Here is a 57,671-nt window from a genome sequence, read left to right as displayed (position 1 = left end):
TTTGAAAACGTGAAGTTGACCCAAAGAAGTTACAAGTAATCTATCATCAATTAAAGCACTTAAATAATGATGAATTTAACATTAAAAGTTTGGAGACAAAAAAACCATAAAGATAAAGGTGGTTTTGTAGACTATAAAGTATCAGGAATATCTACTGACATGTCCTTTCTGGAAATGCTCGATGTACTTAACGAGGAGCTTTCGGCAAAGGGAGAAGACCCTGTTCACTTTGATCATGACTGTAGGGAGGGAATATGCGGGGCATGTTCACTGTATATAAACGGACATCCACATGGTCCTCAGCAGACCACAACCTGCCAGCTGCATATGAGGTCCTTTGCTGATGGCGACGTGATCACCATAGAGCCTTGGAGGGCCAAAGGTTTTCCTGTTTTAAAAGATCTGATGACTGACCGATCGGCCTTTGACAGGATCATTCAAGCAGGAGGTTATGTATCTGTCAATACAGGTGGTGTACCCGATGCCAATGAAATACCGGTACCGAAAATTATAGCGGATGAAGCGTTTGATTCTGCGACCTGTATATCCTGTGGAGCATGTGTAGCAGCCTGCAAAAATGCATCGGCTATGCTTTTCGTTTCTGCCAAAATATCTCAGTTGGCATTATTGCCCCAAGGACAGGTGGAGCGTAAATCAAGGGCTGAAAACATGGTAGCTCAGATGGATGCAGAGGGATTTGGTGCCTGTACTAATATAGGTGCCTGTTCGGCTGAATGTCCTAAAGGCATTAAGTTGTCCAATATAGCCAGAATGAACAGGGAATATTTCTCTGCGGTACTGAGTAGTGACAATGTATAAACTACGACAAATTAAAAAAAAGCCGGTCATGTTACTGGCTTTTTTTATACAGTTATATCTGAAGTAAATTTTTTTTAAAAAATCATTTAATAGTATCAGGGCATAATTTAATTTCATTGGATCTATATTAAAAAATGTTTTATTTATAAATACTTAACCAATATCACTATGAAAAACAGATATTTATCAGCATTTGTTGTTCTTTTTTCAGCCATATGCTTCAGCTGCAATTCGGATGAAACTCCGGATCAAGGAATGGAAGGGACTTGGGAGTTAGCGGAGATAAGGAGCCACTGGACCCAGGATATATTGACGGGAGATGATATGTACATTTGGGAATCTTATACCTTTTATCCCTATGGAACTTTCATCAAACATAGGTTAGGAACTGAATTGGAATATCATGCAAGTGGGACTTTTAACTTTACTGATTCTGCCCGTACCACTGAAGGATATGAAAATGTAAGATTTATTCTAGAACTAAAATTTGATGAGAATGTTAGCTCAGACATCGTTTATGGATGTAATATGTCCCCTCAAGAAAGTAACAGTTATGATGAGGAGCTAAAAGAAACAATGTATTTAATGGATGACGGATTTCTTAGAAACTGGGGATGTCATCGGACAGCAGATATAGATTGGTTTGTATATAGTAAAAATTAAATTTTTAAAGCCAATTCATAGTGATGGATTGGCTTTTAATTTTTTGTTTCCGGTTTTAAATTTTTTTATAGCTTTGATGGATTGTATCGCCAGTTTGAAAACTCGCAATTTTTCTATACAATATTTATAGTTATAAATATTGTGAATTCAATATTTAATTGTCCTCATGGTTGATATTAATTTATAAAAACAGCTATTCTTTTAAATCCTGCAATAAACAGCTAACTTCGAAAATTCATATAAATCTTTCTTTTAGATAATTATTTATTTTTGGTATGGCATTGATTGATCTGGTAATATTTTTCATCTACATGGTGGTAATGTTGGGTGTGGGATATTACTTTATGAAAAGTAATAAAGGGCAGGATGATTATTATGTGGGAGGAAGAGATATTGGGCCCTGGCATATAGGACTGTCTGTAGTAGCTACAGATGTAGGAGGGGGGTTTTCTGTAGGCCTGGGGGGGCTGGGTTTTGTGATGGGTTTGTCGGGAAGCTGGATGTTGTTTACTGGACTTCTGGGGGCCTGGCTTGCTGCGGTCTATCTCATCCCAAAAGTTAAATCTAATCCAGCATTTGCTTCTTTCTATACCTTTCCCCAGATATTTAAATATCTATATAATAACCAGGTTGCCGTGGTGGCAGGGATAATTTGTTTTGTGGGATACCTCGGCTTTACATCTTCCCAGCTGCTGGCAGGAGCTAAGTTGGCCTCGGGCACATTTCCTGCACTGGACCTTAATATGGCCCTGATTATAATGGGGATAATAGCAGTGGTATATACCGTATTAGGCGGTCTGAAGGCTGTGATTTATACCGATACCATTCAATGGATCATCCTACTGATGGGATTTATCTTTATAGGGCTGCCGATATCTTACTTTCATGTAGGTGGATGGGATGGCATCAGATCCACCCTGCCGGATGAATTCTTTACCCTTACCAATATCAGATGGCAGGATTTTGTGAATTGGGGCATTACTATAATGCCTATTTGGTTTGTAGGTATGACACTTTATCAGCGGATATTTGCAAGTAGAGATGAAGCATCTGCCAAAAAAGCATGGTTTATAGCAGGGTTTTTTGAATGGCCTGTTATGGCTTTTCTGGGTGTATCCCTGGGGTTATTAGCTAGAGTGGCCTACGATCAAGGGCTTATAGGAGTAGGTATAGCTGATTTTGATCCCGAAATGGGACTGCCGATTCTGCTCAGTACGGTGTTACCTGCAGGGATAATGGGTTTAATGATGTCCGCCTATTTTTCGGCGGTGCTGTCTACCGCCGACTCTTGCTTAATGGCTGCCTCAGGAAACCTTACTACCGATTTGTTCAAAAAATATTTTGATCGACAGACGGACAAGAAAAATATGCGACTCAGTCAACTGTTTACTTTAATAATAGGAGCATGTGCTTTACTGATAGCTTGGCAGATGAGCAATGTGCTCACCTTAATGATATATTCCTATGCCTTTATGGTGTCAGGCCTTTTGGTACCGCTTTTGGCCGGACTTTTTTTGAACAGTACCAATGCTCTAGCTGCTATGGCCTCTATGATCGGTGGGGGATGCACTACCTTACTTCTCTCTTTGGGAGGTTGGAAGTTACCCTTAGAACTGGATCCCAATCTCTTTGGAGTGCTAATGTCATTAGCAGTGTTTTTGCTTGTACATACCTACGGAAAAAATAAAAAAACTAATATTAAATCCAGATAAGATATATATCATATGATTCAGATTGAAACTATTACAGCATCAGACCAGCCTATACTCTCTCAAAAAGATGAAATCGCTTCTTTTCTCTTCCAACACCTGGATCAGTATGGAGACCCAAAAGAGGATATCATGAAATGTCTTGACTATGCCCTTACTCCTGATATGAGACGTGGGGGAGGCTTTGTGGTACTGGCACGGGAACAAGGTAGTATAGTAGGTGCTGTGGTGCTGAATGAAACAGGTATGACCGGTTATATTCCTGAATATATATTGGTATACATCGCAGTCGATAGCAGTCAGCGGGGAAAGGGTATAGGCCGGAAAATAATGGCAACAGCCATAGAAAATGCATCCGGTGATATAGCACTACATGTCGAACCTGATAATCCTGCCAAAAAACTCTATGAAAGATTGGGTTTTACAAATAAATATTTGGAAATGAGATTAAAAAAATGAAATGGCCTTTTTAAACTTATATAGGGATAAACTTGAGAAAAATTTTAATTTTCTAAAAAACAGCTTTCAGGCGAATGATGTAGAATGGGGAGTAGTCTCTAAACTGCTCTGCGGTAATAAATTATATATCAAAGAACTGATCAGCCTCGGAGTCAGAGAAATCCATGATTCCAGGATCAGTAACCTAGCTACCGTAAAAGAGATAGCACCCAGCGTGCAGACAGTATATATCAAACCGCCCTCCAAAAGGAACATTTCCTCTATGGTCAAATACGCTGATGTGAGTCTAAACAGTGAATTAAACACTATCCGCTGGATCAGTGAAGAAGCCGTAAAGCAGAACAAAAAGCATAAGATCATCATCATGGTGGAGACCGGAGATTTAAGAGAAGGCGTGATGGGGGACCATCTGGTTGATTTTTATGCTAATGTTTTCGAACTTCCTAATATTGATATCATAGGCCTGGGCACTAATTTGAACTGTTTGAATGGCGTCATGCCATCCACTGATAAGCTAATTCAACTTTGTTTATATAAACAGATCATAGAATTAAAATTTAATAAACGGATTCCATGGGTTTCAGCAGGTACGTCTGTGACGATTCCGCTGATGCTTAGAAGTCAGCTGCCCAAAGGAGTAAACCATTTCAGGATAGGGGAGACATTATATTTCGGTGTAGATCTGTTTGAGGAAAAAGTCATAGATGGTATGGAGGGAGATGTTTTTGAGCTATTTGCTGAGATCATAGAAATGCAGGAAAAACCCCTTCTTCCTACAGGAATATTGGCGGCCAATCCTCAGGGCACCATAGCCGATATAGATGAATCACTTTATGGTAAATCCAGCTATAGGGCTATTCTGGATATAGGGCTTTTAGATGTTGATCCTAAATACCTTATCCCCGTGAAAGGTGAATTTGAAATATTGGGGGCCAGTTCAGATATGCTCATCCTAGATCTAGGGGATAATAAAGATCAAAAGCAGGTGGGAGATCTCATAAAATTCCACCTCAAATATATGGGGGCACTAGCCATTTTAAATTCAAATTATATAGAAAAAAAAGTACAATAACACCTTCCATTCGCCTTTTTTAAAATGTAGTTATTTTATTTTAAGAACTAGTATTGGCATGGTATTCGTATATGGTGGTTAAAATAACCAACTATAAAAATTATGAAAAAAGTATTTCTAGCAATCGTGGCATTAGTAACTTTATCTGTCACTGCCAATGCACAAGTAAGAACTCCAGCAGCAGATCAGCAAGCTACTTTTGGTATCAGAGGTGGTGTTAACTTCTATAATTGGAATGGCGGGGACGCATCTTTGGATAGCTATACCAATAGGGTAGGGTTTCATGCCGGTATCTATGGCAATATGTTTGTAACAGACAGGTTTTCTATTGAACCAGGTGCTTATTATTCTGTAAAGGGAAGTCAAAATGATGATTTTCTTAACTCTAGAGCGGTGCTTAGCTATATTGATGTACCTATCTTATTAAGATTTTACGCTACGGATGGATTGAATATCTTTGCAGGTCCTCAGGGTTCTATTTTACTTGGATCTACATTTGAAGGTGATTTCCTAGGTAATACCTTCCAGTGGGATACTGATGCGGTCAATAACCTTGATGCAGGTCTGGTTTTCGGTCTCGGCTATAACTTACCTATTGGATTGAATATTCAGGGTAGCTATGATTTGGGTTTGACTCCTGTATTTAAAGACAGTGATGCCAATATCTATAATAGAGGGTTTAAAATTTCCTTAGGATATAGTTTCTAATTAAACACATTCATGAAAGCAAGCTCATCGAGAGCTTGCTTTTTTTAATTTAGGATCAGCTATTATACCGGGCGTGATCTAATACATCACACAGCATGGAATACACTGCTGGTTCCGTTAATTATCAGGAATAGCATGCGAGATTCCATCCCATCCTTCAGGTCGGGCTAAGTTATGACGATTAAATAAAATATATACCAGTGAAACCGAGTATGATAATAGCATCAACGACAGGGATGATTATAGCATTTGCGAAGTTTCATGTAGCCTTTGAAAAACAAATTATAATCAGATGAAAAAATTTACTATAGTAATCATAATGCTAGTGATGTGCATGGTCAGTGTCCATGAGGTCAAAGCTCAGTTTCTCAATGCAGGAGTGCGTGCTGGATTAAGTTATCCTAACCTATCAGGAATTGATGCTGATACCTTCACAGGGTTTCATGCAGGTACGTATTTTAGAATGAATTTCTTAGGTTTATGGTCAGTAGAACCGGGTATACAGTACAGTCAAAAAGGATTTCGTTCTTTAAGTTCTTCCCAAGGTGGTGAAAGTTCTGATAGGTTTCATACAATAGAAGTACCTGTCCTGGTAAGGTTCACTTTGCTGCCATTGGTAAATATATTTGCTGGGCCACAGGCATCATATTTGGTAGGAAGAAATTTCAGCGGGGCTACCTCCTTTACCAATACAGATAATTTAAGAAATTATGATCTGAGTGGGGTAGTAGGTGTAGGTCTGAATTTGCCGTTAGGCTTTAATCTTCAGGGAAGCTATGATTTTGGTCTTACCAGTGTCAATTATGATGGTCTGGATTCGTATAATAATGTGATAAAGATTTCTTTGGGCAAGGACTTTTAGGAATATGCAGGCACTAAAAAAAAACCGGTCATACCGGTTTTTTTTTGCTCCGGATTAAATGGTTTGGTATAACTGTTTATTTTAATAGGCAGAATTTCAGTATAGCTGAAACAAAATACTGACTATTGCCATTTATATTTAGGGTGTTTAATACTTATGTATATTGACCTTTCTAAAAACTGTCATATGAACCGACGTAAATTTTTGCATAGCACTGCACTGACCGGGTCAGCCCTGTCTCTATCCACTATTCCCTTTTTGATGCCTTCAAATCGGCCTACCAACCGAAAGGAAAAATTAGGAGTGGCACTGGTGGGCTTGGGAGGTTATAGCTCAGGGCAGCTTGCCCCAGCACTTCAAAATACCGATCACTGCTACCTAGCAGGCATAGTTACAGGTACTCCCAGTAAAGCAGAAACTTGGAAGAAAAAATATGATATACCAGATGATAACATTTACAACTATGATAATTTTTCCACTATAGCTGATAATCCGGATATTGATGTGGTATACATAGTGCTTCCTTCCGGTATGCACGCAGAGTATGCTATAAAGGCTGCCCATGCAGGAAAACACGTCTGGTGTGAAAAACCGATGGCCAAAACAGTGGCAGAATGTCAGGCTATCATAAATGCATGTGAGCAGAACAATGTGCGTCTATCCATAGGATACAGAATGCAGCATGAGCCCAATACACAAAAATTTAAAGAAATGGCTCAAAACAAAAAATTTGGAGCACCACGAATGATAGAAACAGCTGCAGGATTCCATGATACCAGAACTGGACACTGGAGATTGGATGCTGAATTAGGCGGAGGAGCTACTTATGATATGGGGGTTTATTGTATAAATGGTGCTCGCTATATTTATCAAAAAGAACCTGTATCCGTCATGGCCTACGAAAGTACTACCCGTCCAGAGATATTTAAGGAAGTAGATGAAACGATGAACTTCATATTGGAATTTCCGGATGGTCTTTACGCCAATTGTATAACAAGCTTTGGGATAAATCTGGGAAGATTAATAGTCACTGCAGAAAATGGGGATTTTAGATTAGAACCCTTCCAATCCTATAATGGTCTTAAAGGCTCAGGTAGTGATGGTACTACTTTCTCTGATAAAGTAAAAAGTCAGCAGGCAGTTCAAATGGATAACGATGCCAAAGCAATAAAGGGAAAGGCCCCCTTTATTGCTCCCGGTGAAGAAGGGCTTAAAGATATCAAAGTAGTGGAAGCTATTTTCAAATCTGCTAAAGAGGGACGGCGGGTAGTGGTTTAAGCTCCGTGGTCTATTATACTGTTGATGTCTTGTAACGAATAGGTAGGGGTGGCTCCCTGGTGAGTGGCTACCAAAGCCCCCATGGCGCAGGCAAAGTTTAACATTTTATGCGGGGACATATTATGAAGATAGCTATAAACCAAACCAGAAAGGAAAGCATCTCCTGATCCCACTGTATCTTTGACTACCACCTGATAGCTCGGATGTTCATAATACTTGCCTTGGTAATATAGCAAAGCCCCATCACTACCCCGGGTGATACATACCATTTTAAGACCATAAGCTTCTGCTAATTTTTCACTGGCTATATTGAGCTCAGAAGAAAAATTATGATATTCTGCTAAAAGCTGGACTTCCTCTTGATTCACTTTGAGGATATCAGCTTGGCGTAAGAGGTCTTCCATCTGATTCATTTTATAATGAGGAGCCCTTATGTTTATGTCAAATATTTTCAGAGTAGTGGTGCTGAGCAATTTATTTAAAGTGACTGCACTGATGACATCTCTGGCTGCTAAACTACCATAGATAAAGGCTTCGGCTTTATCTACTGCATTTTGGGTTGCCTCTGTCCACTCGATGGCATCCCAAGCCACGGGAGCCACAATGTCATACTTTACATTTTGGTGGTCACTGTCATCTACAATGACTTTTCCGGTAGGTAGGTTCTTGTCTTGAGACAGAAGATGCATATCCATCTTTCTTTTCTTTAAATAAACCAATAATTCCTTTCCAGATAGATCATTCCCTACTTTTGAGATCATTTGGCTGTGAAATCCCAGTTGGTTTAAATTGAGAGCCACATTCATAGGAGCACCTCCGGGAAGGTGCTTATCTCCAAAAAGGTCCCATAATACTTCACCGAAACAAACGATTTTTTTCATATCGTTTCCTTTTTTAAGTTCTTGCCTATTTGTTCTAAAGATTTGCCTATAGTCTCCGGCATGATAAACAATACCCAAAGTAACTGCACTACCATCATGAAACAAAAGAAACCAAATATATATGCTGGACCTAAAGTAGTAGCCAGGTAGGGGAATATATTAGCTATGACTGCTGCTAATATCCAATGGGTAAAACATCCCAATGACTGTCCGCTGGCTCTAAGTGAATTAGGGAATATTTCCGAAATGAACACCCATATCACACTTCCCTGCCCAATGGCATGGGAAGCAATGAAAATAAATACAAATATGGGTAGGAGAGGGCCTTCCATACTTATACCCCCCATAAAATTGAGGCTGATCAAACCCAATGAAATGATATATCCGATGGATCCTATAATCATCAGTTTTTTTCGTCCTATCCTGTCGATTAGAAACAAACCAAACATGGTACCTATCAAATTCACTACACCGATTCCTATGGTGGAAAATAGTGCGTTTTCTGCCGAAATGCCTCCTAGTTCGAATATCCTCGGAGCAAAATAAATGATGGCATTGATACCTGATACCTGGTTGAATACTGCTATCATAATCGCTAGACCGGTTATACTGATGAACTTTGGATCAAAGAGGTTCCAGAATCTTGATTTGGACTGATTCGTTTTATTTTCTTCGTATGTAGACTGAATGATAGAAGCTGCCGAATCTGGATCCGTTCTGTTTAGAATGTCCCGCGCCTGGGTAATGTCATTTCTATTTGTTACCAGCCATCTAGGGCTCTCAGGTACTTTAAATACCATTACAGTATATATAATGGCTGGGATGGCTTCCACGCCCAGCATCCATCTCCAGGCGTCCTGAAGAGCTGCTGTGCCGATGAGGTAATTGGATAGATAGGCTATTAAGATACCAAATACTAGATTAAACTGAAAAAGTGCCACCAGCTGACCTCTATTCTTGGCAGGTGCTATCTCACTGATATACATAGGAGCTACCACAGAAGATGCTCCAACCCCTATTCCGCCTATAAATCGGAATATCATAAAAGAATATATTTCGGGGGCCAGGGCTGACCCTAAGGCAGATACGAAAAAAAGTAAGCCGATCATAAGAAGAGTAGGTTTCCTCCCAAATTTATCAGCAGGCAATCCTCCAAATAGCGCCCCCAGTACAGTGCCATATAACGCTATTGCCACTGCCAATCCATGATAGAAATCAGACAGCTGCCAATGGACCTGTATAGCCCTTTCAGCCCCTGAAATTACTGCTGTATCAAAACCAAATAGAAACCCTCCCAGTGCCGCCACTATTGAAAGGAAATACACATATTTTTTATTTGCCATTTTTGAAAAATTTTGTACAATCTAAGCAGATTGGTTTGAATATAAAAGCAGAGGAAGAGGATAATTATGGAAATTCATGCCTAATTACGGTAACTAAATCGATTTTGTTTAATATATCTCCTGCTATTATATCTATAATAGTTTAAGTGTTACTTTAAAACCGCTTAGCATATTCATATTTACTATCGGTTTATATCCTTCCCCGGTATGTATTCTACTTAAAAGCATATGTATTCGGGTCACTATATTGATATATTGAGATTGGAGCTTATCCTAATTTTTTTTGATACTGCGGTATAGGTATAGTTTGCCGTATTGGCCACAGAAGGGCTTTTCTAAAAATAAAAAAATAGACCTATCAGTTTAAAAATGAATCTGCATTGCAAAAAAAAGAGCAACCTTTAGCTGCTCTTTTTAAAAATTAATTTTCTTCATTTTCAAGATTGGTTTCATATTCGGACTCCTCTTGATCCTCTTCCGCTTTTTCCTCTTTGGCTGATTTCCTGGCATTTTCCTGTTCAAACCTAGCTTGATCCCTTCTTTCCTGTTCCGCTTTGACTTCGCTTACCGGACGGAGATTAGCTCCTGGAGGGGGGAGAAGTTCTTCATCTTCTTTTTCGTAAGGGAAAATTTCGACTATGGGGCTTTCTGTCACATCTGGGACATTGAAACTAACCAGCATATTGCTCATGCTTTCATATATCCTTTCGTAGGCCTCTTTTACATTATGGGCAGTTACCAGCATGTATTGTGTGACTTTTTTCTCTTTACCACTATCAGCATCAGCTACTACATAAGTGATTTTACATTTATGCCAAATGTCTACATCTTCATAAAAAAACACATCGACTATATTGCTTTTGCTGATATTGGTCACCTGAAAGTCACCCCTGATGACACTTCCCAACATGTCATAAATTCTGGCTTCAGCTTCGGTAAAAGATACCGCATCCACCAGGTACTGTTCTGATACATTTTTGAGCAATCCCTGCTCATTTTCCTTCGCGTATTTTACTTTACACAAAAACCAAGTTCTCATTGCAATTCTATCTGATTATGGTGGGCTAAGGTACTACCTATTTGAGAAAGGCCAAATAATATTACCTTAATTTATGTCAGTTTTTATATGTGGTTAATTTATTTGCATTAAATTGAAAGCAAAAGATAAACCTATGTGGGATAAGTTTTTTTATAGCTTTCCAATCCAGTTATTTCTACTTCATGTACGTAAAAATATAGCCCTAGTAGGTATATGGGCGCTGCTTTCATCTATAGTATTGGAAGGTTTTGGGAAGGTTTTGGGAATACCCTATTTATTTTTGGATCCAGAGTACCTTAATGAAGTAACCTGGCTTGGTTTTTTTATGGTAGGAATAGGATTTGCCATTTATACGATGGCTTTCCATATGACGGTGTATATCATAGATGGATCTAAGTTCAAGTTCTTAGCGATTCTCCGTAAACCTTTTTTACAGTTTTGTATTAATAATGCCATACTGCCTGGGATCTTTTACCTGATCTATATTTTTGCAGTGATCCGTTTTCAATTGGACAATGATCTGGAAAACCCATGGGTTATAGTAGAGTTTTTACTGGGTTTTGCAGGGGGGAGCATAGCCACATTTATTTTTTTATTCATTTATTTCGGATTGACCAACAAGCATTTCTTTGTCCTGTTTGCCGATAATGTAGACAAACAATTACGGAAGGCTTCCATCCCGAGGGCAAATGTCATCTCAAGGTATAAGGATCAAAAGAAGAGAAGGGACAAAATATTAACTTACCTCAGCCCCTCTTTGAAACTGAGGGAAGTCAGGAAAGACCTTTTTAGGTTTGAAGGTCATAAGCTCCTCAGGGTATTTGATCAAAACCACCTTAATTTATTCTTGCTTCAAATCATATTGGTCATTTTAATTCTCTTCCTGGGTTTCTTTAGGGAAGAAAAGTTTTTGCAGTTTCCTGCCGCTATGAGTTCCATATTACTTTTGGCCATCTTTACCATGGCTGTAGGTGCCGTCAGCTTTTGGCTTAGAAACTGGGCCACTGCCCTTGCTATACTGATTTTTTTATTGGTGAATATGACTTCCCAAACGACCCTTCTAAATAGGCCTCATAAAGCATTTGGTCTGGATTATGATACGCCTCCTGCTAGGTATGATATCGAACAGATCAATGCTATACTTCATCCCGATACGGTAGTAATGGATAAGATGGAAACCAAAGTTATACTGGATACCTGGAGAAGTCAATTCCCGGAGAACAAACCACCCAAAATGGTAATATTGGCCAATAGCGGCGGGGGGCAGCGGGCTGCCCTTTGGTCCCTGAATGTACTACAGCAGGCACATGCTGCTACGGGGGGGAGGATGTTCAAATGTGCCCGGCTGATAACCGGGGCATCAGGCGGAGTGATAGGGGCAGGTTTTTTCAGAGAAATTTACTTAAGGTCGCTTACGGACACAGCTATAGATGTGACTTCACAAGAATATTTAAAACAGATTTCATCTGATAATTTAAATCCTATCATTTTCACTCTTTTAGTCAATGATTTACTCATCCGAAACCAATACTTTGAGTACAATGGGAGAAGGTATCTTAAAGATAGGGGGTATGCTTTTGAATCTCAATTGAACCAAAATACGAAAGGGATATTGGATAAACCCCTAAAAGATTATTACTTGCCGGAGAAAAATGGGATAATTCCTATGATGGCCATAACCCCCCTGATAATTAATGACGCCCGTAAGCTATTTATTTCACCACATTCTATGAGTTATATGGGCGTGTCGATGCAAAGGTTTGAAGGACAAAGGGAAAAAAGCCAGGCAATAGATTTTAAGCGGTTTTTTTCCAAGCACGATGCAGATAACCTTCGCTTCATCAGTGCTCTGAGGATGGGGGCTACATTTCCTTTTATAACACCAAATATACAATTGCCATCTGATCCACAGATGGAACTTATGGATGCCGGTCTTTCTGATAATTTTGGCATACAGGATGCCATGCGGTTTCTATATGTCTTTAGGGAATGGATAGAAGAAAATACTTCTGGAGTAGTATTGGTAACTGTAAGGGATTCTGAAAAATTTTCAGAAATCGAAAAAAAACGTCCGCCCAGTCTTGTCCAAAAAATTGTGACACCATTAAAGAATATTTACATTAATTGGGATAATGTGCAGACTTTAAACAATGAAGCGTTGTACAATTATATGAGAGAGATCCTGGAGGTGGACCTTGAAAGGATTGAATTCGAATATGCTACTAGGAATTTTGTAAAAGAGCGAGTAGGGTATGCTGACAATGATCAAGTGCAGCAAGAAGAAGTGGAAATAGAAAGGGCCTCACTTAACTGGAGACTTACAGCAAGAGAAAAAAAATCAATTGTAGAAAGTATCCATACACCAAACAATCAACATTCACTCAAACGTTTAAAAGAAATATTTCAAGACGATACTAGTCCCAGATAAAATCGAGCATGAATAATAATTGACTTCTTAAAGGACCAGCTAACATAAGTAGTTTTCACTTAGCCTTCCTGGCGGGCAGGTAAAGGCTGTTGTAAACCAGATATATTGACGATGATATATTTAATATAAACTGACGATTTCTTCAAATTCCCGTATGCTTTCTGGCTTACCTACTACATAGATCAAATCTCCCAACCGTAATTTTGTATCGCCTGAAATATCGGTAAAAGTTCTTCCTTTCCTTCTGATGGCTACAATGTTGATCCCAGTATTTTCACGGATGTTCATGTCGATAAGTTTAGGACCTACATATTCACTGTCTTTATCAATTTTCAAGGACACGAAATTGATTTCCGGAAGGGCCATTTTCAATCTTTCCTTTGGATTTATAGCGGTGGTAGACCTAAACATTTCATAATTTCTGGATCTGACATCTTCGGTAAAATCCTCTATTTCATCTTTTGGTACCAGATATTTATTCAGCACCCTTGTAAAAATTTCTATGCTGGTCTCAAACTCTTCTGGGATCACTTCATCTGCGCCGAGTTTTACATTGGCATCTATTTCATTTACATACCTTGTACGCACGATTACAAAGGCATTTTGAGTAAAGTGTCTAATGTTCATTAAAATGCCCTTAGTAGCATCACTATCGGATATGGCTATGACTACGACTCTGGCTTTATGAACGTTCACATGCTCCAGTACAGACTCGTTGGCTGCATCACCATAGATGATCGGTTCTCCCTTGGCTTTTTCTGTCCTTACCGTTTCAGGATTCATTTCTATTATGGCATAAGGAATGCGTGCTCTTTTAGCTGCCTTAGAAAGATTTTTGCCATTAAGGCCGTACCCTATGATCACCAAATGATCCTGGAGCTCATTATCTTCTTCTATACCAGGTTCGATTTTTGGTTTAGCTAGCTCTATTTTATCCTTAATGGGCTTCGGTAAGGGCAGGTCTAATATACTGTAGGCCAGTTTTTCACGTGCATTCAGTACAAATGGCGTAATGGCCATCGTGATGATGGATATAGCTAAAAAATACTGATAAGTAATATCATCCAACAATTCGTATCGGTATCCTTCTTTGGCCAAAAGTAGAGAGAATTCCCCTACCTGAAATAATGAAAATCCTACAATGAAAGCTTCTTCCAATGTACTCCCTATCGCTTTTACGGCTATACTTGCTATGATAAATTTAACCATAAACGTTAAAAACACGAGCCCCAGAATGATAAAAAAGTGATGGTATAAAAAGCTTACATCGAAAAGCATTCCTACCGAAACAAAGAAAAAACTGAGAAATATCTCTCTGAAAGGTACAATCTTCCCCGTAGCATGATGACTGTATTCAGATTCGCTGATAATAAGTCCTGCGAGAAATGCCCCCAGACCCAGTGACAGTCCCAGCAGAGAAGTAAGGTATGCCACCGCAAAACATGTAACTATAATACAGAGTAAAAACAATTCCGCATTTCTGGTTTTTGCCACCCGGAAAAGTAAATTAGGCATGAGATATTTGGCACTTATGATGGTAATCGCTACCACTACAAGCCCTTTTAAAGCCATATATAGCAGGGAAAGGGCAATGTTTTCAGACTCGCCGGCGAGCATAGGCGTAAAAAGCATAAGAGGCACGATGACTACATCCTGAAAAATCAGAATGGCCAAAGTGGTTCTTCCAGAAATGGTATTTACCTGACCTCCTTCCTGAAGGAGCTTTAATACTATGGCAGTACTGCTGAGGGAAAATAAGAACCCAAAGAAAACAGCTATATTCCAATCATAACCGAGAAAGTAAGTGATAAAAGTGGTAGCGGCAATGGTAAGTACCACTTGTAAGGTACCGCCGATAAAGACTGCTTTTTTGATGCTCAATAGACTTTTAAGAGAGAATTCCATTCCGATCACGAAGAGAAGTAAGATCACCCCGATTTCAGAAAGCACTTCTACCGCCTGAGAGGCAGTAACTACCGACAGCCCATAGGGGCCTGCTATGGCCCCAGTAAGGAGAAAACCTATTATAGTAGGTACCTTTAGCCGCATAAAAAGTAGAATCACCCCTGTGGCCAGGCCAAATATGACCACGATATCAGAAAGAAGTGGTAACTCTACTGAAGCAAGCAAAAAAGACATAATTGATGATTTGGTTTAAACCTTAAAAATACAATAAGATTTATATATACAGTCACATAATTTGGGCTTATCCTAATAAATTATAATCTGCTATTAATACCGTCAATATGCAAACCCAAATTTTTTGTATATAAAATGCATCAGCCAGGCAGGTCCTATCAATAGGAATTGAAGGTCTTTTAGGAATGATGGTTTCTTGCCCTCGATTTTGTGCCCATAAAACTGAAATACCCATGCCAATATAAATACTAAGATACCTATAGACCAAAGTGGAAAAGGGCTGATAATATCTATCAGGTTAGCTACAGCCAGGCAAACTGCCGAAAATAAAAACATACCCAATGCCAGTGGGGGAGAAAGTGTGGTATAATATATCAGTACCACCACTAGTACCAGTGTGGCCCAATTGGAAAAGTTACTTAAAAGAGGTTCTAAAGCTACTAATGGACCCTGGGGAATACAGAAAAGCAGTGCCACTATGCTAAAGAAAATCGCCGGTACACAAATCCAGTGGATTGTCTTATTAGTAGGGTTCTGGTGGCTCAGCCCATATTCAGCAAGTAATACATCGATTTTTCTCATAAGGTAGAAGAGGTATAAATAGGCAATTCTGTTTTAATAGTTGGTTTAATATAGTAAATTGAGACGGAAATTAAACCACTTTTTTTCAAATGATAAGTTACTGGGAAAAGAAAAATTTTATCCGTTATGATTTTATTGTCATAGGGGCAGGTATTGTGGGGCTATCTACAGCTATACACCTTAAAGTCAAATTCCCTGATAAAAGCGTAATGGTAGTAGAGCGGGGGATTTTCCCAAGTGGCGCCAGTTCCCGCAATGCTGGGTTTGCCTGTTTTGGAAGTGTTTCCGAAATTTTGGATGATTTGGAGCGTTTAAGTGAAGATGAGGTGGTAGAACTGGTGGCCAAACGGTATAACGGATTATCCGAAATCACTGAAATTTTTGGGGAAGATCTTTTGGGATACGAAAAAACAGGAGGGTATGAGATCATTAGAAACGAAGAGTTGGGCAGTCTGGATCAGATGGACCGGATCAATAAAATGCTGAAACCATTATTTGGTGAAACGGTGTTTACTAAAGTTTCAAACATTGATAAATTTAAGTTTTCAGATAAGGTAAAAGCAGTAATTAAGAACAAATATGAGGGGCAGTTGGATTCAGGAAAATTTATACGGGCACTGTGGCATAAATGTCAGGAAATGAAAATTCAGCTGTTTACCGGAGCTGAAGTGGAGGATATAGATAGGGAAAGCGGTACAGTCAATGTAAAAAATCCTATCTATAAAAATAAAATAAGTTTTCATGCTGAAAAAATAGCCCTTTGTACCAATGCTTTTTCTGGTCAGTTTCTACCAGATCTTCAGATGAAGCCAGGGCGAGGGATGGTGATGGTGTCCAAACCAATAAAAAATTTTCCTTGGGAAGGCGCCTTTCACGTAGATAAAGGCTATACCTATTTTAGAAATGTGGATAGCAGACTGCTGATAGGCGGAGGCAGGAATATGGATTTCATAAATGAAGAAACCAATGCATTTGGTATCAATGCAGTCATTAAGGACTATTTGGTAAAAATGACTCAAGAAACTATTTTCCCAAATGCATCCATAGAATTCGAAATGGAATGGTCTGGTATTATGGGGTTTGGTAACAATAAGATTCCCTACGTAAAATTGCTGGATGATAAAACAGGTGTGGCCATCCGTATGGGGGGTATGGGAGTGGCTATTGGCTGGCAGGCAGCCAAAGAATTGGTAAACCTTTTCGAATCCACATAAAATCATATTTTTTTATTAATTTCACCCTTTCCTATTATTTTCAAAAGCGTTAAATGTTAACAAAACCACGGAAGCCAACCCTATTAGAGTCTTTATTTCCGATTGCCTTTCTAATTATTTTATTGGTGATCAATATCAATATTTTTGGTACTGACGGACTTTCTGGATCCAACCAGATGGTACTGGTCATATCATCTGCATTGGCGGCCTTAGTAGCAGTATTCAGATTAAATATCCAATGGGACGCGCTGCAGGAAGGTATCATCAGAAGCATAAGTGCTGCCATGTCTTCGATTTTAATTCTCCTTTTGATCGGGTCTCTGGCTGGTACCTGGATGATAAGCGGGATCGTGCCTGCCATGATTTATTATGGACTACAGATATTAAATCCCACTATATTTTTAATAGCAGCTTGTATCGTCAGTGCCATAGTATCTATAGCCACAGGCAGCAGCTGGACTACTGTGGCTACGGTAGGAGTGGCATTACTCGGTATAGGAAAGGCACTGGGTTTTGAAGAGGGGCTGATCGCGGGAGCCATTATATCGGGAGCTTATTTTGGAGATAAAATGTCACCACTATCAGATACCACTAATTTAGCTCCGGCCATGGCGGGTACTGACCTTTTTACCCATATCAGACATATGACCAAAACCAATGTGCCTTCTATTTTGCTTACCTTGGGGATATTTGGGGGCATAGGGTTTATAAGTGGGGCAGAAGGTTCTGTTGATCAGGTAAAACAAATATCAGAAGTGATTTTAGAGAGGTTTGAAATAAATGGATGGCTTTTTATTGTCCCTATAATAGTTATTGCACTCATTTTAAAAAAAGTACCAGCTGTACCTGCATTACTGGCAGGTGCTCTTTTAGGCGGAGTTTTTGCGGTAATTTTTCAGCAGAATCTGATCATTTCACTGGCTGAAGAGCCTGGTAGAAGTTTTACTTATAGTGCCTTTAAAACAGTAATGATGGCCCTATATGGGCCTATAAGTGTAACCACCTCCAATGAAGTGGTCAATGAGCTGCTGGTGACCGGTGGTATGGCAGGCATGCTGTATACTATCTGGCTCATCATCTGTGCGATGATATTTGGGGGCATTATGGAAGAAAGCGGCATGTTAAAGGTAATAGCAGAGGCTATAATAGCAAAGGTTCATTCTTTAGGATCTCTGATAGCATCTACCGCTGCTACCTGCATGTTCTTTAATGTAACTACTTCTGATCAATACTTGGCTATATTGGTCCCGGGCAGAATGTTTGCAGATATATATAAAAAGCGAGGCCTTAAAGGAGAAAACCTGAGCAGGACACTGGAAGACAGCGGTACCGTAACTTCCGTATTGGTGCCCTGGAATACCTGTGGGGCCACTCAGGCCTCGGTGCTTGGCGTGGCTACATTGACTTATGCTCCCTATTGCTTTTTTAATATTATAAGTCCCCTTATGACCATTTTATTTGGCTATCTTAAGTTGGGAATCAATTTTTACAGTGAAGAAGAATTAAAAGAAATAGAACAGGAATTAGCCGTATGATCCCATTTAAGATATCAAAAAATGAAGTGAATGATCTGCCCCTGGGACAGTTTGAAGGGGATATTCATCTTATAGATGATCTTCAGCTATTACCAGATGTGGTAGGTGAGCTGAGGCAGTATATGAGAATTGGTTTTGATACAGAAACAAGGCCTGCCTTTAGAAAAGGAGTCAGTTATGATGTTTCACTATTGCAGCTATCTACGTTGGATACCGCATTTTTATTCAGACTCAATCATATAGGATTTCCAGATGCTATCAAGAGGATATTGGAAGATCCGAATATCATAAAAATAGGGGCGGCTGTCAGGGATGACCTGAAAGCACTCAAAAAGCTAAATGAAAATTTTAATCCGCTTTCGTTTTTTGACCTCAATGAAGAGCTGAAAAAGATAGGTTTTCATAATGTTGGTGTCAGAAACTTAAGCGCTATGGTGCTCAATATACGCATATCCAAAGCAGAACAGGTGTCTAACTGGGAGGCAGATGTGCTGACAGAAAAACAAAAATTGTATGCCGCTACAGATGCCTGGGCATGTCTGGAGATTTTTGAGGAACTGAACCAAAAAGGATACCTTGATGAACTTTTTAATAGGGGATATTAAATATGCTATGCCAAAGCTTCAATGATGCCATCAACCTTTAATCATCAAATTAAGTGGACAGAAGAACGTATTTTTTTGATTTAATAAGGGATATTGGCTCCGTCATGTAATAAAGTGTACAGACAATATCACTAAAAATCCTGGAATCAATTGAGGATATTAGCCGATGAGATTTCTATGAGACGTTCCATAAACTTGTCGAAATTGGCTTCCCTTACCCTTATGGTCATAGTACAGGTATTGTCGAACTCTTGTTTTTTTATCTCCAGATCATATTCTTTGATCAGCCTCATGACCTCATTCATATCAAGATAGTCAAAAGTAAACCTGATATTTTTAGTCACCATTTCTGTGATGATTTCATTGGCCTGGATGGCTTCGGCTGCCGCAGTTTTATAAGCATTGATCAGCCCACCCACCCCTAATTTAGTACCACCAAAATACCTGACCACTACGATGAGTACATTGGTAAGGTCCTTAGACCTGATTTGTCCCAAAATAGGATCACCTGCACTGTGATTAGGTTCTCCATCATCATTGGTCCTATAATTTTCTTTATCCTTCCCTAGCATATAGGCATAGCAATGGTGCCTGGCATCATAATATTTTTTTCTAAGCGTATCCAGCTTTTCCTTAATTTCGTGATCGTCACTTACAGGAAACGCAAAGGCTAGGAACTTGCTTCCTTTCTCTTTATAAAGACCCTCTGACGCTTCTTTAAGGGTAAGAAAAGTGTCATTCATTTGTCCAGCTGATTAGAATTAAAGATACCAAAGCCAAAAATACACCGAGATAATTGATCTTCATAAGTCTGTCATGGAATATACATACAGATACCAGGGATCCTCCCAGTATGATACCGATATTGACCAAAGGGTAAATCAGTGCCCCATTGCTATCAAATGTATCGAGGCTTTTTAATAAGAATATCATAGAAAAAAAATTGGGCACACCCAGTAAAAGACCGCCATACAATGATCTGTTCTGCAGGCCATTCCCCTTGATCAATAACCAGATCACTCCCCAAATAAATGTCAAAATGAAAATACTGATTACGAATATGGCGTCTTCCCCCTGCTGGAGATACTTTAAGTTGGCAAAGTTGATCAATGTGTCTATTGTGCCCCCTAATAAAAAGACGCCTATAGGAAGTATCAGAGGATGGTCTTTTTTCCGGAAATTTTTTATTTTACTTAACTTGGGTTGAAATGAAGCCAAAACGATAGCTACTAAAGCCAATAGTATCCCTACAGAATTTATGGGGGAAAGCTCGGTATGTCCTCTGGAAAAAAGCAATAAACTAAACGATACCGGGATTACCAGCGATAGCTTTGAGGCAATGGTGGCCACTGTGATGCCCATCCGCTGGGTGGTATGGGCCATCAGCAAGAACGTAAGAATAAATGCAAAGCTTAGAAACAATGCAATATATCCCCACGCTGGAAAATAGTCTACTTGATGTATATATGCTGCTAAAGTGGATGAATAAAAAACTACACCGGTGAGCACACAAAATAGATAATTCATTACAATGGCCTGCAGGGTATTGATCCTATATTTAGGATATATCCTAAAGACTACAAAAATTAGTACATTGGATAAAATACATAGCAGAAGGTAAATCATGAATGCCTAAAAATAGGTTTATTTTATGGGTGTAATGTTCCTGTGAGCAATATAAGGAAATTAGAAATCAAGTAACCCTGATTTTCCTGTATTTTAGAAAGTAATCCTGATAATCTATATTAAATATTTTGAAGCACATATCTTCCCATATAGTTACGGTGATCTGTACGGTTTATAATCATGAAGCCTTTGTAAAGGAAGCTTTGGATAGTGTCAAAGATCAAAGCCATACCAATTTGGAAATATTTATAATAGATAATGGCAGTCAGGATAATAGCCGGGTTCAAATAGAAAAGTGGGTTATGTCCAATAGCGAATTAGATATTAAAGTCATCATTCGGGATCAAACCATAAATTACTGCTCATCCTTTAATGATGCCCTATTTGAGTCATGCGGAGCCTTTATTATAGATCTATCTGGAGACGATGTCTTATTACCAGGTCATATCGAAGCTTCTTTGGTCACCTTATATAAATATCCACAGGCAGCTGTCTGCTTTTCTGATGCAGAAGTTGAAGAGGCTGATGAACAAAAAAAGTTTTATGAGATGAATAAATTCGGACCTCCAATTCATAGGTTTGGCTATGTATATGAATCGGTCATTGCCCACTATTGCATCAGTACAGTGACATTGGTTTTTAGGGCGGATCATTTGAAAAGCGAAGGCGGATATGATGGAGCATTGGTTTACGAGGATTTTGACATACTTTGCCGGTTATCTAGGCAATATCCCTTTTGTTATAACCCTCATGTAGGTGTGAAGAAAAGGATACTACCATCTTCCTTTTCAGCATCCCAGTATAGTAACCGTGCTTCCTCATTATTGGGAAGTACACTGCGGGTGTGTCAAAAAATAAAGCAGATGAACCAAACCGATATTGAAAATTTGGCACTTTATAAAAGGGTCATGTACGAAGCATTCCATGCTTTGGGCTCGGCTAATTTTGATATAGCGAAGGGGTTTTTGGATATAGCCAGAGAGCTATTGCCTCGATCACTTAAATTGAGAATTTTCAGCATCTGGTATAGCTTAGCCATTGATATCTCCAGTATATATCCTAGCCTGAGAAAGTTGCGGAAGAAATAAGATGTCTTTTTACCCTACCACTACTTCAAAGATACTCTCCCTATTAAAATATGTTTGGGCTATATATTGGATATCTTCTGCTTTGAAAGTGCGGATATAATCCAATTGCTCTTGATAAAAACTATATTCCATACCGGCTTGGTGGATGTTTTTGAACCTATTGATCAGATCAAATGGCGAACTGAAATTGGACATGAAATGGCCGATCATGTAGTTCCTTACGGTTTCCAATTCATCTTCGCCTACGGGTTCATTTTGTAATAATTCTATTTCCTTATAAACTTCTTCTATAACGACATCGGCAAAACCTTTTTGTACATCCGCCATTACTATCCAGTAATCAGAAAGCCGCAGACTGCCTATTGAGCTATGGATGCCATAGGTGTGACCTTTATCTTCCCTGATATTTTTGATCAGCCTGCTACCAAAGTATCCTCCCAGTATGGTGTTGAACAGTACCAAAGCATGATAGTCCTTATGGTCCTTTGGTATAAGGTGTTTACCAAGTCGGATGGATGATTGAACAGATTTCTCTTTCAGTTCGGAAATACGCTTTTCGGGAGAAATGGTAAAGTCAGGAAGAATGTCTTCTAAATTTAAGGTAGGTATATTGCCAAATAAATTTGACACGAGATCAAGTTCATTCTCCTCCAGATTTCCTGTTATAAATATTTCAGGGTTGACCATAAAGAATTTATCATAAAAATCTACAAGGTCTTCTCTGCTTACATTTCTGACATCGTCTTCATCTGCGATAAACCCATAGGGGTGATCCGTGCCAAAGAGTCCCTTTCGGTACAGTTGATTTGCCCTTGCACCATTTTCGGTTTTTTGAATGGAGATAGTCAGTTCTTTCTGTGATTTTCTTTTGGCCAGTTCCTTTTCGGGAAATACTGCATCAGTAAACAATGTTCTGAACACCGGCAAAACATTTTTAAAATGCTTCTTGGTGGTCAGCAGGGACATGCCGCTCTGCTCAAATGAACTGATCACGTCTACTTCTGATGCGTAATGGTCAAAAAAATCATCTATGACTTCTGACTTCATTTCTTTAGTGCCCTCTAACAGCATGTGCATCATAAAAAAGGGTACCAGTGCTTTTTCTTTTTGTAGGAGGTGCTTATTGGCCTCAGTGACCAATTCCATTTTTACTGCATCTAGTTGAGGTGTTTTGATAAAGTAAAGGGCCACTCCATTTTTGAGCATCCTTTTAATTGGAGGTATTAATGTTATATTTTCAGGGATTAAAAATTCGGGTGCGGTAGTCCTGTCTAGGGCCATTATCTAGGAATATTATATACTAATGAAAATCTTAATGTTTCTGCTAAGGGATGGTTCTGCACCTGGGGTACTAAATAGGAGAAATCAAAGCCAAAACGCTGGTGTCTGAAACCTACGCCCATCGTAAAGTATCTTCTGCCTCCCTTGTTTATGTTTTCATAAAAGTAGCCGGTCCTGACCATGAATTTATTATCATAGGCATATTCTGCGCCTATAGATATCATATATTCTTGGAGTTCTTCCCTAAATCCTCCGGGAGCATCTGCAAATGAAGTAAACATGCCGTCGATCAAAGGTCTGTTGGGGTCTCTTCCTGCTTGGATGCTGGGGTTGCCCTGATTGTCAAGTATCAGGTTTCCAAATTCATCCCGCTGATATATAGGCGGGGTAGGGACCATTAATTTATTCACATCCAGGGCTATGGTCAACCTGTTCATTTCATCTAAAGGGATTTCTAAAGCTGTTCCCAATCTGAAATTAGTGGGAATGTAATCCAGGTCATCAACACTATTGTAAGTGATTTTAGGGCCTATGTTAGAGATATTTGCTCCCCATGACCACAAAGCTTCTTTTCCGGCTATTTCTACTTCTTTTCTATAATATATGCCTATATCTGTCCCTACACTTACACCAGGTCGGCCTTCATTACCTCCTCCTGCTCCTACATATCCTGAGAGATTTGAATGTATGAATCTTGCTGAGATACCTAGCGATAGATTTTGCGATAACTGCCGGGAATAGGTCCCCCCGATGGCAATATCCCTTGGTGTAAATTCACCTAACTCATTTCCCCAAAGATCTGTTAATATGATTTCACCCATATTAAAATAGCGAAGATCAAAACCAAATGCTGAAACGGCATCGATTCTCTTATATCCTGCCAGGTAATTTAAAGACATGTCAGGTACCAGTCTTCCCAGCCAGGGGGAGTAGGAAAGAGAAAATCCCATATCACTTTCAATAAATGCCAGCTTTGCAGCATTCCAGTGTGCTGAATTGGCATCGGGAGAAGTAGCTACTCCTACGTCACCCATACCTGAATGCCGGCTGTCAGGAGCGAAATTCAAGAATGGTACAGCTGTAGTGATAGGTCTGCGATTTCTGTCCTGACCAGATAGAAATACTGAATTTTGGCCAAAAGTAGTCGTGGTCGTTAAACCTACAATGGATAGAAAAAATAATTGCTTTAAATAATTTCCCTTTATTTTCATTGAATAAGTAGTTTCCCGCTCTTTCGGTCCTAGCCGCCATCTGCTTCTGACCGAAGCACTAGTTCGTAAATATAAGTCCCTTTCGCCGGATATTTAGTTTTGCTCTGTAAAAAATCAATTGCCTACCATCCCTAAGCGCGTAAGCTTCTGGATAACGTATTGCCACTTTAGATATTTCACTTCCCAATATATTAAAATTTTTTAAGTTCAGGTGAAGTTTTCTTCATATACGAAGAGACGGGCTTATTATTTATAATTGCTATAGCTACTGGGTTGAATTTATCCGCCCTGATAGTATCTGGTTCAGAAACCTTATCATCTCACTTAGCCCTGTGTATTCTTTAAAATGGCGTTTTCTATTAATGAAAGCCCCACATAAGAAATGATTACCAAGGGTATCCCCCCTAGTCCTAACCATAATACAGAAACAATAGAAATAAGCAGAACAAGGTACCTATAGATGTTATCCTTAACCCCAAAATTTTTAAATTTCAGGGCAATCAGGGGGATTTCAGCTACTAAAAGTAAAGACATCACCACTGATAATCCAGCAAGAAAATAGTTATTGATGAGTAAATCCGCCACCCATTCTACATGAAGTGCCGTAAAGGGCAGCGCGGAAAGGAGCAAAGCATTGGCTGGGGTAGGCAGCCCTATAAATCTTTCCGTTTGCCGGGTGTCCACATTGAATTTTGCCAATCGGATCGCAGAGAATACTCCAATCAAAAACGTAATGAAGGGCAGATAGCTTTCATTATTTATATCCATCATCATTTTAAATATGATAAAGGCAGGCAAAACACCAAATGTAACGAGGTCTGCAAGTGAGTCCAGTTCTTTTCCTATATCGCTGCTTACCTTCAGCATTCTTGCTGCAAACCCATCAAAGAAATCAAAAAATGCCGCCAAAAGGATAAAATAGGCTCCATAGTAAATATGGCCTTCCAGCACAAAATAAATACCTGCCATACCTGAGATTAGGTTAAGGCAGGTAAGGGTATTGGGAATATGTCTGATAATGTTCAAAATGAGGCGTTTTTACCTACAAAAGGGTTGTTGATTTTTTCCATACCTATAGTGGTAATGGGGCCATGTCCAGGATGGACTACTACTTCATCTGGCAAGGTAAACATGCGGTTTTTAATGGCATCCAAAAGCGTCTGATGATCACCGCCGGGAAGGTCGGTTCTTCCTATACTGCCTTCAAAAAGAGTGTCTCCCCCTATACAGTTAAGGCTTTCTTCATGGTAAAAAATCACATGTCCAGGAGCGTGTCCGGGGACCCAGATGATTTTCAGGGATGTGTTTCCAAAGGATAGCCTTTCTCCATCTTGAAGGTAGTGATCTTCCTTGGAACTTTCATACTGCTGGAATCCATAATTGCCGGCATAGGTTTCCACTGATTTAAGTACAGGGGCATCCTCTTCATGGAGATAAAGGTCTACCTTATAGTGCCTTTTGATAAAGGCATTTCCCAAAACATGGTCTATATGGCAGTGGGTGTTGAGTAGCTTTACTACTTTTAGCGCTTTGCTTTTGATATAAGCAGTAAGTAAATCTTTTTCTTTTTGCTCATAGCAACCTGGGTCTATGATCACCGCTTCCCTGGATTCGTCATAGAGGACATAGGTATTTTCCATAAATGGATTAAAAGTAAATGATTTTATTTCCAGCATTTGGCAATGATTTAAGATATAAACCCAAAATAACGAATAAAGAATTTATTTTTGGGTATGGAAGTAGATTTTTTACTCATAGGACAGGGCTTAGCGGGGACGATCCTCGCGCATCGGCTCAGATCAGCAGGCAAACAAGTAGGTATAATAGACCTAGCTAAAGAAAATAAAAGCAGCAGGATTGCTGCTGGACTTTATAATCCGATCACTGGCAAAAAATTGGTTAAAACATGGAATGCGGATAAAATTTTCCCAGAAATAGAAAGGCTTTACCAAGAATTGGAAAAGGAACTTGGAGTAAAAATCCTATATCCCACTGCTATATATAGACCTTTTTTGTCCATAGAAGAACAAAATGAATGGATGGGTTATAGCAGTGAAGATAATTTTGAGGACTATATTGAAGAAATCAGAACAAAGTCTTACTATCAGGAAGTAAATGATTCTTATGGAGGAGTTTTGCTAAAGAATTCAGGATACGTAGATATCAATACCTTGCTGGATGCCTATCAGCAAAAACTGATCGGGGAGCGGGTTCTTTTGGATGATGCTTTTCAGGAAGATCTGCTTAGGATACGGGAAGATGGTGTATTATACAAAGATATAAAGGCAGGTGCTATAGTTTATACTAATGGCTTGGGAGCTATGAAAAGCAGGTTTTTTGAAAAGCTCCCTTTTGCTCCGGTCAAAGGGGAAATTTTGGTATTAAAGCAGCCATTTATTCCTAAAGAAATAATAAACCGGGGAGTTTTTCGTATTACATTACCCAATGGTACACACCGGGTTGGGTCTACATACAGTTGGGATGACCTAGATCAAGGCCCTACAGAAAGGGCCAAAAAAGAGATACTAGAAAAATATGAAAAGCTGATCAAAATACCTGAAAATACAATAATAGAACATGCCACCGGAATAAGGCCCGCTACTAGAGATAGAAAACCGATTTTAGGAAAACATCCTGATTATAGAAACGTTTATATCTTCAATGGTCTCGGTGCCAAGGGCGTTTCATTGGCTCCCTATTATAGTTTGCAAATGAGGGATCTTTTGATTTTTGACAAGGAAGTGGAAAAAGATGTTAATATAAGTCGTTTTTTTAAGTATATTTAAGACATAGTTTACCTTATATACATGAAGCAAAGATTACTGCTAGGATTGATTGCTGTGCTTTTTATAGGCGTTATACCACAGGCAAGTGCACAGTTTGATAGGGAGCGGTTTGGTAAAAACCGGATCCAGCATAAAAATATGGAATGGTCTTTCTATAGTTCAAATAACTTTGAAGTATATTATTATGATGGCGGCCAGGCCAATGCCCGCATGGCCATAGATTATCTTGAGGCAGAATTTGATAGGATTACCCAGATGATAGGCTATGTGGCCTATACCAAACCTAAAGTTTTTATATATAATTCAAGAGAGGACCTGCTTCAGAGTAACCTTAATTTAAATACTGATGAATATACAGTAGATGGACAGACATTTTTTTCCAAACTTCTGGCAGAAGTTCCATATCCAGGAGAATGGCCTGCATTTAAAGAAGAACTGATATATGGTGTCTCAAGATCCATAATAGAAGAAATGCTTTATGGTTCTACGATCGCCGATGCTTTCCAGTCAAATCTGATCAATAGTTTTCCAGCCTGGTTTATAAGTGGTGCAGCACGATATTTGGCCAAGGGCTGGGACCGTGAAATGGACGATTTTGTCAGGCACTATCTTCTGGACAATGCAAAACCAAGACTATACAGGCTAAGGGAAGATGAGGCTGAGCTGGTAGGTCAGTCCATCTGGAATTTTATAGTAGAGAAGTATGGTAAAAGGTACATCAGCAGTATCCTTAATCTTAGCCGAATTAACAGAAACGAGGAAAACAGCATAGCCAATACCATAGGGGTGAATTATCGTACATTTTCTGAACAGTGGAGAGCTTATTATGTAACACTTAATGAGCCTGTCATGAGCAGCTTTAAATCAATCAATGAAAATAATGTCATAGCTACTACCAGACCACGAAGGCAGGGATTTATCAATGATATCAAATTTAGCCCAGACGGTAAAAATTTGGCCTATGTAATAAATAGTAACGGTAAATATAGACTTGTCATCCGTGATCTTCAGGATAATCGTGAGCGTGTCATTTATCGTGGTGGTTTTAATGCAGATGACCAAGAGCCCAATTTTACTTCTCCGGTGATCGCGTGGAGGGATACCAGTAGTATAGCTATAGCCACCTTCAAAAGAGGAATAACTACTTTACGGTTAAGGTCCATAGATGGGGGGGGCTCAGATAAGATCTTCTTACGGAATATAACCCAGATCATGGATATGGACTTTTCTCCTAATGGGAGAAATATTTTAATGTCTGCTATATCTAATGGGCGAAGGGATATATATACTTTAAATTTAAGAGGGCAGGGTAGAAGGCTTACCAATGATGTTTTTGATAACATCACTCCCGCTTTCTTGAACGACAGCACCATTATTTTTTCTTCCAATAGAGTAGATCTTCCCGATACGGTGATGAACAGCAGGATTTTTGATGTACAGCAATTGCCCCAATATTATAATTTATTTAAAATGGAGGTGGGAGACTCAATTGTTACTACTCGACTTACCAATGCCAATACTAGAAATTATCGTCCTAGGGTATTGAATAGGAACTTTATTCTTCATCTGAGTGATCAAAGTGGTATTATGAATGTAAGCCGATATGGGCTGGGCAGTACTGTTTCCAGTCAGGTGTCTGCATTTAATAAGAGCATAGTAGCCTTTGATTATTCACAGCAGACAGGACGCTGGGCTTATGCTGTACAAGATGGTATTCAGAATAAACTGGTGGTGGAACAGTTTCCCAATCTGGACCAGTTTACACCTAGCACTCCAAGGGTACAGGTGACCCAAGCCAAGCAGCTTAACCAAAGGATAAGTACCAGAAGAGAAAGAAGGCCGACAGCCCCTGAGCCTGCTCCAGATCCTGAAGATGTGCCAATAGCGGATCAGACCCGTGTGGACACTACCCTAAATATTAATCTGGAGGAAGTATTGGGGATATCAGTAGATGCTAGTGACACCATTCCAAGTAGGACCGGAACTATAGCGACAGATAAGCTGAGGTTTGAAAGAAGAGGGGGAATTGATACAGAAAATTATGTTTTTGATACCATACCTGATCTTACAGTAAGGCCTTCTAGATTAGCTGGTGCTGGAAGGAGTTCTGTACTGGAAGCATACCGGCAGCAGACTTTGCAGAAGAGGGTAACCGGACCTACTACATATGTGCCGAGATTTATAGCGAGTAGTTTAAATACTTCATTTGTGGTAGATCCTCTAAGAGGATTTGGGATTAGTTTAAATGCAGAAATGACAGACTTACTGGATAACCATTCTTTTACAGGGGGTATCATGGCTGCATTGGACTTTAGTTCCGGGTCTGACGTGTTTTTTGAATATGAATATCGAAAACAACGTATAGATGTTCGGGCAAGATTTGACCGCCGTGCATTAATGTGGAGTGAAGGTACAGACACCTATCAAAGATATGTCCTTACAAAAGCCGAACTAGGTTTTTCCTATCCATTTACCGTGAATACCAGGTTGTATGCCGCTCCCTTTTTTGCTCAGACCCAATATTTTAATCTTAACCCAGATTCGGTTATAAGAGGTGGCGAGGGCCCTGATAATCGACTTGATATTAAATATGCCGGCGGAAGGGCCGAAATAGTAATAGATAGGACACAGCAACTTGGTCTTTATCTGGAGCAGGGCTTTAAAGGAAAGATAGGTTACGTCCACTACCAAGGCTTAAGTGCCAGTGAGCGATCTTTTAGTAATGCTTACATGGATTTTAGGAATTACCAGAAAATTTCCAAAAACATTACACTTGCTACTCGTTTATTTGCAGGATCCTTTTTTGGTAACAATCCACAGTCGTATTTAGTAGGCGGGATGGATAATTGGCTGTTTAATAGATTTCACCAACCCCCACCCAATAGGCCTGAAGCGAGTCCGGTAAGAAATCCGACGGGCATAGAGAACTCCGATATTTTATTTGCTGAATTCGTAGATTTAAGAGGATATGACTATGATGAAATTAGAGGAAATAATGTGGTGACTTTTACGGCCGAACTTAGAATTCCGCTATTTTCCTATTTATCCAGGGGCAATATAGCGTCTAATTTTATAAAGAACTTCCAATTAGTAGGCTTTTATGATGCAGGATCGTCATGGTCTGAAGCTCCCCCTTGGGAGCGGGTAAATGATCAGAATACTGAAGTGATCGACACAGAAGGGTCGCCATTCCGAATAACCCTCAATAATTTTAATAATCCCTGGCTTCAGAGTTATGGTGCTGGATTAAGAACTGTGCTTTTGAACTATTATGTAAAATTTGATGTAGCAAGGCCTATTAGAAATTATGCAGTGGAGAAGCCACGTTTTTATGTTACTTTAGGGTACAATTTTTAATAAAGATTTATATTCTTAATAATTTATAATGATTAAATCCATGACGGGCTATGGTATAGCCAATCTAGAAAGTGAAAAGCATATCATCAATGTCGAGGTAAAGACACTTAATTCTAAGTTTCTGGATCTATCGCTTAGAAGCCCTAGACAGTTTACCGATAAAGAGCTTGAGATAAGGAATATTGTAAGCGCCTATCTAGAAAGAGGAAAGGTAAATCTCTCCATAGAGTTTGTGTCCAAATCAAATAATGATCTGCCGGTACATATAGATGAAGAGCTATTTGTAGCTTATTATGAAAAATACCGCTCAATGGCCAGTAAAGTAGGTATAGATTCAATAGATTTATTTAAAATGGCTGCGCAATCTCCAAATGTCACCACTGCTATCACCGAGAAAACAAGTAATACTGAAGATTGGGACCTTGTGAAACAAGTAATTGAAGATGCTTTAGTACACTGTAATGAGTTCAGGGAAGATGAAGGGGAGGTTTTGATGAGCAAGTTTAAAGAAAATTTGGAAATATTGAGGGGGTCACTAGCTAAGGTCAAATCAGAAGAGCCTTTGCGAAAACAAAGAATCAAAGACAGGATTACCAATAATTTCTCTGATTGGCTGGAAGAAAATAGTTTTGATGCCAATAGATTTGAGCAGGAATTGATATATTACTTTGAAAAACTGGATATTACCGAAGAAATAGTCAGATTAGGTACACATTTGGATTATTTTGATAAAATCATGAATTCTGATAAAAGCCAAGGCAAAAAGCTCGGATTTATCAGTCAAGAAATAGGACGGGAAATAAACACTATCGGTTCCAAAGCCAATGATGCAGGTATTCAAAGACATGTTATCGTGATGAAGGATGAACTGGAAAAGATAAAGGAGCAAGCTTTGAATATATTATAATCTGATGGTTTTGGCTGGCTATAAAGTGCAAGGATTAGTGCAAATAGTTTAATTGTTGATCTTGCCCGCTTGAAGGATAAAGTTATATGAACAGCTTATTTTTATCATGCTTTAAAAGCTAGTAAAAAGTAGGTCCAGTAAACTTGCAGCCCTGAATTAAAATTCCTTCAACGCTGGTAACAGCACGATAAAAAATGTTAAGAAATAAAAAAGGGAACCATATGGCTCCCTTTTTAAGTATATTAGCTTAGTTTGAATCTTATTGGTAATCTCATTTTTACCCTTACTGGTCTACCTCTTTGGCGACCTGGCGTCCATTTTGGAGCAGCCTTTACCACCCTTATAGCTTCTTCATCGCAACCTCCTCCTATACCTCTAAGGACATCCACATCCTGAATAGATCCATCGGTGTTTACTACGAATACAACGTAAACAGTTCCTTCTATACCCATCCTTCTAGCTTGAGTAGGATATTTTAAGTTACTGCTAAGGTATTTGTTCCAGCCTTCAAATCCACCGGCTGGCTCTGGAGGATTCTCCACTACATCAAAGATTGCATCCGCTTTTTCTTCTACAGGTGCATCTGCTATTACGATTTCTTTGATAACTGTTTCTTCTTTGACATCTACGTCAAAGTTTACTTCAATTTTCTCCTCAATTTCCACCTCATCAGGAATCTCTTCTATGATAGGCTGCTCTACCGGCGGCGGTGGCGGTGGGGGCTGTTCCGTGATCGGAATATCCAATAATTCTTCGAAATCATCGTCGATCGTTCCAAGATCCTTTAAGCCAAAATCTTCATATGATTTGTACTCAAAAGCAAATAGAACAAGACCAACACTGACTGCAAGACCAATATTCAGGAACAGGCCTGTTTTTTTGGTCAGATCAGCTTTGGGTGTTTTTTTAGCTTCCATGGTAATTACTTATAAGGTTAATAAGTTCGTCTTTTGTCAGTAAAGAGATAACAATTCTAACTAATTATTTTTATTTATACAAGAATACTTTTATTCTTATGTAAGTAAGCAAATAAAATCGTCCCTGCTACCACTCCTAACACATTAAATAGGATGTCCAGATAGTCAAATGCGCGCCCTGGAACCATTCGTTGCATGTATTCTACTAAGATAGCAAATATTAAAGTAAAAACTAAATATATAGGAATAAATTTTCTTTTTTTTACTTCTTTATTTTCTTTAGCTATAAATGCACGGGCCCAGAGAAAGGAAAGTACCATAAACAAAACCAGATGGACTATCTTATCTAGACCAATTGTATTGGGTACGTCAGGCAACTGTTCACCAGGAGTAAGTAGTCCCACCAGTAATAAAAGCGTCCATACTATAGCTGGAATGAATCTGTTGCGCACGTTTGTAAGATTATTGGCCCAGCAGTTCTGTATATGCTTCAGAGGATAGCAGATCATCTGGAAGATCACCGCTGATTTTAACTTTGATCATCCAGCCTTCTCCATACGGACTTTCATTAACTAGCTCCGGAGAACTTTCCAAATCTTCATTGAACTCAAGGACCTCACCTTTTAAAGGCATAAATAAATCAGAAACTGTCTTTACAGCTTCTACAGTACCAAACACTTCACCGTGCTCAATAGTTTCACCTAACGTTTCTACTTCTACATATACGATATCGCCCAGTTCCTTGGCTGCAAATTCTGTGATACCGATAGTAGCAATATCACCTTCAATTTTTACCCATTCATGGTCTTTAGTGTACTTCAGTTCTTTTGGAAAATTCATATGTTTTTAATTATTGCTTTGTTGTTTTCTCAAAAATACACCCTTTAATCAAATACTAAAACCTATTGGCTTAAATTAAATCTTAATTGGCCTCCAAATGCTGTGGAACTCCTTCGGAAGGCGGTGGATATTTTGGGGTCATTTATAGTTTTATCAAAATATAGGGTGATCCTAAGGTTTTGGTTTATTAGATACCCAATCGTAGGCCTAAATTGAATATTTAAATTTCCGTTTGTCAAAGTACTGATTTCTTCTATTTTTCGCTGTATAGTGCGGGTATCCACCACACGGGTAGATAGCCTCAGTTCAAGGTCATTGTTCAGTACCTCTTGCCTCCCCTGAATTTTGAAAGGGATTTTAACCCCCGCTTTTGTATAACCTAGGTCAAAACGAAAGTCTTTACTGCTTTGTTCTGTCACTTGTGCATTTGAAAAATTTAACCCTATGTTTCTTTCTGTATTGTATTCAAAGCCGATGTTCATCCGGTCTTTGGTTAGTAAATTGACTCCCAGCAGGGGCGCAAACCTTTCTGAAACTACTATTTGATTGAGGATAAACACAGGTATATATGATCCAAATTCATTGGTCAATGTAGCTTCTGGGAACTGCTGCACCGAATTATACAATTCCAACCCGTTTTGGTAGAGCAGCGAATTAGAAAAATTGCTCGCATCAAAATTAGAGGTATAATTGTGTGTTAAATTTATGCTGGAGAAATATTCCTGGAGGGCCGGCACTCTGGAGAGCCCCCTATATTCCAATCTCCAGTTTGGCAATGGTATCCTAGGAAATGATGTCAGGCCTACATCCCCAACATCCTGCCCGGAATATGCTGCCAGGAATGAGGGGATAAGGACATCCTGACCATTTATGTTATATTCACCTCCTGGATTGTTTGTCTGTAGTCTGGCTTGTATTATTTCCCTATATCCTTCAAATCTACTGAAAAGAGGAGAATTGTTTTGCCTGTCATCCCTTGAAAACGTGGTTCTGATCATGTTGTAGCTGATACTGTAGGATCCAATTCTGTTGGGATTAACCGAAAGGTATTCAGCATCTAAAAACTCATCTCTTCTAAAAATCTCATTGTATTCCCCCATTTCTCTTTTTCGGAAATCAACATTTAATCTCATATCCCGGATAGGTTCTATCAATGCATTGATTTGAAGATTAATGGCCTGGTTTTGTCGAAATGTCTGTGTAAGTTCAGGACTTGGTGCTAGCATCCCCCTATTGGCCAAGTCAAACCGGATATCACTGCTCTGATCTCCTAGGATAAAACCTAAGCCAGGATTTAGAAAGCTTCTGTCCATTCCAAATAAACCTGTCTCTGCCATATATCCAGGCAGAAATGTCCCTTCTACAATCCCGTATCTAAAGTTTATTTCTTTTAGCATCATCGCAAACTTGAACAGGTCGTTGGAGGTTCCATCCATATTAGACCTCTCTTCTGATTGTCTACCAGGTATAGAGGGCCGCCGAGGGGCATTGACTTCGCGTAATCGTTTATTTTTGTTGTATAATCTTATAAAGTCCAGCTTCCCATTTATACTTCTGTCCCTAGTGTTTTGAATAATGTTTCCTAATGTGTCCCTTTGGCCTATTGCACCTGTAAACCAGCCATATGTAGCCTCATATCTTAGGTCTGCTTTTATCCAATCGGTCACTGGAGATTTATCCAGCGGTACGGTATAGTTTAAGGTGGCCTGGTGATTATAATTAGTGGTCCTTCCTAGTCTCCGGACATTCATTCTTACAGAGTCTATTTTGGCATCGGTATTTAAATCACCTTCCGGTTCATCTACCACAGCATTTATCCGACTGTTAAAATCAAATCTCAGATTATTGGTCAAATCCCAGTTAACACCATAAAAGCGATTGATAAAAAAGCTTTTTTGAAAAAGTGGATCCACTCCTTCAGTCCCTAATCGGTCATTTCTATATTGGGTCCTCATGAAATTCCTATCCACATCCATTCTGGCAGTAATCATGGAAGGAGTAAGGTTTAAATTAAAATCCCTGAGTAGTTGTAGATGGCTACCTCCCAGAAATCCCACGTTTTTGAAGGGTTCGATGACGATGGGCCTGGGCTGAAAAGTGTAAAGGATATTTCCTCTGTAAGTCTCCCAATCATAACTTTGTGTTCTTATATTGGTCTGTCTGACTGATCCATAAGCATAAGAAACCGCAAAGTTTTCCAGATCATAGATCCTGCTTTTTGCTTCTACATTGGTACGGAGTTTTCTCACATTATTAAAACTTATGTTCCTTCGCCGTACTTGATCGAGTACCATACTTCTGTAGGCTTCGCGTTCAGCAGCTGTCTGAAATTTAGATATTGCCAAATCAAATGGTACATCTGGATTTAGAGGGTCGAATTCAGGAGTCGTGGTGGTGTTTTCCATACTGACATACATAGGGATGCTGATACCCAGTACTTCAGGAAGTAGTTTGTCTACGTTGACATTGGCGGAGACATCATATTGTGTAGTTGATTCTCTGGATCTTTCTGAGAGCCTGGTTTCCAATCCGCCAAATCCGAATGTATGATGTCTGATAGAGGAAGAAATAACCGCCACATCTGCCAGCTGTGCATTAATTCTGGCATTTGCAGCCCAGCCAGCGGACCTGTTGAAATCGGTGACTCTGAGTTCATTGGCCCAAATGCAAACTGATTTGCTGGCTCCCCCAGATGAGCCAGGATTTTTGATTCCTATCATCATCCCCTGTACAAAGCTGAGTTCCGGCCTTCCTACCACCGTCACCTTATACTGACGTACCTGTCTGCTGAAAGCTAGGTTTTGTGGTACTCTGTTCTGATCTCTTTCAACTTTTACCCCTACTATTTCGTTGATGGCGATATCTATCTCATTTTCCAAAGGCCAGATCTGACGGGGGTCTCGAGTGCCTTTAGGCGTGATCATAAGGGGTACTTCTATTTCATAATAGTTATCTGTATAGTCAGTTCCCAATCTTAAAAATGCTGTCAGGTCTCCATCTTGGGCATCATCACTGTCTGCATGTAAAAACATTTTTATCCGACCGTATTGTACGAGATCTTCACTTACATTTTTAAACACAGCCCTTGCGTCCCTGGCAGCCAGATTATCTACACACAGCTGAAGGGATTGCTCATTTAGCAGCCGCTCCACTGTGGAGGTATTGTCCCTGTCTCTTTCGAAGCCAGGAGGAAGAACATATGGGCTTTGGGTGGCACTACCTGTAGCATTTTCTTCGATGTTGACCACGCCTACACGGAAGTTTGAATTATCAGGTTCTGGTACCTCTGCAAATCCCCTTTGGAATAGAGACTCTTCAAAGGTACGCCATTGGCTGCCCACCATTTGGAATTTGGTCATCCTTAATACTACAGGCTGCTCAAAGTCTGTCAGATAAGTCCTCATGAAACGTATGGATTTAAACCCGGCTATATCGCCCTGTACCCTATGAGGCTGCCTTACAGGGATTCTAAACAGGTACCAATTCACTTCTTCTCCATTTTCAACGTGGGTCACCTGATCAAATATATGGTTTCTGCCCACGGTCATTTCTGTAGGTACCAAATTGATGGTATACTCGTAGTAACTTTCTACCTCATTGATGGTGTTGTCATTATTAAGGTCTTCATTATCCGGTAGATTACTTCCTGCAGGAGTATAAGGTAGGTTGTTGTTAGCAGTAATAGGCGTATTGCCTTCCATACCGTTAAATTTCTTATACCGCTCTAAAATTTTCACATTGTTTTGGTCAAATGTTTCGTCAAGGTAATATTGGAAATCATCTGCCGATGGATCCTGGACGATCTGCTGAAGGGGTTCAGGATTTACGTTCAGCCTATTGATATACCTTTCAGCAAAAAAAGCTGCCTCTTCTTCACTGCTGAGGCCATCTAAACCTACATCTTGGTTTATCCGTGCTTCAGGACTATTATCAAATGCAGGGGTTAAGAATTGCTGTCTGGTTATTCTTCCCCATTCGTTTACCACTGTCTGAGCAGGATCGCCATCTTCTGGAAGACCATTTTCAAATGCATGCCTTCCATCCCTGATGATGTCTTCTGAGATTTCGCCTAGGTTAAAAACCAGTTTTCCTCCTGTGGTATTGTTTTCATTGAATATTCCGTCCAATACACGGCCGTTTTGTCCCTGAATGAAAGGGTCCATTAACCAAAATTCTATGTATTCTATATTGGTTCTATCAAAATCCACTTCAGAAGTGATAGCCCTAGAGATACCACCATAGTTCTGTTTTGGATTGGGCAGAAGCCCTTCTCGGGTCAAATTGGGATTGTAATTATACATTCCTCTTTCATGGGGGAAATATGCCATTTCAAAAAGGGGCTCTGGGGTAATGATAACATCACGGTATCTTTCACGGAAGATTTCCTGTGGGATAACCCTTCTTACATAATGGTTTTGTCTATCTTCCCGAGCTATATTAGTCGGCACTCCTGGACCAGATTCTCTGTAAAATACATTATCAATGGAATACCAGGCTAATCGGGCTCTCCTATAGGCATTGCCTAGCCGGTCTTCTGTCTGAAAACTTAGATCAAACAAGTCATTGTCCGTAGCTGGCGTAGCAGCGAGTTTCCAGTTTTGGGGATTTGATCCCAGACTAAAAGGGGTGACAGCTGTCTCAAAGTCATCTATGTAAGAGGTGCCTTCGCCGTTTACCTGATTAGAAGTCCCGGGCAGAAGTTGGGCAAATTCTCCACTGAACTGAAAAAGGGATTTTTCTTTCGTATTCGTAAAAGGCAGGGCGTCCGTAAGTTTTGTTAAAAATCTGGATTCATCACTGTAATTTAAATCAAGACCCCACATACTGTTTCGGATGGTTTCGTTACCAGTGTTGATACGTGTAATATTGGGCCTTTCATTTAGATAAAGGAAAGTACCACCCATGGTAAAGTTCTCATTGAAGATATAATCAAACCGAGTACCCAGTAAGCTCCGGGTTTGAAAGCTCACAAGGTCGGCTTTTTCAAAGGAGATGGATATTCTTTTACCTGAAGCCAAGATGCCTTCATTTATGATTACGACCCTACCTATATTGTAATCTACTGTATAATCAACTCCTTCTACCAATGGAATATTTCCTGCCTGAACGAGCACAGAGCCTTCGGATATATTGAGTCCAGGAAGCATTATTTCGGATGAAGATCCGGCGTTTAAACTGCCTTTGATAAAAAATTTATTTAGTCTGGTAACAAGTTCGGCATCTGCCTGAGTGGTCCTGTACAGTGTATCATATACGTATTTATCTATCAGGTTTGTTTCTCCAGGTAAAAATTGCGATTGCAATGTCTGTCCAAAGGGTTCCAGTACCGGAAATGCCATGAGGCCACGTTCGGGCATAATGGTAAGTCCTGGTACAAAATCAAAGTTACCATCAGGCTGAGGGTCATTTTGAGGGTTGAGATTATCCAGGCCTGTCAGGCGAATAAGGGGTCTGTCCCTAGTGTTTTGTCCTTCCAGTAAGCTGGGGTTATCTAATCCTGTCCGGTCATCTCTATAGATAATCTGTAACTGAAAGCCTTCCCTTTGGACCTGGTTTGCATTGAGGTTGTAAATGTTTTTCATCATCAGGTCCCAGGTAGGTATTCTGGTATTGATGCTGGCGGGCCGGAGCATTTTCATAAACAGTACCTCGTTTTCTGGACGGTTCTGGTAATCTTCACTCAGCTCTCCCACTTTATATGACTGGCCATTATAGGTATATTCGTAAGACACAGCCACGACTTCATCATTTTGAAGCTTTCTGAATAGGGAGAGATATCCCAGTTCTCTATGAAATGTATATTCAGTAGGAGCAAGTCTTCTGGCGCCATTGATCTGAACGAAATCCCTACCTGCGGCCAGCCCCATACCGCTGGCCAACGCCTGTGCTGCCTGGTCAAAAGATCTATAGGCTGCATTTTGGGTTAGATTGGCAAATAGTAGGTTGGCATTATTGGATGCCGGCGACTGAGGTATACCTGTTCCGATATTGGGGTTTTCAGGGCTCAATAACCTTCTTCCTTCGCCCAGATCGGTAAAAGCAACAAAGTTTCTAAGGGTTTCTGTATTATTTGCCCTGTTCATGATATATACTTCCACTCTAGTAATATTTACACCCGACAGTACCTGTGGTAAACCTCTTAGCCATCTTTCATAATTGTCACGGAAAAAATGGCCTAAAAAAAAGTGTCTGTTTTCATCGTAATCAGATGCTCTCAATTCAAAAGGCCTGCCCTGGTTACCTCCTTCTATTATAATTTCATCCCTTCGGCCTCTTTGGGTAGAGGCTACAGAGGTCATGAATAATTTACCGAACTGTAGTTGGGTTTTTACACCAAACAGGTTTTGGGCCCCTTGGATAAGGCTATTCTGAACGGGCATGCTCACATTTCCTATTTCTACACTTTTTACGATGTCCTCTTCAAAACCCACATATTCCACCTTTAGCTGATTTTGGAAGTCAAAGGAATTATTAGAGTCGAAATTGGCACCTATCCGCATTTTCTGTCCTAGCGTACCGTTTACTGCCATCTGAATCTGCTGGTCAAAGTTGAACCCTCCGTTTCTTTGCTGCCGCACAGGGATAGCGGGGTTATCTATTCTCCTATATATACCACCAAAATCCAAGTTGACATTGCCATTTGGCACAATATTGATTTCATTTCCCCCAAAGAGTCTATCAAAGACAGGACTCACGGTCATGGGAGGGATCAGCCCTCTACCACTGACAGCGCTTTCCCCATCCTGTCCCCTGGACCGGCTTCTCCAGTATTCTTGCCGGATACGAAGTTCCTGCATTTTTGAATAATCGTCGAAATCATAGTTATATCCCGGATTGATAAGGGCAGAATCTAGTTGCTCAGAAATATTGTAACGCATTACAGAATCTATTTCTATTTGTACATTTTGTTCTGTAGGTGGACTTAGCTGAAAAGGTGAATACCTTTTGGACAAAGGATTTTGTATAGGAAATAATGGATTGGTATTAAAATTGTTCCATAATAAAAAAGAACGTAACTGTTTTCTTTTTTCCAATGAATCCAGCCTGGATTGAATGGTATCCGTCGGCAGAGTATCTCTTTGGACTGGAAGGGGAGATGCTAAAGCTATAAATGGTGTTAAAAGTAAAAAAAATATCATCAACAACACTAAAATGTATGTTGCTGAAAGATGTCTTTTGATTAGAATCGAAAGGGCGTTAAAACCGATAAAAATCACTCTGTTATCAATTAAGTAGACTTTAAAGATGCCTTAATTAAATCTTCCAAGGAAATATTCGGGCCTGTTTTTTTAAGGGCCAGCGAAATATTTTTTTCAGCTGTGGCTTTTGGAAAACCTAAGGTAATTAAAGCTTGCAACGCTTCTTTTTTGATTTTATTATTATCATTTAAAAACCCGTCCCCTGACGTTGCACCTTCTACTAATTGGTCTTTTTTAATTTTATCTTTTAATTCTAATACTATTCTCTGGGCAGTTTTTGCCCCAACTCCTTTTACCCTTTGTATGATAGTATGATCATCTGAAACGATAGCATTTTCGAGTTCATCAGTATTTAAGGAAGAAAGGATCATCAGCCCCGTATTAGGACCTACCCCACTAATGGAAATTAAATTTAAAAAAAGTTTTTTTTCACTTTCTTCTTTAAATCCGTATAAGGTATGGGAATCTTCCTTGATATTGAGGTAGGTGAGGAGCATAACCTGCTCCTCATCCTTGATTTTTGAGTAAGTACTAAGACTTATTTTAACTTCATAGCCGACCCCATTGATATCGATGATAACAAAAGTGGGGTCCTTATAGGCTAGTTTTCCTTTAAGATAAGCAATCATGAAGGATTCTTTGTCTGGGCATCCACTACTGCTATGGCTACCATATTGACGATATCCCTGATCGAACTGCCCAACTGTAATATGTGCACAGGCTTATTCATGCCAAGTAGGATAGGACCAATCGCCTCAGAATTACCCAATTCGGATAGCAACTTATAGGCAATATTACCTGAACTTAAATTAGGGAATACCAGTGTGTTGGCCTTTTTGTTTGCCAGTGCGCTGAAAGGATAAGTTTCCTGCTGTAGTGTTTCATTAAGGGCTACATTTGCCTGCATTTCTCCTTCTATTACTAAATCAGGATATTTTTCTTTTGCCAGTTTTGTAGCAAGGGCTGTTTTGGTAGGTGTGTTTCCTTTGGCCGAGCCGAAGTTAGAATAGGAGAGTACCGCTACCCTTGGCTCTATGTCAAAGAACCTCACAGCATTAGAAGTGAGACCTATAATTTCTACCAGCTCTTCAGCAGTAGGATCTACATTCACTGTAGTATCCGCAAAGAAATAAGGTCCCTTCGAAGTATTTATGATATACATACCTGCTACTCTATCCACGCCTTGTTTTACCCCTATGACATGTAAGGCTGGCAGGATAGTTTTAGGGTAATCTTTGGTCAAGCCAGAGATTAAACAGTCTGCTTCTCCCAGTTCCACCATCATAGCGCCATAATAATTACGGTCGCGCATCATTCTTTTAGCCTCTTGCAGGGTAGTACCTTTCCGTTTTCTTTTTTCATAAAGCAATTTACCAAACTCTTCTAGCTTGGACTCTTGTTTATATACATCTATGATGACTGCACCCTGAAGATCCAATGAATGGTCCTTTATCAGCTCTTCGATTTTTTCTTGATTTCCGAGTAAAATAGGAATAGCTATACCTTCATCCTGAATGATTTGAGCAGCTTTTAGAATTTTTCTATTATCAGCTTCTGCAAACACGATTCTTTTTGGATTTTTTCGTGCTCGGGATATTACCCTGGACATCAATCTCTGGTCGATGCCTATTCTCTCCTGGAGTTCAAGTTCATAAGCTTCCCAATCTGTAATATGGGTCTTGGCTACTCCTGAATCCATCGCTGCCTTAGCCACAGCAGGGGCTATAGTAGTGATCAGTCTAGGGTCCAATGGCTTAGGTATGAGATAAAATTTACCAAAGGCAATCCTACTGTCTCCATATGCTTTGTTAACGATATCCGGAACTGGTTCTTTTGCCAATTTGGCTATAGCATGAGCTGCGGCTAGTTTCATTTCTTCATTGATAGCTGTAGCCCTTACATCTAGGGCACCTCTAAATATATAAGGAAAGCCAAGAACATTATTCACCTGATTGGGATGATCTGATCTACCGGTAGCCATAATAATATCTTCCCGGGCATCTATGGCAAGATCATAGGAAATTTCCGGATCTGGATTGGCCAGCGCAAAGACTATAGGGTTGGGGGCCATCATTCTGATCTGATCCTGTGTAACGATATTACCTGCAGATAGTCCTAGGAAAACATCTGCACCGGTCAGTGCTTCCGTAAGGGTATAAATATTTCTATCAGAGGCAAATTCCTCTTTGATTTCATCCAGATCTGTTCGGTCTGTCCTGATGACCCCTTCTTTATCACACATGATGATATTGTGTCTCTGTACACCTAGAGACATATAAAACCTGGTACAGGACACTGCCGCTGCACCTGCACCATTTACCACGATGACAATTTCAGACATTTTTTTGTCCAGAATTTCCAGTGCATTTAAGAGTGCTGCTCCTGAGATGATGGCAGTACCATGCTGGTCATCATGCATCACCGGGATTTTCATTTGTGCCTTAAGGGTCTGCTCTATTTCAAAACACTCAGGAGCTTTAATATCTTCCAGATTTACCCCCCCGAAAGTAGGTTCGAGTGACTTGATGATCTGGATTAATTTTTTTGGATCTTTTTCGTCTATTTCAATATCAAAAACATCAATACCTGCAAATTTTTTGAACAGAACCCCTTTCCCTTCCATTACCGGCTTGGATGCCTCTGGACCTATATCTCCTAATCCAAGTACAGCTGTTCCATTAGATATGACAGCCACTAGATTTCCTTTAGCAGTGTATTTATATACATTTTCTTTGTCAGCAGCTATTTCTTTACATGGCTCTGCTACTCCAGGGGAATAAGCAAGGGCTAAGTCTAGCTGACTTGAAAGGGGTTTGGTGGGTATCACTTCAATTTTTCCTGGTTTACCTTGGGTATGGTAATTCAGGGCATCTTCTTTTCTGATTTTAATAGCCATAAAGGTTTAATTGGTGTAATGCTGTTATTCGGCAGTGGCAGTTGGTAGATCCGTTGCCAACAATATAGCTTCTATTTCTCTCAGCGGTTCGCGGTGGGCTTCACTGGGATAAAATACAAAGCCTTCCATATAATAAATTTTTCCTCTTTCTTCATCTACCATAGTATAAGATAAAAATGAGCCCCCCATACTCATATTGTTGGTCCTCCATGATCCCCTCATCTCTACTGCATAATGGTTTTTCACATTGAATGTATTGAAAATCGGCGGTTCTTCTCTTCTTTCTGTAGTAACAAAGGATTCTGGATTGGCTGGATCGCCAAATATTCTGGTCCTGGTGATGTTATTACGTAACTGAACCAGGTTTTCAGGGAAAAGCTGATCCTCTGATTCATAATCTGTTTCATAAAAGAAAAGGGTGATATCGGCCCTGTCTGTCGTAGGAGTAGGCTGTCTAAACCACAGAAAATCATCTTCATTCTTTACCAGTTGATAAGAGGCAGGAAGCTTAAGCTCTATGCCAAATTTTTCTCTTCCTAAGTTAGCCGCTACTCCGCTTTTTCTGTTCAGAATAGCTTTTGCCAGCCTTTCCCTTTCTCTGGTTTGAAATAGATTTTGAAGCTTGCCCTTATTAGCCCTTAGGTTATTGATAAGCTCTTCCTCTGTATTGCCAAATAGGTATACTACTTCCTGTCCTGCTGCAAATTCTTCTGGACTCCTTAGCATAAACCTGGTTCTGTCATCAGAAGCCACCTCTCTGGATGCCTCACTGAACTGGGTGTTTATCCGCTGACTTCCGCCCCTACGATCATCAAAAGTAGTCACATAGACGATATTATGCGCCATTTTTAACATTCTTGTAATAGCTCTAGGGTCTACCCTTCTGATAGAAAATAAATTTTCGGGACGCATAATACCCGGTACTTCTGCCTGAAATACCTCTTGGAGTGCTTCACCTACTGGGCCTTGCCACTTTAATGAATCTATGACTAAGAGGATTTCACCAGTAGCACCACGCGACTGGGGCTTATTGGATGATCCCCCATCCTCCTCACCATTACAACCGAACATAATGAAAGAAGAAAGAAGGGATATAAATATTACTGAAATATTTTTTAAGGACATGTAATTTTTTTATTAAATGATTTTTTCTATCAATTTATTTAATAAATACGATAGATAAAAATAAATCAATTAATTTTATAGTTAAAATTTCTTAATTAGCCGATAATTAGCTTTTGTCCCGGCTTGATCTGATTATTATTGAGATTATTCAATTTTTTAATCTGATCTATAGTAACGCCATCTAGTTTTTTGGATATTAACCACAGAGAATCACCGGGCTGCACAGTATAGGTGTTGGTGCCCATACTTGATTCCTTGCCAGATTCAGATGATGCAATATTATTGCTGAAACCATTTTGTCCTTTGCCGTTGTATATATGGAGTACCTGTCCCACTTTTATAGTATTGGATGAGAGGCTGTTCCATTTTTTGAGGTTATCTACTGAAGTGCCATAGCTATGGGCTATCTTTCCTAGCGCATCGCCAGATTTTACTTTGTAAGTTATCCTATTAGCAGCAGTAGTGGCCTGTGGAATATACTTGGTTTCATGAACCGCTACCATTTGGGAAGGAGAGATTTTAAGACTGTCTCCGATCCAATCTTTATTGGTAGTCAGATATTCTGCTTTAGCTTTTGGGATTCTTAATGCCAGATCCCTGTGGCTAGAAGGGATTTTTCTATCCAAAATAGAAGGGTTAAGTCTTTCCAGATCTTCTATACAGGTACCGCTGATCTCGGCAAGTTTTTCAAGATCAAGTTCTTGGTTGAATTTTATTTTCTCATATGCGATAGGGAAGGTGGCCTCCTCAAGGACCAGATTATGATCATCAGCATGGCGAAGTACATATATCATGGCCTGAAACTGTGGGACGTATGAGCGGGTTTCCCTTGGCAAGTGATCATAAACACCCCAAAATGTTTTCTTACCACCGGATTTTCTAATAGCTTTTCTTACATTACCAGGGCCACAGTTATATGCTGCCAGTGCTAGTTCCCAGGTGCCGAACATATTATATAAAGATTTCAAATATTTAGCAGCGGCTTCAGTAGACAGCTCTGGATCCATTCTTTCATCTATATCATTATTGGCATCCATATGAAACATTCGGCCTGTAGCTGGCATAAATTGCCATAGGCCCATAGCTCCTACCCTTGATTTGGCCTTCGGATTGAGCCCTGATTCTATAATAGCCAAGAATTTAATGTCTTCAGGCATATTGTGGCGCGCCAAAACTTCCTCAAAAAGTGGAAAGTAAGTATCTTTTCGCGCCAGGACCATTTTGGTATACGATCTATTTCTTACTGTAAAGTAATCTACAAATGAGTAGATGCTTTCATTTAATTCAAACGGTAAATCAGTCTCCATTACCCTGACTCTCTGACTTACTTCTTTATAATTAAAGTCCGGTATATATTCAAAGTCATAAACAGGATGTACTACTTCTTCCTGTTTATGACTTTGAGTGATAAGTTCCAAAAGATCCTGTCCATAGGATATAGAAAAAATACAGGTATTGAAAATTATCCCTATTATAAAGATTTTCGCCAAGTTTTTCATAGTCATAGGGTTGCTAGATTAATTAGACGCTGTTAGGTAATTGGCAAAAGCATATAGGTCAGCTTCCTTATATGAATTGGCCATTATTTGTAGTCCTATAGGGAGACCTTTTTCATCTACCCCATTGGGAATTGATATAGCAGGTACTCCAGAAACAGATGCCTGGACGGTAAACATATCTTCTAGATACATGGCCACCGGATCATTACTATGCTCACCAAATTTAAATGCCGTAGAAGGCGTGGTGGGCATGATGATATAATCATATTTATTCAATAAGTCCTCTGTAAAGTCCTTTATTAGGCGTCGGACTTTTTGAGCTTTGGTAAAATAGGCATCATAATAACTGGCGCTTAATACAAATGTCCCTAACATGATTCTCCTTTTCACTTCTTCACCAAATCCTTCTGAACGAGTCAGCTTATACATGGATTCGAGATTATGGGCATTGGGCGTCCTATAACCGAATTTGACACCGTCAAACCTGGAAAGATTGGAACTGGCCTCTGCCGTAGTCAAAATGTAATAAGTGGGAAGCACATATTCAAGTAATGGAAAATTTACTTCTTCTATCTTATGGCCCTCCTGCTTTAATTTTTCCAGGACTGACAATGTTTGCTCCTTAATTTCGGGCTGAAGCGCTTTGGAATCAATCGTTTCTTTAAGATAAGCTATTTTTACCGGTTTACCAAAATGCAATAAGGTACTATATTGGGGAACTGATTTTCTGGATACAGTGCTGTCGTAATCATCCGGACCAGCTATGGTTTCCAGTACCAGGGCATTGTCTTTAATATTACGGGAAAAAACGCCTATGGTATCAAAAGAAGAGGCATATGCGATCAGGCCATGTCTGGACACTCGGGAATAGGTAGGTTTGATACCTACAATTCCAGTGAATGCAGCTGGCTGACGTACTGATCCACCGGTATCAGTACCGAGTGAAGTGGTGCAGAGATTGGCTTGTACAGCTACTGCAGACCCTCCTGATGAACCACCCGGAACACGGGTATTGTCCGCATCGTTTAATACTTTGCCATGAACAGAATTTTCATTAGAAGATCCCATGCCAAATTCATCACAGTTTAGTCTTCCAATGATGATAGCATCTTCTTCAATAAGCCTCTGCACGGCTGTACTGGTGAATTGTGATTCGAAGCCTTCCAGGATTTTACTGGAAGCATTTACGGTATGGGCTGTCAAACAAAGTACATCCTTTATGCCTACGACCATTCCTGCCAGTTTACCTGCCTTTCCAGAAGCCAGCTTCTCATCGATTTCTTCTGCTTTGGCCAGAGCAGATTGCTCATAAACTTCAACGAAGGCGTTTAAATGCGCCTTCGTCTTGATGTTATTGAGATAATATTGAACTATCGTTTTACAATCGGTTTCACGATTCTCAAGCGACCGTTTTATTTCGTCAAATGAATGGAATTTTTCCAATGTATAAGTTTTTAAGCCCTATCTTTTGTCTTTTAGACCTTCTTCCAGATCGTCCTGAATGTCTTTGGTAGCGTCTTTAAATTCTCTGATGCCTTTACCTAAGCCTCTGGCCAATTCAGGAATTCTTTTTGCACCGAATAGCAGCACGATTACTAAGAATATTAGTATAAGCGAACCGCCTCCAATATTGGGTAAGAATCCTAATGTCATCATCATGATTATTGTATTTATGGTGTATAATTGATTACAAAGATATAACTGTGATAATCAAACGCAAAGAAATCTCTTATAGTTCTTTGTCTGTTTTTTAAAGATACAAAAAATTTATGATTATTTCTTTGATAACCATATAGAAGGATCCATAACCTGTAATCCTTTCCAAGTCTGGAAGTGAACTTCTGAAACGCCGTTTTTGGTGTCAGTATATACAGTTCCTATGGAAGCCCTCGCTTTTACTTCCTGTCCACTTTTGACGGAAATGGTTTTGAGCCGGCTGTACATCGTATAATATTCTCCATGTTTGATGATGACAGTGCCTCCCATACCGGGTACTGTAGTGATCTTAGTGACCACCCCATCAAATACCGCCCGGACCTGCTCATTGCTATTGGTTTGGATGTCTATTCCGTCATTGGTTTCGGTAATGCCCTTCAGGGTAGGGTGGGGATAGGTGCCGTATCTTTTGGATATAAAACCATTTGCTACCGGCCAGGGGATCCTTCCCCTATTACCGGCGAAACTGCTGGAAAGTGCAGCTGCCTCTGGCGTCATCGGCATCTTAGATCCCGGTGGTGTAGTAGTAGCTTTACTGTTTTTCTTTCTGGCTTCGGCTTCGGCCAGTCTTATTTCTTCTTCTATTACCCGAGTGATAAGTTTGTTAAGCTCTTCCTGTTGCTTTTTGCTGGCAGCGATTTCTTTTTTTAATTCTTGCTCTTTTTGTGCCAGCGTGTTGACTATGCCCTGCTGTTCCTGCTTTAATTCATCCAATTTTTTCTTCTGGACTTGTTCCTGTTGTAATACTACCTGTTTTTCCTGTTTTTTATCCTGTAATTTATGGTTTTGGGAGAGGAGATCGGCGTTTACTTTTTCTATCTGCTCTACCTGCTTTTTTCGGGCATCACTATACTGTTTCAGATACTTTAGCCTCATATAGAACTGCTTAAAAGTAGACGAGCTAAATATAAAAGTCATTACTGTTATGCCCTGATTGAGTTTAGACGAAGTATATACCATATTGGCATATTCCTGTTTTAGATTTTTAAGGTCATTTTCTAGGGCTATAATCTTATTTTCTGTTTCTTTTATCTCTCTATTGATCAGGTTGACTTCTCTACTGAGGGTGCTGATAAAAACTACTTGTGTTTCTAATTGCTTGTTTACAGCATTTAACTCCCCCATACTGCTCTTTTTGCGTACAGTTGTTTGCTTTAAGATTTTGTCGAACTCTACTAATCTTTTTTGTACTTCAAGTTTCTCTTTTTCAAGTTGGGCTCGAGATTTTTTAGTTTGGGAAAATGAAGGGGTCTGTAAACATATGCACAGCCCAATAAATAATAAAAATGGATAATACCTATATTGGGGCATTTTATTAATAATTATAAGGAAATGTTAAAGGGTCATCTACCAATTCTACTCTGTTCATCTCTAGGTTAACGGTAGTTTCCACTGGTCCATTGTCATCTTGAGGGTCAAAAATAAGTTTTAATAGCATACGGTACGGAAAAGGCTGGTTTTCCAAATCTTTAAATTCGGGATATGTGGCAGAAAGCTTACCGTTCATAGATTGGGACGATGTTTCCAGTTCTTGTACTTTTCCGTGGCGTGCACTAATGATGGAATGATAGGCCATCCGCTGACGGCGTTGGTCTAACTCAAATGTCCTTCCAACCCTAAGTAGCCTGTCCCTATAACTGAACTCATGGGGAATATTTGCGAATAATACATTTTGGAATAAGTCCAAAGATAAAACCAGGCCAAAACGCTCTTCGAACTCCTGAAATGTCATGTCTATGGCATTGCCATTTATTCTGTCTTTAAACTGTATCTTTTCCTGGGTGACCAAGCCCCTGGCGGCTTCTATACCAAGGCCTGGTGTGATGCTAAACCATAGTGCACTGTCTTTTTTTGCCCGGAGATTAAGGGTTCCTCTGGTAGTCTTGCCGTTTGGCTCCTCCAGTACTACTCGGGCTCTAGCTGTAAGATACGTAAACTCCAGATAAGCAGGTGTAAACTCCTCCATTATTTCATCTGAGGTGTATAGGTTAGGCCTTCTTGCACAGCTGGCCGCTATCACCAATACCAAGATCAAGTATGAAAAACGCAAAAACTTATTCATAATATTTCCTGTCTTTTATTTTCAGGGACAAATAGTCTGATACTTCTTCCCCACCTTCTGCTTTTTGCCAATATTTTAGGGCTTCGGATTTATTGCCAAGTTTGAAATATATATCACCCAGATGTTCATACATTACTCCACTCGGCTTACTATCTATTTCTATTGCTTTAGACATGTATGATCTAGCAGCTTCATATTCTTCCAACTGAAATAATACCCAAGCGTGAGTGTCAAGGTAGGTAGCATTTTTCGGGTGCTTTTCTACCAAGCGGCCGGACATCTTCTTAGCTTTTTCTAAATCTTTCTTTTGTAGGGATAGAAAATAAGAGTAATTGTTTAATATATGCTCATCATTTGGATTTATTTTAAGGCCTTTTTCATAAAATTCAAAGGCATTTTCAATTTCTCCTAGACCATGATATACATCTCCCAGTTGGCCAAATACCAATAAATTAATTTGCTTGTTTGCCCCTTTATTGAGATTTTCCGCCTTTTCAAGGCTTTCTTTGGCTTCTACAAACTTTTTTTGCGCTAGTTTAGCGGTACCGTCAAAAAACCAAAACTCAGGCTTTTCAGGAAATTCATCCACACCTATAATCGTATACCGCTCTATTTCATCAAAATTATCATTTTCCTCAAACTTCAATGTAATTACCCTTTGAAGAACCTGCTCATTGGCAGGAAGGGTTTCTAGTGATTTTTTATAATAGGAAAGGGCAGCATCTTTATCCCCTGACGCCATTTCTTTGTCCCCCAGCACGATCAGGACATTTGGATCAGAGCCATTATGTTCTTTCATAAGATTTCCTAATTTATCCAATACCTGATCTCTATCTTCAGTCTGCATCTCCAATAGAATCTCATTAAAGGCTTTGGCTTTCACATCGCCTCCCAGGTCTGGGTTTTCAAAGGCCATATATAGGTATTCCCTAGACCTATCGGTCTTCCCTTTGTCTTTTAGAAGTGTGTAGGCAGCCATATGTAATTCTGGTTGGTTAGGGTATGTACCTAACGACTCCAGCACTAAGGCCATAGCCTCTTCGGAGCGTCCATTGTTGTAATATATTTCTACCAAGGAAAGCACATAACTGCTTTGTCCGGGATGTGCTTCTATAAGTTTTTTACCTTCCCCTATAGCCGCTTCCAGGTTATTTTTCCTTAAATATATCCTTTGTTTCTGAACGGTGAGCTGTTCTACCACCCCATAATATTCCTCTGCCTGGTCCAAAGCTTTCAGTGCATTGTCATAATCCTGGGCTGTAAGGTATAAAGATGCCAGTTCCAGTATGTATTGCTGGTTTTCTTCTGAATTATCCATCAGCGACTGTAGGATCTCTGCAGCTTTTTTAGGCTTGTTCTGGTTGCTGTACACCTCTGCTATAAGCAAATGGTAATATTTATTGCTTGGATCTCCTTCTACTGCCCTAAGTCCAAAATCAAGAGCTTTTTCTGTTTCATTAGCCCTTACCAGTATTTCTGCTAATTTAAAATTTATTGCAGGCTCTTTTGGTTTGTATTGATGTGCTTTTTCAAAATAAAAATATGCTTTTTCAAACTCTTCCAGCATCAGGTATTTTTGGCCCTCTACGAACAATCGATCCGCTTGGGCATTTTTATCCTGGTCCTTAAGTGCTTTTTTGGAAATTTTGTCTTGGGCTATAGCATCCAAAGAAGACATGAAGCCTATCAGTACTAATCCCAAAAAAACTTTAAACGAACTTACTGGTGATGTCATATATAAATTTCTTATTAAGCAGTCATGGTGGTAAGGGAATCACCGAAGATGGTTCGGTTATCCCTTTCAGCTACAAAATTAGTACCTTTTTGGTTCAATTTTTTGCTCGATAAGCGTCAGAAGATAAAGGATACCTTAAATGATGTTAATGACAGGATCCCTATACGCTATACTATTAGAAAATCAGGATTTCCCAGTACTGCCATATCCACCTGTTCCTCTTTCCGTGGTGCTCAGCTCATTCTTTTCTTCCCAGGTGATCTGTTCATGCTTTGCTATTACCATTTGTGCAATTCTCTCCCCGTTTTCTATTATAAAGGGCTCGTTGGAAATATTTACCAGCAAAACTTTTATCTCTCCTCTGTAGTCAGCATCAATGGTGCCTGGAGAATTCAGCACGGTAAGACCATGCTTATATGCCAAACCGCTTCGAGGTCGGATCTGGGCTTCATATCCTGCGGGAAGTTCAATAAAAAGACCTGTACCTATAAGTGCCCGATCTAAAGGACCCAAGGTCACAGGGCTATCTATATGGGCTCGAAGGTCCAGCCCAGCAGATAAAGCAGTCTGATATTCTGGGAGTGAATGGCCGGAGTTATTGATGACTTTTACTTGCATGGATTATTTTTTTAATGATTTGAAGATCAAAATTAATTCTTCTTTTTCTATTATATATATGATCAGTGCAAATAACACTACTAAACTATTTTGAAAAAGGAAATTAACAATCACATTTTCAAATCCCAGAAAGAAACCTGCATAGCTGAATGCGGTGGCCAAACTTAGGTATATAATAGCTTTTCCTGTCTGATAGGGTATAGGATAATGTTTTTGCCCTATTACATAGCAGATGATGGACATGGTCATATAGCTTAATATCGTACTCATCGCCGCACCCATAAATCCGAATACAGGGACCAGCGTGATGACCACTACTACGGTAATGACAGCTCCAATAGTGGTAATGTAGAAACTGTATTTGGTCTGATCAGTTATTTTGAACCAAATACTGAGGTTAAAATATATACCCAAAAACAAATAGCCCAATAGCAACAAGGGTACGATGACTAAGCCTCGACCATATCCCTCTCCCTGAAGGACCAATCTCCCTATAATGTCCAGATTAACCGCCACAGCTACCATTAATAAACTGCAGAAGATGATAAACCAGTGCATGACTTTAGCGAAGATGGCAGGATTGTTTTTATTTTCTGACTGTTGAAAAAAAAATGGTTCTGCTGCATATTTGAAGGCCTGGATGATCAGGTTCATTAATATGGCCAGTTTAAAGTTGGCCCCAAAAATCCCTCCTGCCTCACGGGGGCTAAGTCCAGGATAGAAATCCTCAGGTAGGGAGTATTCGAAAAGCCCTCTTGAAAACACCTCGTTCGTTACACCCGCCAGCCCCATAAATAACAAAGGGACTGCATAATGCCACATTGGTTTTAATATGGATTTGTCCAAGGTAAAGCTGAATTTACCCGTAAGGTAAAACAATACAGGAAGGATCAGGGCATTTGCCAGCACATTTGAAAGTAGGATATAATCCACTCCCCAGTCCGGCCTGTACCATGTCGCTACCCAAGGCTGGAGGATTGTAAGAATATCTCCATTGGCAATGTGGTACAAGAGTACGATGAAAAATATATTGAATCCTACATTCAGCAGGATGTTGGCCAATTTAACCAATGCAAATTTTAGTGCTTGGTTTTCAACACGCAATTTGGCAAAAGGGATGGCAAGGAGTGCGTCTATAGTAAGTATCATGGCCACCCACCGGAATAGGTGCTCCTGTCCCCCATATTCCAACCAAACTGAAAGAGGTGCTGCACTCAGATAAATAAGGGCACCTAAAGTTAGGGAAGTAGTAAGGATAAGCGACTGTACACTATTATATACCTTTTTTGGATCAAGTCCTTTTCCGGTGGAAAACCTGAAAAAGGCCGTTTCCATACCATATGTAAAGATGATGTTAAAAAAAGCAATGAAGGCATACAGGTGTGTAAAAGCTCCTACATCTTCTTTTGGAAGATAGCCAGTGTAAATGGGGATTAGCAGAAAATTGATAGATTTGCCCAGAATGCTGCTGATGCCATATACGGCAGTCTGTCCTGCTAATCTTTTTAGTTGGCTCATGGGCTTAATGAAAAAAAGGGGACTTATTCCCCTTTAAAATCTGGTTTTCTTTTTTCCAAAAAAGCGGAGGTTCCTTCTGCAAAATCTTCTGATTTAACACATCTGGCAAAACTGTTGGCTTCTATCAGGTAACCGTTTTCATCATTGGTATAGACAGCATTAACGCAGTCTACGATCATACCTATAGCCAGTGGAGCTTTAGACATGATTTTGGTTATGATCTCCTGAGCTTTGGCCATAGCACTTGTTTTAGAAGGGAGGACATGGTTTACCAGGCCCAGTGATTTTGCTTCATCAGCATCTATCATATCTCCAGTCATCATGAGTTCATTGGCTTTGCCTCTTCCTACCAGGATGGTAAGTCGCTGCGTTCCGCCATACCCTGGTATAATTCCTAAGTTTACTTCAGGTTGTCCAAATTTGGCATTGGCAGTGGCTATTCTCATATGGCAGGCCATTGCCAGTTCACATCCTCCGCCTAGGGCGAATCCGTTTACTACTGCAATGACAGGCTTATGGCATGCTTCTATGAGGTGGAGTACTTCTTGTCCGTTTTCGGCAAATTTCCTGGCATTCAGTTCGCTCAGTTCTGCTATCTCTCCGATATCAGCACCTGCTACAAAAGCTTTTTCTCCTGCGCCCGTTATGATCACAGCTTTTATGTCCCGATTGTCATTTACCTCATTGAAGATATTCTTTAGTTCTTCTAGGGTAGCGAAATTGAGAGCGTTTAGCTTGGATTCCCTTTGAACTGTAAGAAAAAGTACACCTTCTTTATTTTCAGATAGGATATTGGTTGTATCAGCCATTGATTATAGTCAAAGTTTAACTCCAAATATACGAGTACGTAATGCAAACACAAAGCGTTGCTGCCAAAATGTGAAGAGCAAAACTAATATTCATTTGATTTGTATGCATTTATAAATTATATACTACAGTATTATAGGAATGGTAATTAATCGGTTTTTAGTGCCATCAGTACGGCAAATTTTCATATTTTTGTAATACTTGAATTTTTAAAATCATAACTAAATTTAGATATATGTCTTCTAAGAGAAAAATTACCGTGGCCTACGGGGATGGTATTGGACCAGAAATCATGAAGGCGACCCTGAATATATTAGAAGCCGCAGGGGCGCAGATAGAAACCGAAGTAATAGAAATAGGTGAGGAAGTATATCTAAAAGGGATAAGTTCAGGGATGGAGCCCTCCGCTTTTGAATCACTGAGAGAAACAAAAGTGTTTTTAAAGTCACCCATCACTACTCCACAGGGTGGAGGTTTCAAAAGTCTGAATGTAACTACCAGGACTTCTTTTGGTCTTTTTGCCAATGTAAGACCATGTAAAGCGTTTTCTCCATACATCAAAACCAACTATCCCAAAACCGACCTGGTTATCATCAGGGAAAATGAGGAGGACCTATATGCCGGTATAGAGCACAGACAGACCCAGGAAGTAGTACAAAGCCTTAAACTGATATCCAGACCAGGTTCAGAAAAAATCATCCGGTATGCCTTTGAATACGCCAAAAAATACGGCCGAAAGAAAGTTACCTGCATGACCAAAGACAATATCATGAAACTGGCCGATGGCCTTTTCCATAAAACTTTCAAAGAAATAGCCAAAGAATATCCCCAGATCGAGACCGATCATAAAATCATCGATATAGGGACAGCGCTTATAGCGGAGAGACCGGACACCTTTGACGTGATCGTGACCCTAAACCTCTATGGTGATATCATTTCAGACGTAGCGGCTCAGGTAACAGGATCTGTAGGTCTTGGTGGCTCTGCCAATGTAGGGGAAGAAGTAGCTATGTTTGAGGCTATCCACGGTTCTGCCCCGGACATCGCCGGTAAAGATATGGCTAATCCATCTGGGTTGATAAATGGTGCCATCATGATGCTGGTTCATATCGGACAGCCAGATGTGGCAGAAAAGATAGGGAATGCATGGATGAGAACACTCGAGGATGGTATCCATACAGGAGATATCTATCAGGAAGGGCTTTCTTCCAAAAAAGTGGGAACACAGGAATTTGCCCAGGCGGTAATCGAAAGACTTGGACAGACTCCGATAAATATGACGCCTATGGCTTTTGATAAAGAAGCCACCGAGCCTATGAATATAAAGCTTAGCCCGGTCACCAAAGCTAAAAAACAATTGATAGGAGTTGATGTGTTCCTTGATTGGGATGAAGAAGACAGGAATCCGGAAATTTTGGGGGATAAGTTAAGAAAGGCAGAAAGTGATAAATTAAAGCTTCAGCTTATCACCAATAGGGGAGTAAAAGTATATCCTGGAGGTATGCGGGAAACATTCTGTACCGATCACTGGAGGTGCAGGTTTCAAAATGACGATCAGACACCTATTTCCCATACAGAAATTTTAGATTTATTGAGATTGGTAGAGGCTTTGGGTTTTGATTTTATTAAGACTGAAAATCTATATTCATTTGACGGAGAGAGAGCATATTCTTTGTCCCAAGGAGAGTAAAGTACATAAAGACTATTTACATAGAAAAAAGCCGGATGAATATTCCGGTTTTTTTTGCAAAAAAAATACGAAAACTAAGTTATTCTATTACATTTATGGAAATTTTAAAACTAATAGAATAATGAGAAAATTTTTAGCCATTTGCATGGTAGCAGGTGTATTTACTTCTTGTGTGTCAGAAGACTACGAACCGGTGATAGAAGTAGAGATAGATAGGACAGATGACAATATTGAAATTTCAAATAAATCATCATTTCCCCAAACAGATTTTGGTGAATTTAGCCTAATCGGATACGGATATGATGTTACAGGAGGCTATGCAGATTACAGTGCTTCAAAAGATAAGGTGTTCGACTTAGATAGATTGTTATCAGACTATCCGAAAGAGATATATGAAAGACCTTCTTATGGGGGTATGTCCAGATCTATAGAATCGCCGAATGTGGAAGAATTTTTGAAAAATATATCCAGAAGAAAGGATGCCACCAAAGGTTTTAGTCTATTCCAAGGTACTGTTACATCTTCGTTTTCAGGGGAAGATGTGCTTTCTGATAAATTTGTTATAGCAAAACATTCAAGCTATATGGGCGTATCGGCGATAAATTTCTATCCGTATAAACTGGAATATCTGACTGAAGCCTTCAAATACGATATCAATAACAGCAGCCCTGAGCAAATAGTAAATAAGTACGGCACACATCTGGTGATTTCGGCTTTAATGGGTCACAAATTCACAGTGATGTATCAGGCAGAAACAGACAATGTCGATAGGGAGAAAGCCGCTAGATTAGGGTTATCAGTAGCCATGAGCAACATATTCGGGATGTTTTCCGGGGATCTGGATAATATGGGTGCCAGATCTGCCAAAGGCAACTACTCACAGAAAGTAAGTTACAAAGTGACCGGAGGAGACCCTTCGACTATTAAAGAACATCCCTCTGATGGGACCAATCCGCCTGTAGTCTCTATCAAAGAATGGCTAAAGAGCTGTACGGATGCCAATATGGCTTTAATTGACTTCAATATATTCCCACTATATAGTGTGGTCAGTGATCCGGTGATTGCGGATGCTTTAAAAGTTTATATAGATAATTATCTACAAGAGAATCAGATTAAATTTTAATAGGTGTTTCTCTCTACAAATTCTTAACATTATCTATAGTTTCAATTATATAATTTACTCATAAAAATACCAAAGTTTTTGCTCCATATAGAATTTACTATTTTATTCTGCCCATAAGGTTAAACCAAACTTTTTTACTAAATTGTTAGGATGCTGGATATAGAAAAATTTGATATGTGCAAAAATTTTAAATTTATAGGTATTCCCCATTTATTATTGGCAATTTTTATTATAAGCTTAAGCGGATGCAACAGGGAAGAACCACTGCCAGAGCTTGGCGTGGAGGGAGTATACCTTATTGTCCGTATGATAGACGGCGAGGTACTGGAAGCAA

General features: G+C 39.6%; 47 protein-coding genes (2 of these 47 running past the window's edge). 20 read left to right on the top strand and 27 right to left on the bottom strand.

What is annotated here, in order from left to right; translation table 11 throughout:
* The 9 genes from EL17_RS04395 to EL17_RS04355 all read left to right on the top strand — a co-directional run.
* Nucleotides 1–39 carry the 3' end of a fumarate reductase/succinate dehydrogenase flavoprotein subunit gene (locus EL17_RS04395; RefSeq protein WP_035070733.1) on the top strand. The gene continues 1,896 nt to the left of window position 1, outside the view, so only the last 39 of its 1,935 coding nucleotides appear in the window; its start codon lies beyond the left edge, outside the window; its stop codon occupies nt 37–39.
* 30 nt (nt 40–69) lie between these two features.
* Nucleotides 70–819: a succinate dehydrogenase/fumarate reductase iron-sulfur subunit gene (locus EL17_RS04390; protein ID WP_035072051.1), complete on the top strand. Its 750-nt coding sequence runs from the start codon at nt 70–72 to the stop codon at nt 817–819.
* Between the two features lie 168 nt (nt 820–987).
* Nucleotides 988–1,482, top strand: a complete 495-nt coding sequence (locus EL17_RS04385) for a hypothetical protein (RefSeq protein WP_035070730.1) — start codon at nt 988–990, stop codon at nt 1,480–1,482.
* Between the two features lie 275 nt (nt 1,483–1,757).
* A complete protein-coding gene (locus tag EL17_RS04380) occupies nt 1,758–3,194 on the top strand; it encodes a sodium:solute symporter family protein (RefSeq protein ID WP_035070727.1) in 1,437 nt (478 codons plus the stop codon).
* Nucleotides 3,195–3,206: 12 nt separating this feature from the next.
* Nucleotides 3,207–3,650, top strand: a complete 444-nt coding sequence (locus EL17_RS04375; protein WP_035070724.1) for a GNAT family N-acetyltransferase — start codon at nt 3,207–3,209, stop codon at nt 3,648–3,650.
* A 1-nt stretch (nt 3,651) separates the two neighbouring features.
* Nucleotides 3,652–4,722: an alanine racemase gene (locus tag EL17_RS04370; RefSeq protein ID WP_035070719.1), complete on the top strand. Its 1,071-nt coding sequence runs from the start codon at nt 3,652–3,654 to the stop codon at nt 4,720–4,722.
* 102 nt (nt 4,723–4,824) lie between these two features.
* Nucleotides 4,825–5,430 (top strand): porin family protein, encoded by a 606-nt coding sequence (locus tag EL17_RS04365; RefSeq protein ID WP_035070713.1) that lies wholly within the window; start codon nt 4,825–4,827, stop codon nt 5,428–5,430.
* Nucleotides 5,431–5,722: 292 nt separating this feature from the next.
* Nucleotides 5,723–6,292, top strand: coding sequence for a porin family protein (locus tag EL17_RS04360; RefSeq protein WP_035070707.1), 570 nt, complete (start codon nt 5,723–5,725; stop codon nt 6,290–6,292).
* Between the two features lie 186 nt (nt 6,293–6,478).
* Entirely contained in the window at nt 6,479–7,570 is a 1,092-nt protein-coding gene (locus EL17_RS04355; protein WP_035072050.1) for a Gfo/Idh/MocA family protein, read from the top strand.
* Here EL17_RS04355 and EL17_RS04350 read toward each other — a convergent pair.
* The 3 genes from EL17_RS04350 to EL17_RS04340 all read right to left on the bottom strand — a co-directional run bounded on the left by EL17_RS04350 (nt 7,567) and on the right by EL17_RS04340 (nt 10,833).
* Complete coding sequence (locus tag EL17_RS04350; RefSeq protein WP_035070702.1) at nt 7,567–8,451, bottom strand: carbohydrate kinase family protein; 885 nt, start codon at nt 8,449–8,451, stop codon at nt 7,567–7,569. The two genes, EL17_RS04355 and EL17_RS04350, sit on opposite strands and share 4 nt — an antisense overlap.
* Nucleotides 8,448–9,794 (bottom strand): sugar porter family MFS transporter, encoded by a 1,347-nt coding sequence (locus EL17_RS04345; RefSeq protein WP_035070696.1) that lies wholly within the window; start codon nt 9,792–9,794, stop codon nt 8,448–8,450. Before EL17_RS04345 ends, EL17_RS04350 begins: the two co-directional genes overlap by 4 nt.
* Nucleotides 9,795–10,215: 421 nt before the next feature.
* The gene (locus EL17_RS04340; protein WP_035070691.1) at nt 10,216–10,833 is read right to left on the bottom strand and encodes a DUF4494 domain-containing protein; all 618 of its coding nucleotides are present in this window, start codon (nt 10,831–10,833) and stop codon (nt 10,216–10,218) included.
* Nucleotides 10,834–10,966: 133 nt separating this feature from the next.
* Here EL17_RS04340 and EL17_RS04335 point away from each other — a divergent pair, with 133 nt between their 5' ends.
* A complete protein-coding gene (locus tag EL17_RS04335) occupies nt 10,967–13,261 on the top strand; it encodes a patatin-like phospholipase family protein (RefSeq protein WP_035070689.1) in 2,295 nt (764 codons plus the stop codon).
* 120 nt (nt 13,262–13,381) lie between these two features.
* Here the strand turns inward: EL17_RS04335 and EL17_RS04330 are convergent, their stop codons facing one another.
* Nucleotides 13,382–15,400 carry a cation:proton antiporter domain-containing protein gene (locus tag EL17_RS04330; RefSeq protein WP_035070684.1) on the bottom strand — a complete coding sequence of 673 codons (2,019 nt, stop codon included), beginning with the start codon at nt 15,398–15,400 and terminating at the stop codon, nt 13,382–13,384.
* 102 nt (nt 15,401–15,502) lie between these two features.
* Complete coding sequence (locus EL17_RS04325; protein ID WP_035070681.1) at nt 15,503–15,982, bottom strand: Mpo1 family 2-hydroxy fatty acid dioxygenase; 480 nt, start codon at nt 15,980–15,982, stop codon at nt 15,503–15,505.
* A gap of 89 nt (nt 15,983–16,071) precedes the next feature.
* On the opposite strand from EL17_RS04325, the gene EL17_RS04320 reads away from it, so the two are divergent.
* From EL17_RS04320 to EL17_RS04310, 3 genes are read left to right on the top strand one after another with little or no spacing between them, the layout of a single operon-like run.
* Complete coding sequence (locus EL17_RS04320) at nt 16,072–17,196, top strand: NAD(P)/FAD-dependent oxidoreductase (RefSeq protein ID WP_035070678.1); 1,125 nt, start codon at nt 16,072–16,074, stop codon at nt 17,194–17,196.
* A gap of 53 nt (nt 17,197–17,249) precedes the next feature.
* Complete coding sequence (gene nhaC, locus EL17_RS04315) at nt 17,250–18,731, top strand: Na+/H+ antiporter NhaC (RefSeq protein ID WP_035070676.1); 1,482 nt, start codon at nt 17,250–17,252, stop codon at nt 18,729–18,731.
* Nucleotides 18,728–19,336: a 3'-5' exonuclease gene (locus tag EL17_RS04310; protein ID WP_035070673.1), complete on the top strand. Its 609-nt coding sequence runs from the start codon at nt 18,728–18,730 to the stop codon at nt 19,334–19,336. The genes nhaC and EL17_RS04310 overlap by 4 nt, the downstream gene beginning before the upstream one ends.
* 146 nt (nt 19,337–19,482) lie before the next feature.
* Here the strand turns inward: EL17_RS04310 and EL17_RS04305 are convergent, their stop codons facing one another.
* On the bottom strand, nt 19,483–20,079 hold the full coding sequence (locus EL17_RS04305) for a YigZ family protein (protein ID WP_035070670.1): 597 nt from the start codon (nt 20,077–20,079) through the stop codon (nt 19,483–19,485).
* A complete protein-coding gene (locus EL17_RS04300; protein WP_164674958.1) occupies nt 20,072–20,863 on the bottom strand; it encodes a hypothetical protein in 792 nt (263 codons plus the stop codon). Before EL17_RS04300 ends, EL17_RS04305 begins: the two co-directional genes overlap by 8 nt.
* 227 nt (nt 20,864–21,090) lie before the next feature.
* Between EL17_RS04300 and EL17_RS04295 the strand changes: the two genes are divergently transcribed.
* Nucleotides 21,091–22,050, top strand: coding sequence for a glycosyltransferase family A protein (locus tag EL17_RS04295; protein ID WP_164674957.1), 960 nt, complete (start codon nt 21,091–21,093; stop codon nt 22,048–22,050).
* A gap of 9 nt (nt 22,051–22,059) precedes the next feature.
* On the opposite strand, the gene EL17_RS04290 is transcribed toward EL17_RS04295, so the two are convergent.
* From EL17_RS04290 to EL17_RS04275, 4 genes are all read right to left on the bottom strand, one after another.
* Nucleotides 22,060–23,331, bottom strand: a complete 1,272-nt coding sequence (locus tag EL17_RS04290) for a M16 family metallopeptidase (RefSeq protein WP_035070664.1) — start codon at nt 23,329–23,331, stop codon at nt 22,060–22,062.
* A complete protein-coding gene (porV, locus tag EL17_RS04285) occupies nt 23,331–24,542 on the bottom strand; it encodes a type IX secretion system outer membrane channel protein PorV (RefSeq protein WP_035070661.1) in 1,212 nt (403 codons plus the stop codon). Before porV ends, EL17_RS04290 begins: the two co-directional genes overlap by 1 nt.
* A 324-nt stretch (nt 24,543–24,866) precedes the next feature.
* Nucleotides 24,867–25,568, bottom strand: coding sequence for a CDP-diacylglycerol--serine O-phosphatidyltransferase (gene pssA / locus EL17_RS04280; RefSeq protein ID WP_035070658.1), 702 nt, complete (start codon nt 25,566–25,568; stop codon nt 24,867–24,869).
* The gene (locus tag EL17_RS04275; RefSeq protein WP_035070655.1) at nt 25,565–26,218 is read right to left on the bottom strand and encodes an MBL fold metallo-hydrolase; all 654 of its coding nucleotides are present in this window, start codon (nt 26,216–26,218) and stop codon (nt 25,565–25,567) included. The genes pssA and EL17_RS04275 overlap by 4 nt, the downstream gene beginning before the upstream one ends.
* Nucleotides 26,219–26,275: 57 nt before the next feature.
* Here EL17_RS04275 and EL17_RS04270 point away from each other — a divergent pair, with 57 nt between their 5' ends.
* Genes EL17_RS04270 through EL17_RS04260 form a run of 3 tightly spaced genes read left to right on the top strand, consistent with a single transcriptional unit; the run spans nt 26,276 to nt 31,592 of the window.
* Complete coding sequence (locus tag EL17_RS04270; RefSeq protein ID WP_035070652.1) at nt 26,276–27,328, top strand: NAD(P)/FAD-dependent oxidoreductase; 1,053 nt, start codon at nt 26,276–26,278, stop codon at nt 27,326–27,328.
* 21 nt (nt 27,329–27,349) lie between these two features.
* Nucleotides 27,350–30,685, top strand: coding sequence for a PD40 domain-containing protein (locus tag EL17_RS04265; protein WP_035070649.1), 3,336 nt, complete (start codon nt 27,350–27,352; stop codon nt 30,683–30,685).
* Between the two features lie 28 nt (nt 30,686–30,713).
* On the top strand, nt 30,714–31,592 hold the full coding sequence (locus EL17_RS04260; protein ID WP_035070646.1) for a YicC/YloC family endoribonuclease: 879 nt from the start codon (nt 30,714–30,716) through the stop codon (nt 31,590–31,592).
* 242 nt (nt 31,593–31,834) lie between these two features.
* On the opposite strand, the gene EL17_RS04255 is transcribed toward EL17_RS04260, so the two are convergent.
* The 16 genes from EL17_RS04255 to EL17_RS04180 all read right to left on the bottom strand — a co-directional run bounded on the left by EL17_RS04255 (nt 31,835) and on the right by EL17_RS04180 (nt 54,526).
* On the bottom strand, nt 31,835–32,509 hold the full coding sequence (locus tag EL17_RS04255) for an energy transducer TonB (protein ID WP_035070643.1): 675 nt from the start codon (nt 32,507–32,509) through the stop codon (nt 31,835–31,837).
* A gap of 74 nt (nt 32,510–32,583) precedes the next feature.
* Nucleotides 32,584–32,961 (bottom strand): VanZ family protein, encoded by a 378-nt coding sequence (locus EL17_RS04250; protein ID WP_035070640.1) that lies wholly within the window; start codon nt 32,959–32,961, stop codon nt 32,584–32,586.
* A gap of 10 nt (nt 32,962–32,971) precedes the next feature.
* Complete coding sequence (gene gcvH, locus EL17_RS04245) at nt 32,972–33,349, bottom strand: glycine cleavage system protein GcvH (protein WP_035070637.1); 378 nt, start codon at nt 33,347–33,349, stop codon at nt 32,972–32,974.
* A 62-nt stretch (nt 33,350–33,411) separates the two neighbouring features.
* Nucleotides 33,412–40,488: a T9SS outer membrane translocon Sov/SprA gene (sov, locus tag EL17_RS04240; RefSeq protein WP_051719806.1), complete on the bottom strand. Its 7,077-nt coding sequence runs from the start codon at nt 40,486–40,488 to the stop codon at nt 33,412–33,414.
* A gap of 89 nt (nt 40,489–40,577) precedes the next feature.
* A complete protein-coding gene (gene ruvA / locus EL17_RS04235; RefSeq protein WP_035070635.1) occupies nt 40,578–41,177 on the bottom strand; it encodes a Holliday junction branch migration protein RuvA in 600 nt (199 codons plus the stop codon).
* The gene (locus tag EL17_RS04230) at nt 41,174–43,444 is read right to left on the bottom strand and encodes an NADP-dependent malic enzyme (RefSeq protein WP_035070632.1); all 2,271 of its coding nucleotides are present in this window, start codon (nt 43,442–43,444) and stop codon (nt 41,174–41,176) included. Before EL17_RS04230 ends, ruvA begins: the two co-directional genes overlap by 4 nt.
* A 24-nt stretch (nt 43,445–43,468) precedes the next feature.
* Nucleotides 43,469–44,515 carry a DUF4837 family protein gene (locus EL17_RS04225; protein ID WP_240485932.1) on the bottom strand — a complete coding sequence of 349 codons (1,047 nt, stop codon included), beginning with the start codon at nt 44,513–44,515 and terminating at the stop codon, nt 43,469–43,471.
* A gap of 149 nt (nt 44,516–44,664) precedes the next feature.
* Nucleotides 44,665–46,068 (bottom strand): lytic transglycosylase domain-containing protein, encoded by a 1,404-nt coding sequence (locus EL17_RS04220; protein WP_035070626.1) that lies wholly within the window; start codon nt 46,066–46,068, stop codon nt 44,665–44,667.
* A gap of 18 nt (nt 46,069–46,086) precedes the next feature.
* The gene (gatA, locus tag EL17_RS04215; RefSeq protein ID WP_035070621.1) at nt 46,087–47,511 is read right to left on the bottom strand and encodes an Asp-tRNA(Asn)/Glu-tRNA(Gln) amidotransferase subunit GatA; all 1,425 of its coding nucleotides are present in this window, start codon (nt 47,509–47,511) and stop codon (nt 46,087–46,089) included.
* Nucleotides 47,512–47,529: 18 nt separating this feature from the next.
* The gene (locus EL17_RS04210; RefSeq protein WP_035072044.1) at nt 47,530–47,724 is read right to left on the bottom strand and encodes a twin-arginine translocase TatA/TatE family subunit; all 195 of its coding nucleotides are present in this window, start codon (nt 47,722–47,724) and stop codon (nt 47,530–47,532) included.
* Nucleotides 47,725–47,841: 117 nt separating this feature from the next.
* Nucleotides 47,842–48,909 (bottom strand): murein hydrolase activator EnvC family protein, encoded by a 1,068-nt coding sequence (locus tag EL17_RS04205; RefSeq protein ID WP_316932635.1) that lies wholly within the window; start codon nt 48,907–48,909, stop codon nt 47,842–47,844.
* Nucleotides 48,910–49,099: 190 nt separating this feature from the next.
* Entirely contained in the window at nt 49,100–49,846 is a 747-nt protein-coding gene (locus EL17_RS04200; protein WP_035070610.1) for a DUF4292 domain-containing protein, read from the bottom strand.
* Complete coding sequence (locus EL17_RS04195) at nt 49,839–51,581, bottom strand: tetratricopeptide repeat protein (RefSeq protein WP_035070604.1); 1,743 nt, start codon at nt 51,579–51,581, stop codon at nt 49,839–49,841. Before EL17_RS04195 ends, EL17_RS04200 begins: the two co-directional genes overlap by 8 nt.
* Before the next feature lie 183 nt (nt 51,582–51,764).
* Nucleotides 51,765–52,199, bottom strand: coding sequence for a dUTP diphosphatase (gene dut, locus EL17_RS04190; protein ID WP_035070598.1), 435 nt, complete (start codon nt 52,197–52,199; stop codon nt 51,765–51,767).
* A 3-nt stretch (nt 52,200–52,202) separates the two neighbouring features.
* Nucleotides 52,203–53,717, bottom strand: coding sequence for a polysaccharide biosynthesis protein (locus tag EL17_RS04185; protein ID WP_035070593.1), 1,515 nt, complete (start codon nt 53,715–53,717; stop codon nt 52,203–52,205).
* A gap of 23 nt (nt 53,718–53,740) precedes the next feature.
* Nucleotides 53,741–54,526 (bottom strand): enoyl-CoA hydratase/isomerase family protein, encoded by a 786-nt coding sequence (locus tag EL17_RS04180; protein WP_035070587.1) that lies wholly within the window; start codon nt 54,524–54,526, stop codon nt 53,741–53,743.
* Nucleotides 54,527–54,759: 233 nt separating this feature from the next.
* On the opposite strand from EL17_RS04180, the gene EL17_RS04175 reads away from it, so the two are divergent.
* The 3 genes from EL17_RS04175 to EL17_RS04165 form a co-directional block, all read left to right on the top strand.
* Entirely contained in the window at nt 54,760–56,214 is a 1,455-nt protein-coding gene (locus EL17_RS04175; protein ID WP_035070582.1) for an NADP-dependent isocitrate dehydrogenase, read from the top strand.
* 121 nt (nt 56,215–56,335) lie between these two features.
* Nucleotides 56,336–57,337, top strand: coding sequence for an MAC/perforin domain-containing protein (locus EL17_RS04170; protein ID WP_035070578.1), 1,002 nt, complete (start codon nt 56,336–56,338; stop codon nt 57,335–57,337).
* A gap of 150 nt (nt 57,338–57,487) precedes the next feature.
* Nucleotides 57,488–57,671, top strand: the 5' portion of a protein-coding gene (locus EL17_RS04165) for a hypothetical protein (RefSeq protein ID WP_035070575.1). The gene runs 308 nt beyond the window's last position; only the first 184 of its 492 coding nucleotides appear in the window; its start codon is at nt 57,488–57,490; its stop codon lies beyond the right edge, outside the window.

Origin of the sequence: Anditalea andensis (assembly GCF_000714815.1) — a bacterium.
In the GTDB taxonomy this organism is placed as follows: Bacteria; Bacteroidota; Bacteroidia; order Cytophagales; family Cyclobacteriaceae; genus Anditalea; species Anditalea andensis.
Note: the sequence above shows the minus strand (reverse complement) of the source record. Positions and strands in the feature narration are given on the sequence as shown.

Bases quoted from the DNA above. Each gene is read 5' to 3' on its own strand.
- EL17_RS04375 (WP_035070724.1), top strand. From the start codon at position 3,207: ATGATTCAGATTGAAACTATTACAGCATCAGACCAGCCTATACTCTCT.
- EL17_RS04255 (WP_035070643.1), bottom strand. From the start codon at position 32,509: ATGGAAGCTAAAAAAACACCCAAAGCTGATCTGACCAAAAAAACAGGC.
- EL17_RS04365 (WP_035070713.1), top strand. From the start codon at position 4,825: ATGAAAAAAGTATTTCTAGCAATCGTGGCATTAGTAACTTTATCTGTC.
- EL17_RS04220 (WP_035070626.1), bottom strand. From the start codon at position 46,068: ATGAAAAACTTGGCGAAAATCTTTATAATAGGGATAATTTTCAATACC.
- EL17_RS04350 (WP_035070702.1), bottom strand. From the start codon at position 8,451: ATGAAAAAAATCGTTTGTTTCGGTGAAGTATTATGGGACCTTTTTGGA.
- EL17_RS04330 (WP_035070684.1), bottom strand. From the start codon at position 15,400: ATGTCTTTTTTGCTTGCTTCAGTAGAGTTACCACTTCTTTCTGATATC.
- dut (WP_035070598.1), bottom strand. From the start codon at position 52,199: ATGCAAGTAAAAGTCATCAATAACTCCGGCCATTCACTCCCAGAATAT.
- EL17_RS04175 (WP_035070582.1), top strand. From the start codon at position 54,760: ATGTCTTCTAAGAGAAAAATTACCGTGGCCTACGGGGATGGTATTGGA.
- EL17_RS04275 (WP_035070655.1), bottom strand. From the start codon at position 26,218: ATGCTGGAAATAAAATCATTTACTTTTAATCCATTTATGGAAAATACC.
- EL17_RS04390 (WP_035072051.1), top strand. From the start codon at position 70: ATGAATTTAACATTAAAAGTTTGGAGACAAAAAAACCATAAAGATAAA.
- EL17_RS04335 (WP_035070689.1), top strand. From the start codon at position 10,967: ATGTGGGATAAGTTTTTTTATAGCTTTCCAATCCAGTTATTTCTACTT.
- gcvH (WP_035070637.1), bottom strand. From the start codon at position 33,349: ATGAATTTTCCAAAAGAACTGAAGTACACTAAAGACCATGAATGGGTA.
- EL17_RS04340 (WP_035070691.1), bottom strand. From the start codon at position 10,833: ATGAGAACTTGGTTTTTGTGTAAAGTAAAATACGCGAAGGAAAATGAG.
- EL17_RS04170 (WP_035070578.1), top strand. From the start codon at position 56,336: ATGAGAAAATTTTTAGCCATTTGCATGGTAGCAGGTGTATTTACTTCT.
- EL17_RS04320 (WP_035070678.1), top strand. From the start codon at position 16,072: ATGATAAGTTACTGGGAAAAGAAAAATTTTATCCGTTATGATTTTATT.
- EL17_RS04345 (WP_035070696.1), bottom strand. From the start codon at position 9,794: ATGGCAAATAAAAAATATGTGTATTTCCTTTCAATAGTGGCGGCACTG.
- ruvA (WP_035070635.1), bottom strand. From the start codon at position 41,177: ATGATTGCTTATCTTAAAGGAAAACTAGCCTATAAGGACCCCACTTTT.
- EL17_RS04260 (WP_035070646.1), top strand. From the start codon at position 30,714: ATGATTAAATCCATGACGGGCTATGGTATAGCCAATCTAGAAAGTGAA.
- EL17_RS04265 (WP_035070649.1), top strand. From the start codon at position 27,350: ATGAAGCAAAGATTACTGCTAGGATTGATTGCTGTGCTTTTTATAGGC.
- EL17_RS04195 (WP_035070604.1), bottom strand. From the start codon at position 51,581: ATGACATCACCAGTAAGTTCGTTTAAAGTTTTTTTGGGATTAGTACTG.
- EL17_RS04300 (WP_164674958.1), bottom strand. From the start codon at position 20,863: ATGAATTATCTATTTTGTGTGCTCACCGGTGTAGTTTTTTATTCATCC.
- EL17_RS04325 (WP_035070681.1), bottom strand. From the start codon at position 15,982: ATGAGAAAAATCGATGTATTACTTGCTGAATATGGGCTGAGCCACCAG.
- EL17_RS04385 (WP_035070730.1), top strand. From the start codon at position 988: ATGAAAAACAGATATTTATCAGCATTTGTTGTTCTTTTTTCAGCCATA.
- EL17_RS04370 (WP_035070719.1), top strand. From the start codon at position 3,652: ATGGCCTTTTTAAACTTATATAGGGATAAACTTGAGAAAAATTTTAAT.
- EL17_RS04380 (WP_035070727.1), top strand. From the start codon at position 1,758: ATGGCATTGATTGATCTGGTAATATTTTTCATCTACATGGTGGTAATG.
- EL17_RS04225 (WP_240485932.1), bottom strand. From the start codon at position 44,515: ATGTTCGGTTGTAATGGTGAGGAGGATGGGGGATCATCCAATAAGCCC.
- EL17_RS04360 (WP_035070707.1), top strand. From the start codon at position 5,723: ATGAAAAAATTTACTATAGTAATCATAATGCTAGTGATGTGCATGGTC.
- nhaC (WP_035070676.1), top strand. From the start codon at position 17,250: ATGTTAACAAAACCACGGAAGCCAACCCTATTAGAGTCTTTATTTCCG.
- sov (WP_051719806.1), bottom strand. From the start codon at position 40,488: ATGATATTTTTTTTACTTTTAACACCATTTATAGCTTTAGCATCTCCC.
- EL17_RS04305 (WP_035070670.1), bottom strand. From the start codon at position 20,079: ATGAATGACACTTTTCTTACCCTTAAAGAAGCGTCAGAGGGTCTTTAT.
- porV (WP_035070661.1), bottom strand. From the start codon at position 24,542: ATGAAAATAAAGGGAAATTATTTAAAGCAATTATTTTTTCTATCCATT.
- EL17_RS04230 (WP_035070632.1), bottom strand. From the start codon at position 43,444: ATGGCTATTAAAATCAGAAAAGAAGATGCCCTGAATTACCATACCCAA.
- EL17_RS04185 (WP_035070593.1), bottom strand. From the start codon at position 53,717: ATGAGCCAACTAAAAAGATTAGCAGGACAGACTGCCGTATATGGCATC.
- EL17_RS04210 (WP_035072044.1), bottom strand. From the start codon at position 47,724: ATGATGACATTAGGATTCTTACCCAATATTGGAGGCGGTTCGCTTATA.
- EL17_RS04200 (WP_035070610.1), bottom strand. From the start codon at position 49,846: ATGAATAAGTTTTTGCGTTTTTCATACTTGATCTTGGTATTGGTGATA.
- EL17_RS04180 (WP_035070587.1), bottom strand. From the start codon at position 54,526: ATGGCTGATACAACCAATATCCTATCTGAAAATAAAGAAGGTGTACTT.
- EL17_RS04270 (WP_035070652.1), top strand. From the start codon at position 26,276: ATGGAAGTAGATTTTTTACTCATAGGACAGGGCTTAGCGGGGACGATC.
- EL17_RS04310 (WP_035070673.1), top strand. From the start codon at position 18,728: ATGATCCCATTTAAGATATCAAAAAATGAAGTGAATGATCTGCCCCTG.
- EL17_RS04290 (WP_035070664.1), bottom strand. From the start codon at position 23,331: ATGGCCCTAGACAGGACTACCGCACCCGAATTTTTAATCCCTGAAAAT.
- EL17_RS04355 (WP_035072050.1), top strand. From the start codon at position 6,479: ATGAACCGACGTAAATTTTTGCATAGCACTGCACTGACCGGGTCAGCC.
- EL17_RS04205 (WP_316932635.1), bottom strand. From the start codon at position 48,909: ATGGGGGAGTTAAATGCTGTAAACAAGCAATTAGAAACACAAGTAGTT.